Source organism: Paenibacillus silvestris (assembly GCF_009882985.1).
Lineage (GTDB): Bacteria > Bacillota > Bacilli > Paenibacillales > NBRC-103111 > Paenibacillus_E > Paenibacillus_E silvestris.
This window is the reverse complement of sequence record NZ_WTUZ01000016.1, coordinates 1-57,671: the sequence shown is the minus strand read 5'-3', so window position 1 is coordinate 57,671 and position 57,671 is coordinate 1. Positions and strand designations below refer to the sequence as shown.

The 57,671-nt window shown below is 43.5% G+C and carries 54 protein-coding genes (1 of these 54 running past the window's edge); 13 read left to right on the top strand and 41 right to left on the bottom strand.

All coding sequences use genetic code 11. The features are described from left to right. Nucleotides 1–315, top strand: partial view of a M24 family metallopeptidase gene (locus tag GQF01_RS13190; protein ID WP_161407230.1) — the 3' end only. 774 nt of this gene lie to the left of the window's left edge; only the last 315 of its 1,089 coding nucleotides appear in the window; the start codon falls outside the window, past its left edge; the stop codon is at nt 313–315. Nucleotides 316–765: 450 nt separating this feature from the next. Then, nucleotides 766–1,716, top strand: coding sequence for a phospho-N-acetylmuramoyl-pentapeptide-transferase (gene mraY / locus GQF01_RS13185; protein ID WP_161407229.1), 951 nt, complete (start codon nt 766–768; stop codon nt 1,714–1,716). Nucleotides 1,717–1,733: 17 nt separating this feature from the next. Here mraY and GQF01_RS13180 read toward each other — a convergent pair whose 3' ends face one another. From GQF01_RS13180 to GQF01_RS13165, 4 genes are all read right to left on the bottom strand, one after another. Continuing rightward, nucleotides 1,734–2,294, bottom strand: a complete 561-nt coding sequence (locus tag GQF01_RS13180; protein ID WP_161407429.1) for a YdcF family protein — start codon at nt 2,292–2,294, stop codon at nt 1,734–1,736. Nucleotides 2,295–2,331: 37 nt separating this feature from the next. Then, complete coding sequence (locus GQF01_RS13175; RefSeq protein ID WP_161407228.1) at nt 2,332–2,898, bottom strand: GrpB family protein; 567 nt, start codon at nt 2,896–2,898, stop codon at nt 2,332–2,334. After that, the gene (locus GQF01_RS13170) at nt 2,895–3,650 is read right to left on the bottom strand and encodes a Nif3-like dinuclear metal center hexameric protein (RefSeq protein WP_161407227.1); all 756 of its coding nucleotides are present in this window, start codon (nt 3,648–3,650) and stop codon (nt 2,895–2,897) included. Before GQF01_RS13170 ends, GQF01_RS13175 begins: the two co-directional genes overlap by 4 nt. 114 nt (nt 3,651–3,764) lie before the next feature. Beyond that, a complete protein-coding gene (locus GQF01_RS13165) occupies nt 3,765–4,256 on the bottom strand; it encodes a GNAT family N-acetyltransferase (RefSeq protein ID WP_161407226.1) in 492 nt (163 codons plus the stop codon). Between the two features lie 642 nt (nt 4,257–4,898). On the opposite strand from GQF01_RS13165, the gene GQF01_RS13160 reads away from it, so the two are divergent. After that, on the top strand, nt 4,899–6,884 hold the full coding sequence (locus GQF01_RS13160; RefSeq protein WP_161407225.1) for a hypothetical protein: 1,986 nt from the start codon (nt 4,899–4,901) through the stop codon (nt 6,882–6,884). Between the two features lie 321 nt (nt 6,885–7,205). On the opposite strand, the gene GQF01_RS13155 is transcribed toward GQF01_RS13160, so the two are convergent. After that, nucleotides 7,206–8,456 carry a hypothetical protein gene (locus GQF01_RS13155; protein WP_161407224.1) on the bottom strand — a complete coding sequence of 417 codons (1,251 nt, stop codon included), beginning with the start codon at nt 8,454–8,456 and terminating at the stop codon, nt 7,206–7,208. 410 nt (nt 8,457–8,866) lie between these two features. Here GQF01_RS13155 and GQF01_RS13150 point away from each other — a divergent pair, with 410 nt between their 5' ends. After that, nucleotides 8,867–9,913, top strand: a complete 1,047-nt coding sequence (locus GQF01_RS13150; protein ID WP_161407223.1) for a glycoside hydrolase family 19 protein — start codon at nt 8,867–8,869, stop codon at nt 9,911–9,913. A 77-nt stretch (nt 9,914–9,990) separates the two neighbouring features. Next, nucleotides 9,991–12,408 (top strand): carbohydrate-binding protein, encoded by a 2,418-nt coding sequence (locus GQF01_RS13145; protein ID WP_161407222.1) that lies wholly within the window; start codon nt 9,991–9,993, stop codon nt 12,406–12,408. A 70-nt stretch (nt 12,409–12,478) separates the two neighbouring features. Here the strand turns inward: GQF01_RS13145 and GQF01_RS13140 are convergent, their stop codons facing one another. The 9 genes from GQF01_RS13140 to GQF01_RS13100 all read right to left on the bottom strand — a co-directional run bounded on the left by GQF01_RS13140 (nt 12,479) and on the right by GQF01_RS13100 (nt 18,972). Next, nucleotides 12,479–13,114 (bottom strand): hypothetical protein, encoded by a 636-nt coding sequence (locus tag GQF01_RS13140; protein WP_161407221.1) that lies wholly within the window; start codon nt 13,112–13,114, stop codon nt 12,479–12,481. Between the two features lie 183 nt (nt 13,115–13,297). Next, nucleotides 13,298–14,299, bottom strand: a complete 1,002-nt coding sequence (locus tag GQF01_RS13135; protein WP_161407220.1) for a type I glyceraldehyde-3-phosphate dehydrogenase — start codon at nt 14,297–14,299, stop codon at nt 13,298–13,300. 33 nt (nt 14,300–14,332) lie between these two features. Then, nucleotides 14,333–14,899, bottom strand: coding sequence for an NADPH-dependent FMN reductase (locus GQF01_RS13130; protein ID WP_161407219.1), 567 nt, complete (start codon nt 14,897–14,899; stop codon nt 14,333–14,335). 192 nt (nt 14,900–15,091) lie between these two features. Then, complete coding sequence (locus GQF01_RS13125) at nt 15,092–15,523, bottom strand: hypothetical protein (RefSeq protein ID WP_161407218.1); 432 nt, start codon at nt 15,521–15,523, stop codon at nt 15,092–15,094. A gap of 36 nt (nt 15,524–15,559) precedes the next feature. Continuing rightward, the gene (locus GQF01_RS13120) at nt 15,560–15,961 is read right to left on the bottom strand and encodes a hypothetical protein (RefSeq protein ID WP_202556324.1); all 402 of its coding nucleotides are present in this window, start codon (nt 15,959–15,961) and stop codon (nt 15,560–15,562) included. After that, complete coding sequence (locus GQF01_RS13115) at nt 15,945–16,457, bottom strand: HIT family protein (RefSeq protein ID WP_161407216.1); 513 nt, start codon at nt 16,455–16,457, stop codon at nt 15,945–15,947. Before GQF01_RS13115 ends, GQF01_RS13120 begins: the two co-directional genes overlap by 17 nt. A 43-nt stretch (nt 16,458–16,500) precedes the next feature. After that, nucleotides 16,501–17,160: an ATP-binding protein gene (locus GQF01_RS13110; protein ID WP_161407215.1), complete on the bottom strand. Its 660-nt coding sequence runs from the start codon at nt 17,158–17,160 to the stop codon at nt 16,501–16,503. A gap of 257 nt (nt 17,161–17,417) precedes the next feature. Continuing rightward, complete coding sequence (locus tag GQF01_RS13105; RefSeq protein ID WP_161407214.1) at nt 17,418–18,590, bottom strand: MFS transporter; 1,173 nt, start codon at nt 18,588–18,590, stop codon at nt 17,418–17,420. Between the two features lie 43 nt (nt 18,591–18,633). Further along, entirely contained in the window at nt 18,634–18,972 is a 339-nt protein-coding gene (locus tag GQF01_RS13100; RefSeq protein WP_161407213.1) for a hypothetical protein, read from the bottom strand. A 196-nt stretch (nt 18,973–19,168) separates the two neighbouring features. Between GQF01_RS13100 and GQF01_RS13095 the strand changes: the two genes are divergently transcribed. Next, the gene (locus tag GQF01_RS13095; protein ID WP_161407212.1) at nt 19,169–20,053 is read left to right on the top strand and encodes an AraC family transcriptional regulator; all 885 of its coding nucleotides are present in this window, start codon (nt 19,169–19,171) and stop codon (nt 20,051–20,053) included. Nucleotides 20,054–20,145: 92 nt separating this feature from the next. On the opposite strand, the gene GQF01_RS13090 is transcribed toward GQF01_RS13095, so the two are convergent. Both GQF01_RS13090 and GQF01_RS13085 read right to left on the bottom strand, forming a co-directional pair. Further along, a complete protein-coding gene (locus tag GQF01_RS13090) occupies nt 20,146–21,507 on the bottom strand; it encodes a UTP--glucose-1-phosphate uridylyltransferase (protein ID WP_161407211.1) in 1,362 nt (453 codons plus the stop codon). Between the two features lie 144 nt (nt 21,508–21,651). Next, nucleotides 21,652–22,899, bottom strand: a complete 1,248-nt coding sequence (locus GQF01_RS13085) for an FAD-dependent oxidoreductase (protein ID WP_161407210.1) — start codon at nt 22,897–22,899, stop codon at nt 21,652–21,654. Nucleotides 22,900–23,290: 391 nt separating this feature from the next. Between GQF01_RS13085 and GQF01_RS13080 the strand changes: the two genes are divergently transcribed. Then, nucleotides 23,291–24,166 (top strand): LysR family transcriptional regulator, encoded by an 876-nt coding sequence (locus GQF01_RS13080; protein WP_161407209.1) that lies wholly within the window; start codon nt 23,291–23,293, stop codon nt 24,164–24,166. 174 nt (nt 24,167–24,340) lie between these two features. Here GQF01_RS13080 and GQF01_RS13075 read toward each other — a convergent pair whose 3' ends face one another. The 3 genes from GQF01_RS13075 to GQF01_RS37095 form a co-directional block, all read right to left on the bottom strand. Beyond that, the gene (locus tag GQF01_RS13075; RefSeq protein ID WP_161407208.1) at nt 24,341–28,609 is read right to left on the bottom strand and encodes a S8 family serine peptidase; all 4,269 of its coding nucleotides are present in this window, start codon (nt 28,607–28,609) and stop codon (nt 24,341–24,343) included. A 44-nt stretch (nt 28,610–28,653) separates the two neighbouring features. Continuing rightward, a complete protein-coding gene (locus tag GQF01_RS13070) occupies nt 28,654–32,034 on the bottom strand; it encodes a S8 family serine peptidase (RefSeq protein WP_161407207.1) in 3,381 nt (1,126 codons plus the stop codon). A gap of 762 nt (nt 32,035–32,796) precedes the next feature. After that, nucleotides 32,797–32,973 carry a GNAT family N-acetyltransferase gene (locus GQF01_RS37095; protein ID WP_161407206.1) on the bottom strand — a complete coding sequence of 59 codons (177 nt, stop codon included), beginning with the start codon at nt 32,971–32,973 and terminating at the stop codon, nt 32,797–32,799. Between the two features lie 298 nt (nt 32,974–33,271). Here GQF01_RS37095 and GQF01_RS13060 point away from each other — a divergent pair, with 298 nt between their 5' ends. After that, the gene (locus GQF01_RS13060) at nt 33,272–33,826 is read left to right on the top strand and encodes an NADPH-dependent FMN reductase (RefSeq protein ID WP_161407205.1); all 555 of its coding nucleotides are present in this window, start codon (nt 33,272–33,274) and stop codon (nt 33,824–33,826) included. A gap of 183 nt (nt 33,827–34,009) precedes the next feature. Here GQF01_RS13060 and GQF01_RS13055 read toward each other — a convergent pair whose 3' ends face one another. After that, nucleotides 34,010–34,900 carry an alpha/beta fold hydrolase gene (locus GQF01_RS13055; protein ID WP_161407204.1) on the bottom strand — a complete coding sequence of 297 codons (891 nt, stop codon included), beginning with the start codon at nt 34,898–34,900 and terminating at the stop codon, nt 34,010–34,012. A gap of 205 nt (nt 34,901–35,105) precedes the next feature. Further along, nucleotides 35,106–35,522 carry a cupin domain-containing protein gene (locus GQF01_RS13050; protein WP_456238691.1) on the bottom strand — a complete coding sequence of 139 codons (417 nt, stop codon included), beginning with the start codon at nt 35,520–35,522 and terminating at the stop codon, nt 35,106–35,108. Between the two features lie 424 nt (nt 35,523–35,946). On the opposite strand from GQF01_RS13050, the gene GQF01_RS13045 reads away from it, so the two are divergent. Further along, the gene (locus GQF01_RS13045; protein ID WP_161407202.1) at nt 35,947–36,375 is read left to right on the top strand and encodes an Lrp/AsnC family transcriptional regulator; all 429 of its coding nucleotides are present in this window, start codon (nt 35,947–35,949) and stop codon (nt 36,373–36,375) included. A 135-nt stretch (nt 36,376–36,510) separates the two neighbouring features. On the opposite strand, the gene GQF01_RS13040 is transcribed toward GQF01_RS13045, so the two are convergent. From GQF01_RS13040 to GQF01_RS13015, 6 genes are all read right to left on the bottom strand, one after another. Further along, nucleotides 36,511–36,960 carry a hypothetical protein gene (locus tag GQF01_RS13040; RefSeq protein WP_161407201.1) on the bottom strand — a complete coding sequence of 150 codons (450 nt, stop codon included), beginning with the start codon at nt 36,958–36,960 and terminating at the stop codon, nt 36,511–36,513. A gap of 105 nt (nt 36,961–37,065) precedes the next feature. Continuing rightward, complete coding sequence (locus GQF01_RS13035) at nt 37,066–37,362, bottom strand: DUF5316 family protein (RefSeq protein ID WP_161407200.1); 297 nt, start codon at nt 37,360–37,362, stop codon at nt 37,066–37,068. A gap of 227 nt (nt 37,363–37,589) precedes the next feature. Next, a complete protein-coding gene (locus tag GQF01_RS13030) occupies nt 37,590–37,892 on the bottom strand; it encodes a hypothetical protein (RefSeq protein WP_161407199.1) in 303 nt (100 codons plus the stop codon). A 129-nt stretch (nt 37,893–38,021) separates the two neighbouring features. Continuing rightward, nucleotides 38,022–38,333, bottom strand: coding sequence for a hypothetical protein (locus GQF01_RS13025; protein ID WP_161407198.1), 312 nt, complete (start codon nt 38,331–38,333; stop codon nt 38,022–38,024). A 45-nt stretch (nt 38,334–38,378) separates the two neighbouring features. Further along, nucleotides 38,379–38,804 (bottom strand): DUF1801 domain-containing protein, encoded by a 426-nt coding sequence (locus GQF01_RS13020; RefSeq protein WP_161407197.1) that lies wholly within the window; start codon nt 38,802–38,804, stop codon nt 38,379–38,381. Nucleotides 38,805–38,819: 15 nt separating this feature from the next. After that, nucleotides 38,820–39,164, bottom strand: a complete 345-nt coding sequence (locus GQF01_RS13015) for a DUF5412 family protein (RefSeq protein WP_328803460.1) — start codon at nt 39,162–39,164, stop codon at nt 38,820–38,822. 614 nt (nt 39,165–39,778) lie between these two features. On the opposite strand from GQF01_RS13015, the gene GQF01_RS13010 reads away from it, so the two are divergent. Continuing rightward, nucleotides 39,779–40,666: a hypothetical protein gene (locus GQF01_RS13010; protein ID WP_161407195.1), complete on the top strand. Its 888-nt coding sequence runs from the start codon at nt 39,779–39,781 to the stop codon at nt 40,664–40,666. A 62-nt stretch (nt 40,667–40,728) separates the two neighbouring features. On the opposite strand, the gene GQF01_RS13005 is transcribed toward GQF01_RS13010, so the two are convergent. Continuing rightward, entirely contained in the window at nt 40,729–41,196 is a 468-nt protein-coding gene (locus tag GQF01_RS13005; RefSeq protein WP_328803452.1) for a GNAT family N-acetyltransferase, read from the bottom strand. A gap of 486 nt (nt 41,197–41,682) precedes the next feature. Between GQF01_RS13005 and GQF01_RS13000 the strand changes: the two genes are divergently transcribed. Further along, complete coding sequence (locus tag GQF01_RS13000) at nt 41,683–42,492, top strand: polysaccharide deacetylase family protein (protein WP_161407193.1); 810 nt, start codon at nt 41,683–41,685, stop codon at nt 42,490–42,492. Nucleotides 42,493–42,557: 65 nt separating this feature from the next. On the opposite strand, the gene GQF01_RS12995 is transcribed toward GQF01_RS13000, so the two are convergent. The 4 genes from GQF01_RS12995 to GQF01_RS12980 form a co-directional block, all read right to left on the bottom strand. Continuing rightward, nucleotides 42,558–46,196 (bottom strand): Ig-like domain-containing protein, encoded by a 3,639-nt coding sequence (locus GQF01_RS12995; RefSeq protein ID WP_202556320.1) that lies wholly within the window; start codon nt 46,194–46,196, stop codon nt 42,558–42,560. A gap of 257 nt (nt 46,197–46,453) precedes the next feature. Beyond that, entirely contained in the window at nt 46,454–46,588 is a 135-nt protein-coding gene (locus tag GQF01_RS36640; RefSeq protein ID WP_268894353.1) for a hypothetical protein, read from the bottom strand. A 335-nt stretch (nt 46,589–46,923) separates the two neighbouring features. Next, nucleotides 46,924–47,649, bottom strand: coding sequence for an MBL fold metallo-hydrolase (locus tag GQF01_RS12985; RefSeq protein WP_161407190.1), 726 nt, complete (start codon nt 47,647–47,649; stop codon nt 46,924–46,926). A 57-nt stretch (nt 47,650–47,706) separates the two neighbouring features. Beyond that, nucleotides 47,707–49,194, bottom strand: coding sequence for an MDR family MFS transporter (locus GQF01_RS12980; protein WP_161407189.1), 1,488 nt, complete (start codon nt 49,192–49,194; stop codon nt 47,707–47,709). Nucleotides 49,195–49,387: 193 nt separating this feature from the next. On the opposite strand from GQF01_RS12980, the gene GQF01_RS12975 reads away from it, so the two are divergent. Beyond that, the gene (locus GQF01_RS12975) at nt 49,388–49,954 is read left to right on the top strand and encodes a TetR/AcrR family transcriptional regulator (protein WP_161407188.1); all 567 of its coding nucleotides are present in this window, start codon (nt 49,388–49,390) and stop codon (nt 49,952–49,954) included. Nucleotides 49,955–50,072: 118 nt separating this feature from the next. On the opposite strand, the gene GQF01_RS12970 is transcribed toward GQF01_RS12975, so the two are convergent. Together GQF01_RS12970 and GQF01_RS12965 are read right to left on the bottom strand one after the other, a co-directional pair. Next, nucleotides 50,073–51,497: an MFS transporter gene (locus GQF01_RS12970; protein ID WP_161407187.1), complete on the bottom strand. Its 1,425-nt coding sequence runs from the start codon at nt 51,495–51,497 to the stop codon at nt 50,073–50,075. Nucleotides 51,498–51,562: 65 nt separating this feature from the next. Then, nucleotides 51,563–51,877 carry a hypothetical protein gene (locus GQF01_RS12965; protein WP_161407186.1) on the bottom strand — a complete coding sequence of 105 codons (315 nt, stop codon included), beginning with the start codon at nt 51,875–51,877 and terminating at the stop codon, nt 51,563–51,565. Nucleotides 51,878–52,351: 474 nt separating this feature from the next. Here GQF01_RS12965 and GQF01_RS12960 point away from each other — a divergent pair, with 474 nt between their 5' ends. Then, nucleotides 52,352–52,888 (top strand): nuclear transport factor 2 family protein, encoded by a 537-nt coding sequence (locus GQF01_RS12960; protein ID WP_161407185.1) that lies wholly within the window; start codon nt 52,352–52,354, stop codon nt 52,886–52,888. Nucleotides 52,889–52,956: 68 nt separating this feature from the next. Here the strand turns inward: GQF01_RS12960 and GQF01_RS12955 are convergent, their stop codons facing one another. The 7 genes from GQF01_RS12955 to GQF01_RS12925 all read right to left on the bottom strand — a co-directional run bounded on the left by GQF01_RS12955 (nt 52,957) and on the right by GQF01_RS12925 (nt 57,412). Further along, a complete protein-coding gene (locus tag GQF01_RS12955) occupies nt 52,957–53,580 on the bottom strand; it encodes a flavin reductase family protein (RefSeq protein WP_161407184.1) in 624 nt (207 codons plus the stop codon). A gap of 158 nt (nt 53,581–53,738) precedes the next feature. After that, nucleotides 53,739–54,305, bottom strand: coding sequence for an NAD(P)/FAD-dependent oxidoreductase (locus GQF01_RS12950; RefSeq protein WP_161407183.1), 567 nt, complete (start codon nt 54,303–54,305; stop codon nt 53,739–53,741). A gap of 70 nt (nt 54,306–54,375) precedes the next feature. Then, on the bottom strand, nt 54,376–55,101 hold the full coding sequence (locus tag GQF01_RS12945) for an alpha/beta fold hydrolase (RefSeq protein WP_161407182.1): 726 nt from the start codon (nt 55,099–55,101) through the stop codon (nt 54,376–54,378). 93 nt (nt 55,102–55,194) lie between these two features. After that, a complete protein-coding gene (locus GQF01_RS12940) occupies nt 55,195–55,485 on the bottom strand; it encodes a winged helix-turn-helix transcriptional regulator (RefSeq protein WP_328803451.1) in 291 nt (96 codons plus the stop codon). A 55-nt stretch (nt 55,486–55,540) separates the two neighbouring features. Continuing rightward, on the bottom strand, nt 55,541–55,993 hold the full coding sequence (locus GQF01_RS12935) for a cupin domain-containing protein (RefSeq protein ID WP_161407181.1): 453 nt from the start codon (nt 55,991–55,993) through the stop codon (nt 55,541–55,543). 394 nt (nt 55,994–56,387) lie between these two features. Continuing rightward, entirely contained in the window at nt 56,388–57,044 is a 657-nt protein-coding gene (gene bshB2 / locus GQF01_RS12930; protein ID WP_161407180.1) for a bacillithiol biosynthesis deacetylase BshB2, read from the bottom strand. Nucleotides 57,045–57,067: 23 nt separating this feature from the next. Beyond that, entirely contained in the window at nt 57,068–57,412 is a 345-nt protein-coding gene (locus tag GQF01_RS12925) for a YojF family protein (protein WP_161407179.1), read from the bottom strand. Between the last annotated feature and the right edge of the window lie 259 nt (nt 57,413–57,671).

The window sequence follows — 57,671 nt, the reverse complement described above, 5'->3', positions numbered from 1 at the left end:
GCCATTGAGGCGACTCGCCCCGGTGCTACCCTGGCCAGCCTGGACCACGCGGCGCGCGAACACATCACTAGCGCCGGCTATGGGCCCTATTTCATGCACCGGCTCGGACACGGCCTTGGCATGGATGTGCACGAATATCCATCCGTGCACGGACAGAACCAGGAGCTGCTACGCAGCGGCATGGTCTTCACCATCGAGCCGGGCATCTACGTACCGGGCGTTGGCGGCGTACGAATCGAGGATGATGTGCTGGTCACGGATAGTGGCGTCGAAGTGCTTACGTCGTTCCCGAAGGAACTAACCGTTATCGGGTAACGGTTTTCACGACTATTTTTAATATTTTCATAAAAGAGGCGCTCTCTCGGTCATTAGATGACTTGGGATCGCCTCTTTTTTTATGAAGGCGAATCGAATAGCGGGAAAAACTCCATTTATTTCAAGCAAATCCCGAAAAACAACTGCAATAACTGGAAAAACTCCTGTTAATTAGCTCACTCAACCCTGATTCCAAGCTCCATCGTCCGCATTAACAGGAGAAATTCCATGTATTCATGCCTGAAGCTGTGTTACTCACGATTTAGCGGTAGTTTTTCCAGTTAGCATGAGCACACCCCTCTTTGGAGCCCAACGACTCGTACTAAAAATATGAAAAACCCCCTTCCAAACCTTCTCTTTATTGCCTTTAAAACTTTATGTAAAGTAGCTTTAGACGCGTAACAGAATGTTAATGTTTTTCATTTTGGACAAGGGAAAGGAGCTCTCAGAATGCTTGGGATATTCGGAATATCGGGTCTTTCTTTTTTGCTTGTGGCATTATTTACTCCACTGCTCATATGGGTGCTTCGCACACTGAAACTTACGCAACCAATCCGCGCCCAACTCCCCCCCGACCATCAAGCCAAGCGCGGGACACCGCTGATGGCTGGCCTTATTTTACTTATAGGCATTGCAACGTCCTTGCAATTTCACCCTGCACCATTGATGCTTTTTTTGTGCGCTTCATTTCTTTTATTCAGTTCCGTTGGTTTTATCGATGATTTCAAAAAGGCAGCATATCAAGATCCATCGGGCATTTCGGGACGGACAAAATTAGTGTTTCAATTCGCATTTGCCGGAATTCTGCTCATCGTATTGTTCCATTCATTTAAACTAACGAGCGATATCTCTTTGTTCAGTGGTTATCAGCTTCATTTGCCAGTTTATGCGTACATAATTATCATGTTATTTTTTGTGGTTGGATCGGCTAATGCTATCAATTTTACAGATGGTCTTGACGGGCTATTAATTAATGTTGCCATTCCCACTTACTTTTTCTTTTTTCTAATCTCGAATAAGCAAGAAGTACAACTATTTTCACTCGTCATGATTAGCTGCCTGCTCGGATTATTCTTCTATAACATTTACCCTGCCAAAGCATTTATGGGCGATACCGGATCGCTTGCCATTGGAGGTTCACTCTCTATCTTAGCGATTATTGAGAAGGTAGAGATATTAATTCCGATCCTATTTTCCGTTTATCTGGCTGAGCAATTCTCAGTTATTTTACAAGTCTGGTACTATAAACGCACGAAATTGCGACTCTTCAAAATGGCACCAATTCATTATCATTTCAGTTTAAAATATGGCTGGAGCGAGAATAAGATTGTCATGATCTTCGGTTTTATTTCTTGGGTATCTGCTCTTATGTGTTGGCTTATTTGGAAATATGTTCTCTAGCTGAAAGGTCTATGAGACTAGCTATTCGATCCCAATACGTGTATGGCAGATCTGAAATATTTCCCAACCTTTTCCAACTCATTCATTACGTAATTTATTTTCACTTCATCTTTAAACCAGTTATCTTTGGAAGTTCCTGTTTTGTCTATGACTGGGCTTACATAAAAAACAGTTTCTCTTGGAAAAACGAACTGATACGTTAAAAGCGCTCTACGAGCGTGATAATTTTTACAGGCTAAAACAACGCGTCTGGGGCAAATCCCTTGTTGTTGTAATACTTCCAGTGATAAACGTGCATTTTCAAAAGTATTCGTCGCTTTATCTTCTTTTAAAATTGACTCCGAAGGTACTCCTAATGACATTCCAACTTTTCTCAGATAGTCCCATTCCGTTGTTTCAACATGCGGAGTAGAGCCACCTGAAGGTAGTATAAATGGGGCGATGCCTTGATGATATAACATGGAAGCTCTTTCCATTAGTTGAGGATGGCTAGCCCCTGGAATTAAAATAACATCTGATTGGGCAAGTTCCGTTTCGAAAAACATAAAATCGCTAATACAGTCGAATGGAAAAGGCATAAAACCCCCCTGATTATGAAATTCTTTATGGTCGAATTCAAACATCTTCATCAACACTCCGTATAGGCAATCTCTTAGCGCGATTGAGAAGTTCTAAAACAAGTTCTGATTTGTGATCTGAATAGGCCAATAGCGTGCGGAAGCCTTTCTGGTAAGCTTCTAGCTTATGTTCGGAGTACTGCCGAGCTTCATTATGGTTATTACGCAGATAGTCCCTCAAGATCAGATTATCACGCCATAACTCTGACTTATATTGAGTTATGGCTATATTAAAGGAACGGCTACCGCGCTTACGAAGATAGATTCGACAAGGAACCCCGGCAGTTCCAAGATTCTCATATCCTAAATCTTCTAATCCTTGAGCTTGTGATGTCGGGATGTGCGGGAAATTAGAGATGCCAACGAGTATGTCAACTATAGGTTTGGCTGCCAGGCCAGGAACAGATGTGCTGCCAAAATGTTCAATGGGAACATCAGGACCAAAAACGGAAGACAACGAAGAAACTTCTTCTGTATACCATCGAAGCCAGTCAGAATCATAATTGCAAATGGTTATCTCTTCATCCACACCCAATTTTTTCTCCTCCCCACCATGTGAAATCATTCAAAATGTCCTTCTTCTAATTCAACAATCTCTAAATAACTAAACAATTCTTTCACTTTGTCTGCTAGTGCCCTTACACCAAAGATTTCTGTAAAGGTATGACTTCCAACAATTAAGTTCAATCCAATAAACTGTGCGTATTGCACGGAATACAAAGTCTTTTCACCCGTTATATAAACATCACACCCTGCATGAAAAGCATCACGAATATTTACTGTTGAGTTACCTGCTCCAGTGATGATACCAACTCGCTTTATCAGGTTCTCCGAGTTTTTCCACGACTTTATATCTTCATTTAATGCCATGCTTATTCTTTCACTAAATTCTTCAAAAGTTAGAGGAACCATCAATTCTCCGATTCCTGGGAGACTCCCACCTTCATGATGAGTGGAATTTTGGATAAGATGGCTTACTCCTAGTGCTTTAAATAGTGAATTACATGTACCAAATTCCGCATAATCAAGAGGCAAATGAACAAAGAAATGATTAATCCCAAATTCCTTGAGAAGAGAGTGACATTGCTCTTTCATCCCAAAAACGAAATCCCATGCATCGTGATGTGTAATGATTAAATCCACTTTATTTTTCGCAGCTTGTTTGACAATTTGGGGAGAGATATTTGTAGAGTATCCAACTCGAGTCATTACTTTTGGACCATATTCGTAAAAAGCAAATTCTTCACCTTCTTCAAATTGTGTGATCAGATCACCAAAGGTTAATTCAATTGCCTTTTTAAACTGCGTACTTTCCACTTCAAGCCCCCCTTAATTTCCTTTATTTAACTGTATTCTTTTGGGTAGCCTGTTTTCCTCTTTATGAATGGCAAAAAATCGACCCCATGCACCTAAGTGAGGGTCGATTGATAATCATAGTATTTTTTCGAGTTCAATCTCGTCATGAATCGGTATATCGTAATAACCCACTTTGGGGATAGTTGGCTTCACCTTCCTTGCCTCGTCAACTGCGTTTTGATGGATGGCAATTATTCGATACCCACACCGTTGAAAAAATCTTAACGCATCCACATTATCATTTGTTGTTATGATCCAAATACGATTTCTCCCTAATTGTTTTACCGTCTCTTCCACTTTGGAAATCAACTTACTTCCTACGCGTATGCCTTGTAAAGTCGAATTTATAGTTACCAACTCACAATCATGTAATCCTAGTCGATAGGTAACTTCTCCAACACGAACATCACCTACCCAGGCGATGAAGGCATCCAAGTCCTGAACATGATGAGTCTTGCCCTTAGATATTACAGTATCGCCGCCCCACAGCAACCACTGTTCTTTCAGCCATACCACGTCGCTTGCACTCATAGGAGAAAGAATTCTGATATCACCATTTCCACCCATTTTTATCACCTCATTTAATATATTAAAAAAGAGACTAATTATGAACTATGATTCAACAGTCCTCCCCGTTACTCCAATGAAAAAAGGAGCCGCCGCAAGGCAAGCTCCTTAACTATCGTATTGCGTAAACAATACGTTAATACATAATTTTCAAGTATCTGATCCTTCCTATAGAGAAAAAAGATCAAGTTGCTCCACGGGATTAGAATCTGCTTTTATTGAAACTTCATCTCGATTAATAACGTTTTCGGGGAAGGAATTAGAAACGATGTTTTCTTCGAATTCCTCTTCAAGTCGGGTACCATAATGCAATAATAGGATGCCTTGAGAACATTGACTACAAGTGTATGGAAGCCCTCTCTTCAATGACAGTGCTATAGATATCCGTAATTCGATGCTATATTCGTTTGCTTGAGCGCAGTGGCCGCAGATTATTTCTTTCAGAAGTAGACAACTCCTCAGATATTTTATTGGTATCTAACTAGTAAGCAAATTGATTATATCATCTGGCATTGCCTTGCGTCATTTCTATATTATTGAAGTGGGTTAGGCCGATTCGGAATCATCACCACAACTTACGAAACATTTATTAGTAGAATATACTAGATGATTGAAAATTCGATCCAAAAGGAGACCGACGTCATGTGGAGAAAAGCAACTCTCATCGCGGCAAGCGCTGCAATCCCGTTCGTGCTGTTGACCTCCAGCGCTAGCGCATCGGAATATGCGGATACGCTGACGCAACCGGCAGATGGCATTTATATCCCAAAGACACTTACATTCCTGGAAAACATGCCTTACTATGTCATTCCGAACACGCTCAAAAACGACCCAGAAGGCACTTTCGCCCCGCAAACGGTCAACGTTATCGAAGCGGAGTCGCATTGGTCGGGGGCATATAATTGGTGGAAAATACATACCGATGTCGGCGACCGCTGGGTCAAGACCGCTCCTTGGCAAATTGAAGTGCCTCCGCCCCAAACGATTCACTTGATGACGGAAACGTCGCTCTACGCCAGCCCCTCGGAGGCCGCTAGACCTACGGCCTCGCTATCGCCGCAGGACGTTACGGTCGTCGGTGCAGAGAAGAACTGGTACCGACCAGCGGAACCAAACTACAATCCGATGCACTGGCTCAAAATTCACACAACCTGGCTCGGGGATCAATGGATCCACCTGCATCTCGATGAAATTGGCATCTATACAGAGATGAACAATTTGGCGTTTTATCCAGGCGTTAACTATCAGAATTCGCCTTTTCTACACGTCATTACGGAGCCGAGCGATGGACTGCTTACGAACATATTCGTTCGGCAAACCGGCCAGTTTCGCTCTCTGCTCGGCAGCACTTACAGCTTCGAAACGGAGCATGGTACGAAGTGGGCATACGGCCCTGGCATGCTGGTTCAGGCAAGCCAGCAGACGATCAAGCGGACGAAGCCTTACGCCTTGTTCAAGTATCCTTCTGCCTATTCAGATATCGTCTCGGAACTTCCACCCGGCAATTTGAACGTTATTGAAACGACGGTGAATGACGATGGCTTCATGACCCATGAAAACTGGTACCATGTGCAGAACGATCAAGCAGAGGGCTGGTTCAGCCCGTCTTATTCCGAACCGGAAGAAACGTCCGACGATACAGAATCTATCGTGCTACATAATGGAACAACGCTCATTATGCGTTTTCCCAACAGCGGGATTCCACTGAAAAACGGGCAAATTGGTCCGCAAACTTTGCAGCCACTTGCTGCTTGGAGCGCTCCGGACGGGACGCGTTGGTACAAAATCAACTCCTTCGTCGGCGAAGGGTGGGTGCAGATTCTACCCTTAGAAGACAATATCACCCTGAAGGGCCGCGAGAACGATGCTCAGATTCGCTCGGCAGTGCGGTATCAAGGCGCCTTTTATCACAATGATGCAGGCATTTTTACATTCGGCACCGACACCATCGGTCATCTGCAGAATGGCGAGCCTCAGCTCAGCGCGGACTTCTTGGCGAAACAATACCAGTTCAAGCTGACCGGTCCTGATGCGAACGGCTGGTGGTCGTTCATGCACACAGCAGGGTACGGTTTCCAGATCAAGGCTGGGGAGCAAACGGCGAAGACGTTCTGGCAAGGCACACTGATCAGCGAAGTAAATCTCGCTGCAGCGCCAGCGCCGGCATCGGATGCGAAGCTCCCTCCGCTGCTCGGCTTAGCGGAAGTCCGCCAGCTCTTCGGCGCTTCCACGATTTATAACGACAAAGTCGCTTTTGGCGAGAAGCATATTGTACTAAGCTCCCGTGAATATGAGATTGCCGGTTTCACCTTGCCTGCGGCGGTCGACGGCAATCGCTTGCTGCTCTCGGGCTTGATGTACGAGAACACCTATATGGAAGCAGGAACGCAGTCCGCCGAAATGACGATCCTCGTGAAACGGCGCGATGCCGCTGCAGGCGATCCGGCAGAAGCCTACCAAGCGGCAGTAAAGCGCCTTTATGGGCTCGGTATGAATGTAGACGTCTTTGACGTGACGCTGGACGTCCCTCTACAACCGGGAAGCAATCCCCTGTCGGTTGAAATCAAAGTTGGAGAGCGTATCGTTTATAAGAAAGACTGGGAGGTAACGGCTCCCGCTGCCAAGTAAAACATTTCGGGGTTTTTGGGAGGAAATTTTTACATTAACTGGAATTAATACCGCTAAATCGTCCATTCAAACAGCTGCAGACATAAATAAATGGAATTTCTCCTGTTAATGCAGACGATTGAGCTTCGAAACAGGGTAAAGGAGCGAAATAACAGGAGTTTTTCCAGTTATTGGGTTAAAGTGGCGGAAACCTCTAGATTTAAAGGGAGTTTCTCCCGCTATTTGATTCCGCTCCATAAATAAGAGGCTGTCCCAAGTCATCCAATGACCGAGGGATCGCCTCTTTTTCGAATCTTTTGGGATCGCCTCTTCTATAGATCTTTAATCCTGTGTAATAGGCTTTTCTGGTACCCACACGATGCCGCTATAAGTTGAAATATGATACCAAGCGATCCCCTGCGGAGAAATCCACTTCTCAAAAGAGAGAGCTTCCTGATCGTTGAAAGTGCCCGCACCATGGAGGATCTCCCCCGCCAACGGAAAATAGTAAGTTATTGTGTCTGGGGTTAATTTTACTAATTCTTTTGCTTCCGTAATACCCTGTGGTCTTTCAAGTGGCGCTCTATCCAGATTAACCACTTTCCATCCGAATGGAGTTTGCACACGCGCCCACCCGTTGTTTATTTTGTCTGCCACATAGGATCCTGGCTGCAGCCAGTTTTGCAGACTACGGCTTGCATCTCCATCGATGTCGAAATATCGCGTGGCGGTTCGAAGGGTAATTTTTTCGTTAGCTAAATTAAACGCCATCAACGGCCCGCTCTCATTTTCAGAGATAGGAAATGCCCTTACCCACTTTAGCGTTCCGTCATCTGTTTGTATCTTATACCACACATCATTCTGAATTGGCACTGCGTAAAAACAATAAGCAACAGCTTGAACTACTCCTTGCTTCGCTTGAATACCTTTTCCAGCAATCTCATGTGGATAATCGTAAAGAGTCTCGCTCCCTGTCAGCTTTATAATCCTGTCACTTGGTATCTCTATCTTCTGGTAGTCTTCGGGAATAAACGGATTTTCTATCCACTTTTCTCCTTCTTCGGTGGAAATGCGATACCATTTGGGTGCTTCAAACATGGATCTTGCCGTATGAGCTCCTTTATACAAATCCTGATACTTAGCTGTTACATGAACCTTTTGCGGCGTTATTGTCTCTACGGGCGGAGTATCCTTTGTATAAATGCCAGCATTAGGCTGATCATACAGCTTCATGTCTTCAACGATTGTAATCACCCGATCAGTCTCCCAGTAGCCGCCAGCCGTAATTTTGTCGTCATCTTTGATCCATTTGTCTCCCATCCAAGTTTTAATTTGTATGTATTCTATGTCTCCAGTTTTAGCCAAACACTTCGAATCTTGAAAGCCACAAGCTATTTCCACCATTTGCATACCAGAAATCGAGCCAACGATTGAATTTGGTTTTCTATAGTCGTCAAGTAATTGCGTATCCGCAAGGATAACTAACTGTCTATTTGCCATTACATCGATTGTAGCCATTGCTTGTTTGCCCATAAAACATAGTCCACTAAAAAATAAAGACACCACTAATAGGCTCATAACAACTTTTCTCATTCGCAAACCCCCATCATCCAAATATTTCCTTTTAAGAATAGACGGTCGGATATGCAAAAAGTTACTCGCTGTATTTTGAAGGTTTTGTTAAGACGGCGCCAGTATGACGAGCCCTTGAGTATGTGCGTTTTCGCCCCCATACCCATTGACCTACTTTAATAGTGACTTTAAGATCACTTCCGCTGGCACAAGCCTATTTTCACCTAGGAGAATCGACTTATTTGAAATAAAATTTTTATTTCCCATAAATTTAATGATAAATTATTCCACATTTTATTATTTGTATTAAAAGAATTCAGAACCTACAATAGCTTTACCATAAGCAGAAGGCGGTGAAGTTGAAGTACTACTGCTCAACAGCATGATTCGATGCTGCTACTCTTTCATTCCAACAATAGGAGGTTTTACTCATGTTATCTGTCATTAAATCCGCATTTACTAACAACTATGTCTCAGCTGAAGATCAAGGTGCTAGTCCACTAATTGCCAATCGAACGACGGCCAAGGGTTGGGAAACCTTTGATATCATTAATAACTCAGATGGTACGATCTCTTTCCTATCCTCTGCCAATAACAAATACGTTACGGCTGATTTGAATGAAAATACGAAACTGATTGCAAGAGCAACAACGATTCAAGCTTGGGAGAAATTCAAAAAAGTTGATAGAGGCAATGGAAAGATCGCCTTACAAGCCGTAGCTAACAATCTTTACGTATGCGCTGATATGAACCTGGATGGTGTTCTTTATGCGAATAGGCCCTCTGCATCGGGCTGGGAAGAATTCGTGATTTCTGCTGGGCAAAATCAGAATCCAGTCACACCTCCCCCGCAGCCTTCTAACGGATTCGTAGTAACTGAGCAGCAATTCAACCAAATTTTCGCCGGTCGTAACCATTTCTACACCTATGCCGGATTAGTTGCTGCTACTAGCGCTTACCCTGCTTTCTCCAAAACAGGCGGCCATACAATTGAACGTCAAGAAGCAGCCGCTTTCCTTGCCAACATCCATCATGAGACAGGCGGTCTGTATCATATCGTGGAGGCTAACAAGGCCAACTATAATCACTATTTCGACTATAACAGCAAATATAAAGTCGTTCCTGGCAAGCAATATTATGGTCGTGGTCCACTGCAACTCAGCTGGAATTATAACTACGGAGCTGCTGGTGAGGCACTTGGCCTTCCACTACTTTCGAATCCAGATTTAGTTGCTCAAGACCCAGCCGTTGCGATGAAAACAGCTCTCTGGTTCTGGAACACACAGACAGGTGCTGGCTCTATGACATGTCATAATGCCATGGTTCAATCTAAAGGATTCGGCGAAACCATCCGTACCATTAACGGTGCACTGGAGTGCAATCGTGGAGGCGGGGGCGCAGTGCCTAACCGAGTTGAGCAATACAAGAAAATTTGCACCATTCTTGGTGTTAGTCCAGGCAACCAACTTTCTTGCTAAAACGTTTGATAATTTGAACTCCTATTCACGTTATCCTATTACATCTTGCATTGAAGGCAAGAGAAAGCGGTACTACAATGGCTCAAACATGGCGCAGCTCACTATATCCAGATAATTGGACATTAGGGTATACAGATACCCAAGGAAACTTTCTTCAAGATTTTTCTTATGCAGGTTATTGGAGAGGCGAAAAGCAGATTCCATTAACGCCGCCAGGCTCCGTCTATAATGTCGTTACGCAATATGGAGCAGACGCGAGTGGTAAAGCAGATTCGACGGTAGCCATCCAAAATGCGATCAATGCGGCTGGTGCTGCTGGAGGCGGTGTCGTTTATTTACCCGCAGGTACATACCGTGTTCACCCCCAAGGAACGAGTTCGAGTGCTTTGTGGATTAATAATAACAATGTTGTACTGCGGGGTGCTGGTAAAACCGCAACATTCATTTACAATGACACACCGAATATGCGGGAAAAATCCGTCATTCGCGTAGCGCCAGCCCATTCCGCTGACTGGCATACGCCGACAAATGCCCCAACGTCGATCCGAGGCGACGTAAACCCTCTGGCAACCGTTATTCCTGTAGGCAGTGTCAGTGGATACAGCGCGAATGATTTTATCGTACTGCATTCTGATGCTACAGATGCGTTTATCGCTGAACATGGGATGGCAGGAAAATGGAACACCGGGGCTGTAAAAGGACCTTCTTTTTACCGTAAAATCACGGCAATTGACCCTGCAGCCAATACGCTGACGGTCGATATTCCAATTCGTTATTCGTTGAAGGCACGGGACAAGGCACGGGTATATAAAGTAGGAGAAATGCTGTCGGAAATCGGAATTGAGCAATTATCCATCGGTATGAAGCAGCATACAGGCTCTAGCTGGGGAGATCTGGATTACAAGAAGCCTGGAACTGCCGCCTATGAAGTACACGGCTCGAAAGCGATTGGTTTATCAAATGTCAAAAATAGTTGGATTGATCAGGTAGATAGCTTCAAACCTTCGTCCAACACAAGTGATTTGCATTTACTGTCTCATGGTATTGTTTTGTATCAGTCCCGCACGATAACGGTTCAGAACACGCATTTGCAGAAACCGCAGTATAGAGGAGAAGGCGGGAATGGGTATCTCTACTTAATGCAGGGCGAAGATAACCTGGTACAGCATGCTACGGCTTCCTTAGGAAGACATAGCTTTACGTTCCAATACATGTGGACAAGCGGTAATGTCATTCACAATAGTACGTCGAACCAACCGCGTCTAGCAACAGATTTTCATATGTATTTAAGCATGGCGAATCTACTCGACAATATGACTATGAATGGCGATTTTATTGAAGCCGTTTATCGGCCTTATGGAACCGTGGAGCATGGTTGGACCACATCGCAATCCGTCATTTGGAATACGAACGGAGTCGCATACGCCCCTGGGCAGTCGGCAATCGTTAAATCCAAACAATTCGGTCGTGGCTATGTGATTGGCACCCGTGGTGCAGCTAGTGGTGTAGAGTACAATGTACCGTCTACGGAGCGTTCAGCGCCACAGGACTTGGTCGAGGGCGTTGGAACTGGAGGAGATCTGACTCCACAGTCGCTATATTTGGATCAAAAGCAAAAGAGAAGCGGTGGCGTGCCCCCTGTTATCTATACGCCGATTCCTGGCAAAATTGAAGCTGAGCAATACAGTGCAATGAGTGGTGTGCAGCTTGAGAACACCAAGGCTGTCGGCGGTGGGTTGAATGTCGGATGGATCGACGCAGGCGATTGGATGGACTACGCTGTGAATGTAGCTGCTGCTGGGAATTATAAAGTAGAGCTAAATGTGGCGAGTCAAGTTGATACGGGATCTATCCAGCTGAAAATAGGAGATACGGTGTTAAGCACTATTTCCGTGCCTAATACTGGCGGATGGCAAGAATGGAAAACTGTGAGTGGCGAAGTAAATCTTAGTGCAGGCCAGAACAAGTTACGTTTACACGCTGCAGGGCCGGGATTCAACTTAAATTGGATGCAATTTACGAATCAACAGCCTGTAAATGGCCAGCCTACTCCCCAAAAACCGGCAAATCTGATCAAGAATTCGGGATTTGAAACGGGGAATTTAGAGGGTTGGACGGAGTGGCATAGCGGTGCTGAATCAGCGTGTAAAGTCGATGCTGACAAACCGCACACAGGCAGCAATAAGCTGACTCATTGGTTAGCTGGAGCCTATCAACAACTTACGTCTCAATCACTGACCGTTCCAAACGGCGTTTATTCCGTCAGCGTATGGGCTAGATCGGGCGGCGGACATAAAGCACTACATCTATTCGCGAAAAATTATGGCGCAGCGGAAGTTCAAGCCGTTATCGGAAGCAATCCCGTCGTTAATTATACGAAATACACAATAGATAACGTCAAGGTAACTAATGGCCGGATTGAGATTGGTGTCTGGAGCGACGCGAATGCGGGCAACTGGGCAGCGTTCGATGATTTTGAGTTGTTAATAAAATAAATCGCAAAACTCGGTACGTTTTAGTCTGAGAAAAATGAAACAGCCAGTCGCCAAAGATATCGGCGACTGGCTATTTCATTTTTCTATCCACTTTAATTTTCAGTAATAGATCAGCTGTATCCTCATTTATCATCTTTGTTACGTCATTTGTATCCTGATAATCATATGTTCGAAAAGAATTCACTGCCTGTCGGTAAACGCCTAAAACTTTCGTTTCCCCCTCTTCTAATCCCTCTACTTCATCACCAATTGCATAGGACCAGCTGGTTGCCCCTACACCTTTTGAATTTAATATGTTTTTAATTGCATGCGGGGGAATGGAAGCCCCAGTAGAATACAAAAAGAGTGAAAAATCCTCCATTTGGGGATTAATTATACCTAACCCCATTGGACCTTCTGAGACAGAGGTAGGGTTTAACCCATAAGAAAGTTCAATCAACCGGAAAGGCTCGGTTTTTTCACCATTTTCATAACCTTCTACCCAAAGCGTTACCCAACTTTTATCGGCTTCTGTTAATCTCAAATTGAAATCATATATAATTCCGAGGTGCAGATCAGTAAATGTCTTTGCGTACTGTGAATGTTTTGTTGTTGAAATGTAAGCTATCTTCTTTGCATTTTTAGTTTCGTTGTCACAACCACTGAGTATAAATAAAATTGAAAACATCATAATGACCAAGTATAAAATGGTTCGATAATTTTTCAATATCATCGCCTCCAATGCTTTGAGAGTACCAATATACAAACGGTTACATTTATCAGACTCTCCTCCCTAAAGAAAGTTTCTCCTTTTTACCCAAATAACGGAAACAAAAAAAAGACCAAGAAGTAATAATCTTCTTGGCCCTTTATTGTGAAATAGAAAACAAGCATGCGCTGTTGACTCCGCTTATGACCTTGCAGCAAGATAGGCGGCTACCTCTGCCAACCGAGAAGCATAACCCCATTCATTGTCATACCAGGTAGCGACGGATAATAGTTCACCTTGTACTTGCGTTAAAGGCAAGTCGATAATCGAGGAATGTGGATCAGCCACAATACGAGATGACGCCCATTCCCCTTCCAAAACATCAAGAACGCCTTTTAACTCACCTTCTCTTGCGGCTTCCCGAAACATATCGTTAATCTCTTGAACCGTGCAGCGTTTCTCCGTGATCAGATTAAGTTCCGCAATGCTTCCGGTACGGGTCGGAATACGGTAGGCTTTGCCTGTAATTTGCAGGTCACTCCAGATGAATTTCAAAGCTTTGGCTGCACCTGAGGACGACGGAATGATGTTCTCGGCAGCTGCCCATGAATCCCGGCGATCCTTCATCGGCTGATCCGTTAACGATTGCGTATTCGTATAGGAGTGCACGGTGGAGAATAGACCGTATTGAATGCCATAGTTTTCTCTGACTAACTTGACTACCGGTGCAAGCGCATTGGTTGTGCAGCTCGCCATGCTAATAATTTTATGCTTTTCTGGATCGAAGCTATCTAAGTTAATTCCTTTAAGTAAGACTGCGTCGCAGTCTTCTAAAGTTTTGCTCGGCCCGCTGACAAGCACTCTTTTGGCGCCTCGCTCCAAGTGCATCTCCGCTATCGATCGTGTAACGGCGCGCCCCGTACAATCAATGACCAAGTCAACGCCTAACTCACCCCAATTTGGCAATTGGCTGGCCGAATTTAAATATCGAATCTCCCGGTCCCCTATTACAATTGAGCCTTCCTGGCCCGATACTTTCTCATGCCAACGTTTGTAGTTTGTATCCACTTCAAAAAGTGCAGCAAGCGTACCTTCGTCTTTAATATCTGAGATGGAAAATGGGACAAACAAATTTTGTAGTAATCCCGCCCGAAGGAGCTGTCTTCCGATACGTCCAAATCCAAAAAGCGCAATTTTACCCATAATAGCCTCCAAATAAATTAGATTTGTTAATCATTACTGCTTATTCAGCCACTGTACCTGGTCAATCCATTGCATAAATTGTTGAACATAACGCTGCAAATATTTGCGGGTCGTTTCATCTGTGAGCTTACGAGTATTTGAATCAATCTTATCCATGACTTGAGAAATATACATTTTTTGAGCTGGCATAACGTGTGAGAGCGTGGCATCCAACGTCTGCCTGATCTGCTGCTGTGAAAGAATCGTTCCTTTAGCGCCAGGTGTTGCGCCTATCACACCTGCAGGCTTATGAATTAAGACAGCCGTTTTGGTTGGTGTCGATGCCCAATCCAGCGCATTTTTCAATACACCCGGTATTCCTGAGTTGTACTCTGGGCTAACAATGATGATACCATCTGTCTTTTGAATCACCTCGCGATAATGCCTAACTGAATCTGGCCCATCACCATGATCCAAATCCGCATTATACAAGGGAAGATTAGCAATCGATACGTATTCATATTCTGCCGTATCTACAAGTTCTGGAATCGTATTCGCAATCATTTGATTAAACGAATTTTCTCTCAAACTTCCTACAATAATCCCTATTCTTTTTGACATTAGCCACCTCCAGAATTCATTCTCCTATAATCATACAATAGTTTCCATTTTTGAGTAGGATAACTTTCAAGTAGGATACCCACGGTAGTCATCGTGAAAACTATCTTAAATTTAAGATAATTGATTTTGAGATAATTGTCAATAACTACTTCTCGATAGCGATGACAACTATCTGCAATTCAAGTGTCAGTTTCATGCAAAAAGTTCATATGGATCCAGATGTTTCGTTATCCTGTCTAGCTCTGAGGAGGGGAACCAGTCATTTTCTAACGCGGAGCCGAATTTAATCGTATGTATGACAGAATTCGAGGACAAGAAGATGTTATGATGAACTAATGGTTTAATTGTTACACTCTCTCCTTCCCTTAATAAGCATATCTGCAATTTAGTATCTATTTTTTCTGCATACACGATCCATCCTGATTGAACAACATATAATTCTGATACCGTCTTATGGTAATGGCTATTTTGCCATGCGCCATTCTCTGCTGCTACGGTTCTACAATACGAACTTCCATCCGCTGAACAATTTAATCTGAATCTACGCTCCCCATTATTCATAAGGTCATACTTATTCTCAATACCAAAAAGAGAACGTGCTTCTTCTTCAGAGATTCGTTGCATGATATACCTCCTGTTTGCTATTTCTCGGATTTTATTTTAGTTTTGAACAAATTCAGCGGATACAATCGTTTTATTCCATTCCACATGTACTGTGTATGAGCCAGGTTCCAAATTCGAAAATGTCTTTCTATCTGTATAGTCCTGACCAGGCTCCAAATCTAAGTAATCTTTTATTGGAACCGTACCTACGTCTACTTCTTTATTGTCTTTTAACAACTTATATCTTGCTCCGCCAATAACAGTCACCTTTTTTTCACTTTGATTTTTAAAAGTATACGTTATTTTAGTATCGATGCCTAAGCTTTCTACCTTAATGGAACCGACCAAATCAGATTGACTAAGATTACGTTCTTGCTCCGTATTTGACTTTGTACAGCCTGCAAAAATCAAGAACATTACTAAAACTATCATTATGTTTCTGTTATTTATTTTCGTCATACCTATCACCTTGCCTAGTCAGAACGTTTTCATCTATCCAAGAACGTAATTTTTCAGCATAAAAAGGGCGTTCATCTGGATCGGACTGAGAGCCCTTCGTTTGATAAAGTTGATCGTTCGCATATCTAGGGTAAACATGCAGGTGATAATGCCACACGTCTTGGTTGCCTGCAGGCTCATTATGTTGCCGCGTAGAAATTCCGTCGCACCCATATGTACTTTTCATTGCAAACGCTGTAAGCTGAGCTGCGCGGTGAATTTCAGCGGCGTAATCTGCCGGGAGTTCAAAAATGTTCTCAAAATGTTGATTAGGAACAACAAGAACATGCCCTTTATTGTTTGGCCACCATTTGCTCGCTATGAATGCTGTTACATAGTTATTTTGATAGATGATGTCCCTTTGTTTTGTTCCCTGATTAGGTCGCTCCCTATCCGAAACAACACGACAAAATGGACATTCATATCCTTCGGGCTTATGTGAAAATGAAGCTGTCATTCTTCTCACTCAACTCTCTTTATGGTTTCTTGTCAGCCAATCCTCAAGAGCTCTTTACGAAATCAGATGCTTTATTTTTCCTTAGCCAATCTACCATAAATTCAAAAAGTTCAATTGAGTAGGTATGTTCCTGCACCTGAGAAGGAAGAGATTCGTGTATCTGCTTCACATTCTCATCAATTGAAACTGATTCAATAAAACACACTAAGTTTGGAATGAATGCATTTAAAGCTTTAAAGTAATGCTTCTGAGGTTCAATAAATCCTAAATTCAGTTCGAATCCTCCCCGTCTTCTAGTAAGGTCATTTGCTTTGCGTCTTCGCAGCTCCGCTTCGCTTGTGCTCAATATGTAGTATTTATCTGGAAATCCGATTTTCTTTGCAAGAAATTGCTTTCGATAGAAATCTGCAACAAAATCTAGGGATTGACCTCCAAAAAGGGTAAAATCGAAAGCCCAGTTATACCAGAAGGGTTGGAACAGATCAATATCAATGACTATAAAATCATAGTCTCTCATTTTTTCTCGTGCTATTTCCCAACGATTAACCTGCCGTTCGAAAAACCATTCAGGATAAACATGGTCAGGGCGTTTCCACCATGTATTAACTTCTGGAATATGAAAACCATTATACTTGGAGGTAAGCAAGCTTGATGTACTCGTTTTGCCAGCTGCACTTGCACCTTCAATACTGATAACTTTCATTTCGTTGTTCCTCCTTTAGCTGCTTATGGAATTTTCACCAGCACCTGTTCATTTTACGCTCCAATAACTGGAAGGTTGTGCTTCAATTAGGATATACAATTCTTATGCTAAATCTTTTTCAATCATACAAAAAAACCACCCCGTTTAAGTAACTCTAGCTTTGCTAGAACTGGGTGGTTTTAATCTTATATCTAGTGACAGATCTTGCTTCATTCCTGTTCTTCCTTGAGAAGTTGATCCACTGGCAGCCTTTCCTACTAGTGCGCCGCCCCTTCAATTTCCATTGGTTCCTCATCATTTGACCTATAGTAATACCAGAACAACGCCACTGCAACAAGGCAGATGAAGGAGCAGACCAAAAACCCTGAACGGATACCGAACCAGCCAGCGTACAGTCCGCCTAACAGCGAACCTGCCGTCTTACTGATGGCGTTCATTGTCAATGAATTCATCATTTGGCCGCTTGCTTTCAACTCTTTGGGCACATGTGTATTCACGTACTCCGCGAGACATAAGTAAAATAGCATGAACGTCCCGCCATGCAGTACCCACGTCGCCAAATAAACGGCTGGATTTAGCGATCCGCTGAACAACAACCACCGAACGGCAAGGATAATCCCCGAGCAAAGCAAGATTTTAAAGATCCCGAACCTCCGATAGAGTGGTTGAAAAAACAGCATGAACGGAAACTGGCTGACAGACCCTAAGCTTACCCCAAGGCCGATTAGCGCTGTGCTCAGTCCCTCCTCCTTACTGTAGACGGCTTGAAACGTAGTAAAAAAGCCCAGCGTACAGTTTACAACCAGCGTGTATAAATAGATCATAACTAATTTTCTGCTAGTGAACAGCTGCTTCAGTTCTACCTTCGCCTTGTTCTGATGACCTTCCACCTTAGGGATACCCCATGCCAGCAGGAAGGCAATGAATACTAGCCCTGAGAACAACGGGAACATATAATTCAGATTGCGGTCCAGCAGCCAGCCGGCAATAACTGCCATCAAGGCATAACCCACGGATCCTGCTGTACGGATGCGTGAGAAGTTCATTCCCTGCTTGCGGGAAATCTCCAACGTGATCGTGTCGCCGAGTGGGTTGATCACACACTGGACGGCCCCGAACACAATTGTGCACATAAATAGCAACCAGAAATGATTGCCTGCCGCCGGAAGCGCCCAAACGAGGATAGAAGTCAGCAGTAGGGCTATGAGCAGCAGCCGGTTTTTCGATGCTGCTCTGTCGGCAGCCAATCCCCAGCGTGGCTGAGCGATCATCGCGGTGATCGCTCCTGCCGTCGAGAGCAGACCAATCTGGAAATGATCAAGCCGCATGTTGTTGTAATAGATCGGTATATAGTTACTGAAGGCGCCTAACGCCATAAATACCAGCGAGTAATACATGGACATGTACACATATGTTGATCTTCCAGCCATCACATTGTTCTCCTTCTTCATCTTATTGCTGGAAATGTCGTCGTTACACAAAATTTGCCGCTCTTTTGTAGTAGCATCTTACATATTCAAATGCGTGCCACGCTGCTGCTTCATAAATTAATTGATTTGGCATTTCTTCTTTCTGAAACACTAGATTCATATGATTGTCTAGCGTACCTCGAATTCCACCAATAATTTCATGAATGGCGTCTATATAGGGGAGATAATCCCTTAACAACTCTTGTGCTTTTTCACTGCTATCCTGAATAACCAACATCGCCTCGTCTTCTGTTATCTGATAGCATTCTTTCAGGATATCTTTAATTCCATCCCGCATTTCAAACTGTTCGTCCTCTTCTAGAATCGCTAAGGGAAAAATCATACTATGCCCACCTCCGAAGGTCTGCGCCCCTTTTTCTCTATAAGCACCATTGCCACCAATAATTACTACAACGTATAATTAGATGGTATCGACATTATTATTATAGCTTACTATTTGGCCAAAAAAGTTATAGCGATCAGTCACAAAATAGCACTCAATTGATATTTTTGAAAAGCTGGTTGGATGGTGATCATCGTTGAAAAACACACAACAAACGGATGAACGTGCACAAGTATTTCATGTTCTAAACAACAGAGGGATACGACTTAAATATAGGGCCGTGTCCTCTGAATGTCCCCCTGTTACTTACCATTATCATAAAGGGATTGAGGTCTTATTTGTCCATCAAGGAAAAGGGACCCTGACCCTTAACCGCAAGATTTACAAATTAGAGGCAGGATGTGTTGTCATTTTACAACCCTTCCAGCTTCACCGTATCCAATTTGATGCCAATTTACAACATCCATATGTACGAACCGTTTTAACCTTTGAGCCCTCCATCGTTGCACCTCATTTAAAAAACTTTTCGATACTGTCTCGTTTTTTTGAACAGGTATGGAAAGAACACATGTCCAATCAAGTGTTCCGTGAGGAGCGCGACTCGACTTATATGATAGGTGTTCTTGAGCGATTCAATGACTTGGTCATGGGTTGGAACGAGAAAGATGAAGACCATGAGACTGCGTCCATGTTAATCCTCAACATATTAGACTATCTAATGTCGCTGCATACTGGAGAATTTGGAGGCGTTTCACGCCCGGATAGTCATGCTGAAAAAATAATGAATTGGGTCGAAGAGCATTTTACGGAACCTTTTGACTTAATTGAATTAGCCAAAGAACTCCATCTTTCCAAGAATCATGTATCTCGGTTATTTCGGACTGAAACAGGGGGAAGCATTACCGAATATGTGATCGCGCGAAGAATAAGACAAGCTTGCTGGTTGCTAAAAACAGAATCAAAATCTATCGAACAAATCGGTTCATTGGTTGGCATACCTAATTTCCCTTACTTTTGCCGAATTTTCAAGAAGATAACGGGCTTTACTCCCATACAATATCGTAAAAGCCAGTTCAATTAGGCAATCACTGCGCTTAACCATCCGTTTAAAAGCAAAGACAGGACGGCAGCCGTCCTGTCTTTGTTGAACTATCTTTATTAGCATCAGTGAGACTATGCGTCAAGAAGAGCTTTCAAAACCTCCGATGTCAGCCCCTCCCCCGCATAAGAAACCAATGGGGAAATTTCGATCTCCCGACCTTCCAGCGCGGAGGGATCTGCACCTGCTTCCAGGAGCCACTTCTGAAACAAATCTTGCACAAGTGAGCGAGCTGTTGCCGGGCTGTCCTTGCCCTCCTTGTTTTTGACAGGGGCAAACTCTTCTTCTTTTGGTATCTTCAAAACCATCATATGTTCAGCGAGCGGGAAGAAATCAAATATAAATTTTTCAAATTTAAAAGCGTTTGGTGATTCTGGATGGACCGGATGTCCCTGATCGTCTATGTACTTGACCGCTTTATGAGCGGCGTGATAAGGAATATTCGTATCCGCATGCTGTTCGATAAAATCCGTGCGAAATAAATGAATCGAAAGGTTGGCCAACCCGTAGATCAAGCGGCCCGAGCTATCTGTTTCATACATTAGCTCTTTAGGCACGTCCATGTATTCAATGACGGCCGGTCTGCCGCCTTTCATGCAAAGAATGCCGACTTTCTCCTCAGGGTAGGACTTTTCTGCGACTTTGGTGGCAATCGGATAGTTATGATGCACAGCTGCCCCTATAAAAAACGGATCAGCAACTCGGATCAAGGCATTGTCGACATTATAATAGAAAAGCCACTCCACTCCCCGACGTTTCAAATCATCCAAGGCTCCAGACCGTTTCATGGAAGCAAAGCAGTCACCGTTCCCGCTGGGGGTAAGACCGATTTCATCCTTGGCGGAGAGCAGGATGTGTCCTTCGGAATCCAGTGCTGGCAGGACATTTTGCCTAAAGAAGAATATATCGTCCGAGGCATAGCCGAAATACTCGGATGCCTGGAAGTATTGCACAGTATCCTGATGATTCTCAGGGCTGGTCATAATGTACCAGGGAATCGACCGACCTGCTTTCCGGGACAAGTTGAGCAAGCGCTCGGCCTGCAGCTGGAACAGCGACTTTCCTGACGGCAGCCCAATATTATAGGTCCCCTTGGGACCATCATGCTCTAGGCGGCTCCCATGCCCCCCGGCGACAACAAGCGCCGCGACCTTGCCATGACGAAGTCGGTCCCAGCCAGTCTCGGTCAATTTTCCCCGCTCCTCCTCGCTGTAATCCTCCGAATCGTAAGCTTCCATTGGCGAAATGAAGTCCGTGCTAACCGATGGCTGATTCGCTTGATGGAAAAGCTCGCTAAGCGCGGCAAAATTCAGCTGTTCCATCTCATCCAGCAGCTTGTCCTTCGAATCTTTGGAAAGTGACGAGTAATGCCTAAGTAAATGCTCCTGACCGTAGGCATGCGCCTTTTTATAGAGTTCGTCATATCGGTTCTCCACTAAAAACCTCCTATGTAGCAAGCTTCGTTAAACCATGACATCGTTGTTGTTTAATACTTAGATTATATTATCCTGAGGAGTTGCTGTGAAGCAAGCTCCTCTCCTATTATGCCCGTCGAGAATTTGCAGCCCGCAGGCTGTCTATTATAATGAAATGGAATTCAAGCGACTCAAAAGATGGTCCGAGATATAAGCAGCATCCTCGCCTACACCATACAGGAGGGGAGACTTTGCTTTATGAAGACAAGGCAATCCTATAAAATATAAGCCTGGAGCTTTCGTGACTCCGCGCTTGTGCATAGGATGCCCCTCTTGACTGAAGACCGGAATATCAATCCATTGGAAATCCGGCATATAGCCCGTCGCCCATATAATTGTCGTGATCCCGGCTGCATTCGTGTCGAACTCTGTCGAAACATGAATGGTAGCACCTTTCAACCTTTCATCGTTCACCCTTGTGTGATCCTCCGGATAGTTCGAACCTGTCAATTCTATATACTTATCAACGCCGCTCCTGAATGATTCAGCGAAATCATCTGCGCTTGCAAGGCTTTCGAGGAGATCAGGTTGCAGCTTCACGGTCGTCCCCTGAATAGTTCGCAATCGTCCCAACAGGGTTATCCCGTCTAGCGCATACTGGCGCAAATGAATATCCTCGCCTAGATTTCTGCCCGATACATAGGGACTATTATTGAATTTCGCTTGCAACAACCTTAAATGTTCCGACGGCTGATCGTAGAGACCAAGTCGAGAAGCCCACCACATCGTGTCTTTTCCCCGATAACGTCTAGGCAGCCTACCGCTGCTTCCAACCGATAAATATACGTTTCTTCCTGCCTCGTTCAGTTCCTTCGCGATATGACAACCTGACTGGCCCGCGCCAACCACAAGAATGTTTCCTGGCCTGATTTGATTTGGACCTCGGTACTCGCTGGAGTGAAGCTGTGTAATGCTTTTATCGACTCTAGCACCATCTGCGGGGAATTTGTTCTTGTGGAACGCTCCCGCAGCAACAACGACGTTTTTCACCCGATAAGTCTTTTCTGGTGTATCCACCACATAGGTGCGCGTATCTTCATTCCACCGAACGCCTATGACCTGAGATTGCCTGATTTTCAGTTTATAGCGCTTAGCATAGCTATCTAAATACTTCGTCACTTCTTCACGTGTTAAAAAACCGTCCGGATTTTCTCCTGAATAGGGATATCCAGGAAGCCGTAGCATCCAATTCGGAGTGACTAAATGAAAAGAATCCCATCTTTTTCTCCAAGAGGCCCCAATCCTGTCCTTTTCCAATATTAAATGGTTGCATCCATGCTGTGTCAAATAATAGCTCACTGAAAGCCCTGCCTGCCCCCCGCCTATAATGACGACATCCAAATCCTCTACCATCTCATGTGCCTCCTAATTTTCTTGTAGCGTTGATGCGTGTCGAATTCAAACTCTCCCGCAAACGTTAAAAAAAAGCCAGTATGCAGTGGCTTGTCCTGAACAGTTTTCATTTTTGCCTTTATGATGGTATCAAGAAAAATGAATTAGAACCGCAACTTTGTCACACAACCCAATAACCAATATTTGGATTTATATATTACAACGTGTTTAATAAATTATTTTATATATGACTGATATTTCACAATTTGTGGTAACTGTTAGAACACATTACTATAAATATGTGCAGGCTTTTCCCTTAATTTGTAGGTTGGATGTCGAATAAACACCAAGCACAATCTTTGAGAGATTGTTTCCAAATATCGTTTCAATACAAAAGAAGGAAGGAGTAACTATGATTGATTTTGAATGGTACAGAAGCTTTATCTTCATTTATAAACATAATTCTGTTTCGCTAGCTGCTAAAGCACGGATCATGACGCAACCGACGATGAGCCAGCACCTCGCCTCCCTTGAAGCCGAAGTTGGCGAACAGCTATTCGCTCGTACAACGCGGAAGCTCATTCCAACTGAACGGGGAAAACAACTGTATTCACTTCTCGCCCCACATATCGATATGTTAGAAGAAAAGACGCAGGAATTAAGAATAAGTCCTTCATCTACAACAACAACTATTAAGATTGGTACGACTCAGGAATTATTTACTGAGAAAATTTTGGTACATATATCTAAAATGAATTTGAATACGATCACCTATTTTCGCGATGCTGATGAATTATTGGAACTTCTGAGTGAAGATCGTGTAGATATCATCCTAACGAATAAAAGGTCCTCGACTTCTGATATTGAATATCTACAGCTTAAGGAAGAGGAGTTTGTCATTGTTGCTCCATTTGAAACCGTTGTGCCAGATTTTACGCATTTGAAGGATATGGAGCTATGGCTGTTGCAGCAACGATGGATCAGCTATGGACTTGAACTTCCCATTATTCGATGGTATTGGAATGAAATTTTCAAAATAGGACCGCAGATTATTCCAGCCCATGTCATTCCTAACCTTCATCTCATTTTAAAAGCGATCGAGGAATGCGAAGGGATGAGTTTGCTTCCAACCTATATGCTGAAAGAGGACAAAACGAGAGAACCAAAATGGAAAATCGTTTTTGAAGAGATGGTTGTTCGTAACGAATTATTAGTTGGGTTCAAATGCAAGAATAAAAATAAGTTCTTCATCCATGAATTCATAAATAATATAAATGAACAACATTAAAGATGTACGAAAATTTCAAGATGAAACAAGAGGAAGCTGCCCAAGTGGCGGTCTTTTTTTGTTTGCTTAGCAACATAGGCTGTTCGGTCAATTGCTTTTCTTCCATAAATCCATTAAAAAAACGCCCCTTTTCTCGGTGCAGCACCGAGTACAAGGGGCGTTTAAACATTATGTTTAGTTAATGAGTTTGGATAATTTCAATAGCGAGCTTAATACTTTAGCGACGGCTTCACGAGTACTTGGCTCGCTTGGCTGGAAGCGGAGGCTTCCACTCAACTCAACACCATCCATGAGTCCAGCATCCGTCATATATTGGATGCTGTCCTTCGCATAGTCGCCGAATTGCTCGGCGTCTGCATATGAGATAGTTACCAATCCAGCAGGTTTGACAACTGGTAGCAATTTCAATGCTCTTGTCAGCATCACTGTTAGATCTTGTCGGCTGATGCTAGCGTTCGGCTCAAATGTGTCACCATAGCCTGTGACAAGTCCAGCTTCATAAGCTATGGCTACGGACTGCGCATACCAGTCACCGCTTAGCACATCTTTGAACGGCGTTGCTGATGTTGGTTTTTGCAAACCAAGCGATCGAACAAGCAGCGAAGCAAATTCAGCTCGTGTTACATTGTTTTTCGGCGAGAATGTTCTAACCGATGTTCCGCTCAGTAAGAATTTGTCTGCAAGCAGTTGGATATGGCTCTTCGCCCAAGACGAATCGATGTCCGCAAAGGCCGTTTGGTGTTGTGCGACTGCATAGGTCGAGAAACCAGGACGGCTTATCGTCACAATGGTTTTGCCAGCACCTGCAGCTGTGAAGAGAGCTGGTACCGGGTAAACTTGGTCATTCTCGATGTACAACGCGCCGGTCTTGCTTGCGTTTACTTCCTGATCAACGATGAATGCACGCTTGAACACTTGCTTCGCTGCTAAGCTCAGCGGTGTCGCTGTTCCGCCAACAACCGTATTTGCTTCAAATGCGTATGGTGTGCCTACAACAGAAGCGTCTGGATACTGCTTGGCAAAAATGGATGCGCTGCTTGCGTCTCTCGTAATTCGGACCACATAGTCTGCGCCAATAGGGACACTAGTAAATGCGGAAACAGGTGATGCAATCGTAGCGCCGTTCCAGGCGAACATGACCGTGCTGCCTTCAGCGGCCTGCTGCAGCTTCAGCACTTGCGCGTTCGTCAGCTTGAGCTGAGCTTCTGACGAATCGGTGGTACCGACGTTGACAACGATGGAAGCTGGAGCCGATTTTGCGGCATCTAAAGCTTTCTGAATGTCGCTATCAGCAACAATTGCTGTCAATTGTTTGCCTTGCATAGTGGTTGAAGCAATGACAGAAACGCTTGCTTGCCCTTGTGGAACGATGGATTGAATCAGTTCCAGGTTTTCTTTAGGTTCCTCTGGTCGTGCACCCCCACCGCCGCCGTATCCGCCGCCGCCACCCGAAGCAGGTGGTGATGGTGGTGGTGTTTGAGTTGGTACAGGCTCGGAGCTTACATAAAAAGATTTGAATGCAGTACTCGGATCAACCGGGTTAGTGAGGTCTGAGTAGCTAAGAACCACAAAATTATGCAACCCATCTGCAAGCCTGGTTGTATTTACATTTAACTCAGAATCCAAAGTTAGTCCGAAACTGTTACGAATATCGTGGAAATTAAGCTTGCCACGAGGTATGGCTCTGTACATATGCGCTTCTGTATCAAAATTGAAAATCTCGCCAACAGTAGGTACAGGTTCATTTTCGCCTATTCCTTCTATGTCTGTAGCATAAATTACGATATATTTCTGCGTATCGGAATTTATCGTTACGGATAGATCAATGCTTTCATCTCCATTGATCGTCTGATCAGATAAAGTCAGGTTCTGAAGAACGAATTGATTATTATCTGAACCTTCGCCAATGTGGATAACAAAAGGAAGGTGCAGGTCTGGATGACCGGCGCTCTTCAATAACACGTGCCCTTCGTAAACACCATTCGGAGCATTAGCTGACGCCAACGCAGAGAGGGTGAAACGCTGCTGCGCGTTCGGTACGACGGTGATCACTTGATCGGAATTGGCGTCAAGTCCATCGAGCGACATGCTGATTTGATTAACGTCTGGCGTTGGAATCGGTTTGTTCGGATCCGACGTCACACTTGGATGCATGACAACTGAAGCGGTGTAGCTCAATACATTGTCGGACATGTTTTTAAGCTGAAGTGGCTTGGTAACCGCTTTGTTCAATTTAGGATCGATTACGCCGAAGCTCACGCTGCTTGCGCTGCTTTCCATGCTGATTGGATCCAACTTTGAATTATAAATCGTCAGTGGATCAATGGCTTCAAGCAGTGCTGGAGTTTCCAGTGCATTGGCGATATTAGCCCGACCAGCACCTTGAGAATATACATCGTAAAGTGTTCCATCTGCATCTCTAATCATTTCGGATGTATTCGCTAATGCGGCACGGTAGTCCATCGGAGACCAATCCTCCATGCCATCGTTGTTCTTATCCACATCTTTATATTTGTCTTTTAAAAGTGCAACAAGTCCCGTAATGTGCGGAGCCGCCATACTTGTACCGCTCATTCTCCCGTAGGCCTCATCGTAGCTGATATCAGGTTTGTCTTTACCATAAGCCGGTATGGTAGACCTAATATTGACACCGGGAGCACTGATGTCGGGCTTAATGCCGTAATTATTATCAGAGTTAGGTCCACGGGAACTGAAATCGGCAACCGTATCACCAATCAGATCCACTTGATTAAACGTGCTGCCAAATGAAATCTTCAGGGTCGAGTACGGAGTAGTCAATATTGTTCTCACTAAGGCACGGCCCTCCTTCCCTGGCATATCGAACGTGGGCAAAAATTTATGGTCACCACCAAGTCTGGAAAGAGTACCGATGGGACCGTCTCTGCCAGGTATTTCTTCCGAAAGATCGATACCATTAGGATCACCACTAATATCAAACGAGGCGTTTCCATTAAAAACGATAGCTGCAGCAGCATTTGATCTAGCAGCATTCACCACCTTTTCCTCAAATGCGATCACACCGCGTGAGATAATGGCAACTTTGCCTGTCAGGTCGCCAGCCTGTTCAAAATCAACTTGTCTGCCTAGGCCAACAAAGACGGCTTCCATGGTTTGATTTCCTAGCGAGCTATCGAATTGCGTTTCATCTGTTCTCCAGCTAACCAAGCTAGGATTCAAGTGATAAGTGGCATAAGTCACGCTCGATACAGAAACCGTGCTCTCAAGCGAGGAGGTGTAGTGTCTGCTTGGACTTGTGGCAGCAGCAACCGAAATAGCGAGATGCGCAGAAGCGGGAGATCCCATGGAGTAATAATAAGGCAAACTCGCTCCATCATTTCCGTTCGCTACAACAGCCACGACGCCTGCCAATACGGCATTGTTCACTGCAATTGAATCGGGAGAGTTTGGATCTTTGTACGCGGATGATCCTAAGGACAAGTTAATGACGTCCATTCCATCTTCTACTGCTTTCTCGATACCGGCAATGATTTGAGCGGATGAACCGGTGCCATGTGCGCCGCCAAGTACTTTGTACAAATAAAGATCGGATCCATAAGCAACGCCTTTCTGAACGAACTCGGAAGTTGGATTCGCGAATCTGCCGACGATCGTGCCCGAAACATGTGTTCCATGGGAACTGCCCGGTTTATCCCAAGCTGGAGGGACATCTTCATAAGGGTCTTTATCCTGATTGTAAGCATCATAGCCCTTATAATCGCGATCTATGGCATCTTTAAGATCAGGGTGCACATAGTCACCGCCTGTATCAATGACGCCGACTTTCACGCCCGCGCCTGTAAAGCCTTTATCCCACGCGATATCCGCCCCAATTTGCTTTAACGGATTGATATCAAAGATTGGATTATCAATTCCTTGCGTTTCAACGTCCATCGGTACAGGGATGGCGTAATAAACCTGATTTTGATGAATGGATGTTACGCCTGGCAACTGCGCGAGCTTCGGAATATCATTCGCTTGTATGCTAACTTCCAAACCATTCAGTACCGTATTGTATTGATGAAGAACTTGAAGATTAATGCCTTTCCGCGAAGCGCTGCTAAGGAAAGAAGATTGTTCGCTTTGTACGTTGGCTTCGATTGCTTCGGCAGCCAGTGTTCGATAGCCCATTTTAGCTGCATATCGGCCTACTGCCGCAGGCTGGTTGCTTAGCTGGACAATGACGTTGATAAGTTCTGTAGAATTGGTATTAATATCATCTGCGATGATGGACGGCGATGATTTATCCGCAGAACCTTGCTTGTTTTGCGCTTCTTGAATAAGAGCATGCAATTTGGCCTTCGTCATGCCAGGAAGGATGGGCGCAGTCGGCTCGGAAGCATAGATGCTTTGACTCAGTAGACTGCTGAGCAGTGCGGTGATGGTCAGGAGCGAAGCCGTTTTTTTATGGATGAATAGGTTCAAGTTCGTTTTCCTCATTTCGAACAGGATAAGGTACTAAAGAATGCTTATTCGACGAAATGCAGCGCATCAATGGTGATGAGCGTGCCGGTTGATTTATTATTCTTTTCGCCTGTATGGACAACCTTGAGGGTATGTTTGCCTTTAGTCAGAGCAGTTGTGAATACTGGGACTTGATTGGCTGCAATGGGGCTGTACAAGTCAACGGTCGAGATAAGCCGTTCATCAATATATATGTTTGCTTTTCCACGGTTTTGTCCAGTATTGGCAAGCAGCGTTACCGCTGAACCGGAGAAGGTATACATAACTGAGTTATCCTTTGTTTCCGTAAACCGCTGCACGCCACGACTAAAATATTCGTTAAATGATGAACCCCATAGTCCATTGAAAATAGCGGTTGGATCATTGGAGCGCATTAAGGTTGCAGCTTTAAAGGCATCGACATTGATGTAAGTGTGCGCTGCTTTTTTGACGGATGGGTCGGATTTGCCCGTCCATACGACTTTGATCATGTGGTGCCCGTTTGCGAACGATTGCTTGAACAAAGATTGCTCATATAAGGTCGACTTGCTGTACAGAGATGGAGAGGCTACTTTGATGCCATCAATATAGACATCTGCAATGCCTTGTTCCGGATTTTTGGTGCCAATCCATTCGATCTGATTGCCTCTGAAGCCAAATTCTACGCTTCCGACATTATCGATTTGTCGGAAAGTACCATTTTTCGCCGATATTGTTGACCAATTGCCGCTATAGGCAAGTGCGCTATGCGTATCCTGGAACATACCCGCTTGATTGTTAGAATGCAGATTCAGCGTATAGGAGCCGGCTCCTTGATAGGCACTGACATTGATGTAATACGTTCCGGATGCTTTAGCCGTGTAGGTGATGCTTTCTGCCGAGGAATCATTCTCCGAAATGGCAATGATGCCGTATTTACTTGTTATCGTGGTTGCCGTGGAATCATACAAGTACAGATCGAAGTCAGTTACTGCGTCGGCGGTTAATGTAGCTGTAATGCTTTCGCCAGCGCCTAACTCAATGGCATAGACATCATCGGACTCGCTGGTGCCAGCGCTCAGCTTCTTGGTGACGGTTGAATCATTCAGCGGTGTACCAGGAATATCCTTACTCGTTAAAGCCCGGAACGCATTGACCATTTTACCACTTGCGTTCGCCTTGGCTAGCGAGAGCAGAGGCGTTCCACTATTTATAATTCGATGTCTAATAGAAGCGGCGTCCATAGATGGAAATTCGGATGCCACGAGCGCAGCGGTTCCTGCAGCAATCACAGCTGCGTAATCCTCGCCTCCTTGGAATATGCGCGTATTAGGTGGGGTAAGATTAATCTTTGTAATGGAAGAATCAGTGCTTACAATGTTAGGTACAAATTCATTGAAATAGTACAGAAGATAAGCATCATTACCATAGATCGTATCTGGCTGACCGACGACCTCTCCGCTGACAGTACCGGATTCTAGGATTTTTAGATGTAACGTGTCGGTGACAAATGGCGTGGATGAGATGCCATCTATCGAGTCCTCACCGGAAATCATCAAGTGTCCACCACCGTTCAGGTATGCCGTTAAATTGGCTTGGTCATTGTCGGTGATCAAAGTCAATGTCGAGGCGAATAATGTTCCTGTAAACCAGACGACGATATCATGGCTTTGCAGCGTGCTGAGATCAGGGCCGTCTTCTAGCTCCACTGTTGTGTAGACGTCGATATTACTTTCCGAGTAGCCTGCATTATGTAATAGATCTTTGTAGATGGCTAACGTAGGATCTAACGCCGGATCTAACGGCGGAACTTCTATCGGACCGTCATCGGGATTATGAAAGAAGGGATCAAACATATTGTCTTGAACGAGGAGCACCTTGACATCCTTATTCGCCTCAAAGTCATCCAAGAATTTCATCGCCCGATCGAACATAACTTGACGTTGTTTAGGGTCGAAACCCTCCTCAGTCGGCACTACCTCGAACCCGATCCCATTAAAAATGGCTTTGTATTCAGCGTTATCAGCTCCGGCATATTTATGAATCTCAGCAGCATAGCCCATTGGAGCATCGATGCCAGTAAGGCTGATGAGATAGCCGGGGGCGGCTACATCTACATACGTTTTACCGACTGATGAGCTATCGCCTAATTGGCCATTGGAGTCTACAGAGTTGACACTCAAAACATTATCTGTAAGATAAGCTTTTGGATATAGGGGGCTAAGATCTGCATTGAAGTTTCGGGCGTCACCCGGGCCTGCGAAGGTAACAAAGAGCATTTTGGAATTAGAAATGACTTCGTATAACGCCTGGCTGTATTCACTCAAGGTCCAGCCTAGATACGCAATTTTGACGCCTTTAGCTTCGGCGTAGTTAATGGCTTCAATCGCATCAGAGAGGTAACCGCGATCAGGACTGAAAATTTTCAACGGCATCAATTTAATATTAGGGGCAACACCAGCGATTCCAACTCTATTGTTTATTGCTGCCGCAATTGCTTTTCCATAGTACGTACCACGGTAGTCATTGAAGCCATCGCTGGGATCGTAGAGCGTGTTGTCATTGTGAGCAAAATCCCAGCCGTTCATATCATTGATATAACCGTTCTCATCATCGTCCTTATCGTTATATGGATCTTCATCTGAATTTTTCCAAATATTCGAGGCTATATCCGAGTTTGTGATCTCCATGCCTGAAGACATAACAGCAACGGTGACATCTTCACTTCCTTGCGTAATCTCCCATGCTTTCAACGCTTGAATGTCAATCCCAGGGGTAGAAATATATTGGCTGGCCCCAATATTATAAATCTGACCTGTGTTATGTAAATACCATTGATCGGAAAAAAACGGATCGTTAGGTAAAAGAGTTTGGGAGGAATCTATGGTGTCGTGTTGAAGCGTGACTTTCGATTGCGTGTTTGAGGAAATCGGTTCTTTGACGGTCTGTGGGATGGTCAACTTAAAGTCGGGTTCTGCGTAAAGAACATTCGGATCTTTGCTCAGCTCATCAATAACATGAAGAAGGTTTGAGTTCTGTTTGACATGGAGTATTTTAGAATTGAGAGCAGAGAGCTCCTTGACTTCTTCGACTTGTGGGGCGATCGTGTTTGAAAGCGCAGAGGATTTTAAAGTGTTAGATTTATATTTAACGATGATGCGATCTGTTGCGAGTGTGGTGGTTTTCTCAGCATTGCTTGGAGGTTCGTAAGCCGCAATTGCAGCTGGTTGAGGGTCAGTCTGAACGCTGCTTTCAGTTACTGGGTCAGTTGGCCATTGGCTCTTTTTTAACTTGGGCAATCGTGCATTTGGGTCAGTACCAGCACCTTGAACCGAGATAGTACCCTCGGCGTATGCGGGGACGACCATTGAAGATGCGATAAGGAAAGATGCAAGGAACGTTAATGTCTTTCTACGGTTCGAATACAAGTTGTCACTTCCTCTACGAAATTTTTAAACCAAAATGCGTGAAATAGGTGCGGAGCGAATACGTGCATGAATCACTTCCTTCAAACTAGTAAACTATGACCAGTAACTGAGTCATGACAAGTATACTAACATGGATTAACCAGAAAAAATATAGCTTTAAACTAAAAATATTGATTTATAACATAATTTTTGATATAGTTAAAATTTCTCTATAAATCGGGATTGTTGGTAAATGGTTTTTCATTCATCTTCCAAAACCCTTGTTATACAAGTGTTTTCCTTGGAAAACACCCATTTATTTTGTTTATCTTCATTTGAAAAAAGGTGTTTCAAACTACGAAAGAGATATATTTATTGGTTATCAATGAATAAAATTGACAATTATCCCGCCTAATTTAATGTTATTATTAGTAACATTACACGTCACATTAATAGCAGTGGTGCTCTGATGAAAAAAGCAAGCTGACACCGGTTGGCTACCGACGTCAACTTGCCTTTTTCAATTTCTTTAATTTGGGGGCCAGAGCATCGATCTGCTCCGTCGTTATAAAACCCAATATCCTTTAACACCATGAGACCCCTTAAAAAAGGTTATAGACTGAGAATAAAAGTTAAGATAGCGACAGCCATGGATTAGTAGATATAGTCCATGGCTGTCGCTGTTTTATTGTCCTATTCTAGTCTATCTGATAGTTATTTGTTTATAATCCGACTGATTTAAAGCAAAAATTACTTGTTCTGCATCAAAACGAATAACTTTCTTTACTTCATAAAACCAAGTCTCTTTAATAAGGCACATGAAGAAGTGTTTGCGGATTGTGCTTCAGCAATAAGCTTTGTAAAAGCTTTATCTTCGAAGGAATGGTAAACTACTTCACTAACCGCCTCACATGCAAAACCATTTTTTGTAACCTTAATACTACAACGATTGGTTTGCACTCTGCATTCTCGTTCCTCTCTAATTCCAATACTAAGAATATTCGCTGACCTTCATTCATCTTCCTGCCAATAGGGTTAGACGTTAAGGCAGCACGCGGCAGCCATTTTACGTTTGTTTAACGAACTCTATTACTCATGCATTTCTACTTTACTCTTGCTCTCATAAATAGAATCGACCAGATGGGATAAACCTAGTTATTGACAAGCATATACACTATCATTATAATTTTTAATATATTAATATTCTAATTATAGTATTAATATTATTATGAAATCACACCAAATTGGAGGAATTACGATGTTGAAAATAGGTATTATTCTTGGAAGCACACGCCCAGGCAGAAACGGTGAAGCTGTAGCCCGCTGGGTAACCGAAATCGCAAAAGTACGAGACGACGCCTCTTTCGAGCTTGTTGATATTGCAGAATTCAATTTGCCACTACTAGATGAACCGTATCCACCGTCCATGGGCCAATATACGAAGCCCCATACGATTGCCTGGTCGGAGAAGATCAACTCCTTCGACGGCTTCGTATTTGTTACACCCGAGTATAACCATGCCACTTCCGCAGCATTAAAGAATGCTATTGATTATCTCTTCAATGAATGGAAAGATAAAGCGGTAGGTTTTGTTGGCTATGGAGGAAGTGGCGCTCAACGCGCAGTTGAAAATCTCCGGACGATTGCTGCAGAACTTCACATGGCCGACGTTCGCGCTCAAGTGGGACTCTCGCTCTTCACAGATTTTGAAAACTTCAGTGTCTTCAAGCCGGCTGCGCATCAAGAATCCTCTGTCAACACGATGCTTGACCAAGTCATTGCTTGGAGCGGCGCATTAAAAACATTGCGTTAATTCGGCAATATTCCGGGCTCAATGGTATATGTAGTTGCAAAGATTCTTTTGTGCCTGTTGACTTATACACACTAATATGCAAAATAAAGAACCTGTAGAAATATTCTACATGGTTCTTTATTGTTAATAGATACAAAATGATGGTTAAATCAGTTCCTCAATAACGATCTGCCTATGTCATTCTTATTTTGAGGCTTGAGAAACAAAATCAATCACTGCTTTTACAAACTCTTGGGGCATCTCCACATGGTTCATATGCCCCCCTTGTTCGAACATTACGAGCTGCGAAGCTGGGATCTTCTCATCCATCTCCTTGGCCCAACGCGGTCCGCAGTTAAAATCGTATTCTCCGACTAAGATCAGGGTTCTGGTTTGAATTGTTTCTAAGGTATCACGAACATCCCACATATACGGCTTTCGATTCGGATCAACGGAGAAATCCAAACTAGCTTGCCACTCGTTAAAACCTTCCGAAAGTTTCCAATAATTACCGAAGAAAGCAGGCATCAAGCGCCCCAAGACCTTCAGGATCGCTTCTCTATCCTGCGCTTTTCCCGTAATCATGTCCATCCATGCCTGCTTCGCATCCTGAGCTTCCGGAAGATCCGCCCAACGCTGGGTAAAAATTTCAAGTTGTTGAACCTGCTCCATTCCAAGATCTTGATTCATACACGGAGCCGAGCTGTAGAGGATAAGGCCGCCGAGTTCGTCCGGATAATCAAGTGCATATTGTAGGCCTACGAAACCGCCATGCGAGTGACCTAGGAAAAATGGCTGATGCGCTCCAATATGTTCTGCTACTTTATGAGCGAAGTAGGCGTATTTCGGCATCGTATAATCTCCGTCTGGAAGGTTATCGGAATTTCCTGTGCCTACTGCCTCCAAATAGATAACGGTCATGGATTTTTCTAGCAACGGCATGCGCATATAGCCCCAATGAAAACCAGGGCCTCCTGCATGAACGAGACAAACCGGACCTTCCCCTGCAATATGATAAACTTGTCGTATACCATCAATAACGAGCTCGTGCATAGCTGGTGTACCAATGGAGGCTTGAAAATTAGATGACGTCATGTATATTCCCTCTTTCAGTGTAATAATATTCGACCTTTGCTTATGATGAAAACATTCAGCGGATAGGCAGACATTGATGTGCCGGTCAAAAGCTGCAACTCCCCAGCCCACCGCTTGATCCTGACTAGTGAAAAATCATCGGCCTGTAGTCTATTGTTCACTAGGGAACCAATAGCCTCACAGGCCGATTACATTTTTTGTAAAATTAAAGACCAGGATAAGTAATATGATACTTTTTGGAAACGGATAAGAGATGTTGCATAGCCTCAGGAGTAGGTGGCTCGATATTAGCCTCCATCCCTTCTACATAAGGAACANTCACCAGAAACTTAGCTGTGTCTGATTTAACTTTGAATGTATGTGGAATGCCGCGCGGTGCGAATACATATTCTCCACTTTTCACGGAAATAGTCTCCGTACCTAACGTCATCTCTATTTCTCCATCCAGAACGTAAAAAGATTCATCTTCTTTTTCATGCAAATGCAGTGGAGGTCCATCATCTTTCTTAACAGAACAATGCACGACGCAAAACTCTCCGTTCGTATCGTCCCCGCTTACCAATATTGAATTGACGTCACTAAGAAATAGGAAAGTATTCTCTTTGTTATTATTTCTGTACATCACATTTGCTTTACTTTGATTACTCATCTTTTACAGGCTCCTTTTTGGTGAGAATTCTTGATGAATCATACTTACTGGCCGGATGGTAAGTTTATGAATGGTTAGATGCCTTATAACGAGTTGTTCCCTCTGACTATTCATTTTTAATATATAATTTTTTTCGACTTGATCGGTTTATGGAAAGTTTTGTCCGTAATATGTTTCGTATGACATGGAAATAATGATTATGTCTGAAAGATAATGGAGGTTTGAATCTCCCTGCATATTCAACCAAAAAGCCGTATGACGAATAAATTAATGAGCACTCCTCCTTAATGGTTAACCTGTAATAATATCAATGATAACGCTAACCCGTGAGCTTGGTATATAACTTGATGAACGTATTTAGACGGGTTTACTTACACTGTGAAAGGGGAGGAGCCGAGTGGCCAACCAAGCTATAGATGATATTGATCTGAGGATCCTGTATGCGCTCCTTGACAATGCGCTCCTTACCCATAAGGAAATTGGAGAGAGCGTCCATCTCACAGGACAGGCGGTTGGTGCGCGAATTCGCAAACTGCAAGACCTCGGAGTTATCGAGGGATATACGCTGCGTTGGAATCCTGAAAAGATCGGACTTAACATCCATGCCTTTCTAACCGTGTTCATTTACTCAAATCAATCGCATCAAGCCTTCCGGAGCTTCGTCCAGTTGGCGGAGTCTGTAAAGGAAGTACATCGCGTAGGCGGTGAAGGTTGCTATTGGTTGCGCATTCGGACAAACGTTAGTTCTGAGCTGAACAAGCTGTTGGAGGAAGTGCTGAGGTACGGCAATTATAAGCTGAGTTTATCGATCGAACAGGTCAAATAGTCTAACTTTCTAACCTCAACCCCGTCGTAGATAACGACGACAGGCAATCCTCCAACTGAAAGCGTTTTTTTCTACCTTGCTAACTCGACTGTTGTTCTTCAGTTTAATGGCTTAAACAGTAAATGGTCACCGTAATCACGGGGACCATTTACTCATAAAATTAATTGGTATTTCAATTGGGTCCATTCTCATAATTGGTAGATTTTTCTCCTCGTCCTTTACCAGCCGACGAATCCGCTCCATCACTTTGAGCAGACTCGCCGGCCCTTTGCGTATCACAAAGGACTGTTCCTCCATTACGCCTTCAATGGACCAGGAGAGTCTATCCGTCCATCCGTCCAAAACTATGCCTAGTTCGGCACGCGGATCCGGTTCTTGCTCCCAAAGACGAGCGAGAATCATCTTGGCGAGGTTCTGATAAACACGCTTGGAAGTGACCCACTGGTATCCGTTCGGCATAACAAAGGGTAAGTCCTCTCCGGCAGAGGTATATTCAGCTGTTCCATCGGGAAGGAAGCGCAGTTTGTAGTATCCGAATGGATAACCGGCAAAAAACTCAAGTTGGATATAATCTATACTGGCCAAGTTATATCTACTCCTTCTTCTAAATGCATCCTAGTATTCAGTTGTATCTCGTATTCCCATCTGCCAGTGACCAATTTAGGAAGATTCTTTGCGAGTATTGATTTTTCACTTAAAGTATTTAAGATATCCCCAAAGAAGTAAAATCGGGGTAGCTGCAAGAAAACATGCTATAGAGATACTGTCTCTTTGTTTTTTATCATTGGTTGTCTCTGTACGATCATTAGCTCGTTGGCGGTCACCTGATATCAGTGAACCACTTGTAATTATTGTGGAGAATATTAGAATTAAACCAATGCAGCCCGATACTCGTTGACTAAAACCACTGTTTAGAAATAATGACAAAATAAAAATAATTAAAGTAACAAAGAGTCCACTTACAAGAGATAATTTAGCTAATTTCAAAGTTAATCGCCCCCTCTAAGCCCTTGCCATTATACTACCACATTTTGGAACTTAACTACCTTTTATAAAGAAAAAAAAGACCCTCAGCAACGAACCGAGGATCTAAGTTTGGGCGTGCTATCGTTCACCGAGGGAGATTAACACCGCAAATTACGTGAATAGAGATTCGATAAAAACCGAACTAAAGAGCCTCCTGGTTTTAAGCAAGGCAGCTCGTCCATTTGCTGTTATTGATTTATGGCTCGCCGTTCGATATCGAACAACCGGATCTTTAGTGATTCGATCTCACTAAGGAGCTCCTCCATTGATTCTTCGCCGGGAGCGTCAATTTTATCCTCAAAACGCTTCATATCCTGTTTCAGATTCGCAATATCATCGATCAAAACCAAATACTCTGCTGCTGCCATTGTTTCACTTCCTTCCTCCAACGCTATGATTTCGACGTTCGGACTTAACGGATTCTCCAGATCTTCACGCGCCTTAGCCTCAGCTCGACGCTGACGTTCGTTCTTTGGTTCACGTCCTATCATCAGATTAACCCTCCAGCGTAATCTCTTGGTTACTTCAACTGACATCGTATGCCGGATGCCATCATATTGTAATTAACTATCGTTACCTGTTACTTCAATAAGTATAATTTCATTATCCCAATGATTCTTTCACCTGAATGAACAATGGGGGTTAATTTCAACAATCTCATAGAACATACGTTTGTTTATTTCGAATCCGCAACATTTACAAACTTCATGCATAGCTTCTATTTTCATCATTTTGCTCCCACAATTCACACAAAAAAATCTTCCTGCTTCACTACTTTCAACTTTTAGTATCTGTACTTTAACTTCTTTAGAAGTGTCTATTGCTATATTAAAAACTTTTTCCATATGCTTTGAAAAATAACTAACTCCAGCTTTGCAATATAACTCTTCATTATTAACTTTCAGCTCTTCTTTGCAATAAGGGCAATACATATCTTAAATCTCCCTTACATTATTTTTTTGGTTATTAGAAGCTCGTTATCGTGGCGCCTCAACCCCAAATCGTATTGCAGCTTCAAGTATATCAATGTTTATATCTTTTAGCGTTTTGAACTTTATGCAATATCCACTCACACTCGCCTTACCGATTAGTTTTCCATACGTCTGGCTTAAGTATTTCTTATCTTTAATGCCAAGGATATAGACAGAGATTCCGGTTTTGTTTGCACTGATCCCAATTTGATAAAACTCTCTGCTCTTTCCATCAGCATATTTTATAGTGTGAATTCCATATCCTATATTAGGATTAGAAACAGTGATATTTTCATTGTTTTTACCATCCAAAAACCATAATTTACATACTGGCATTACTTGCAGAACGATGCGGTGCAACTCTTGCATATCACTGCGTTTGGGTTCAGGTTGGCTGTTAATATACTTTTCAATTTGTTCTTGTACGTTCATTTAAATGCCCCCCTTTCACGATTGATTTCGGAAATCATACTTTCCATTTGGTACATCGATTATATGTCCATTTATGATTACTGTGTCATTGTCACTCCATGAAATATTTGCAGTATTCTCACGAATGTTCCAATATATATTTTTGGTTTTGTTATCGCGTACGTTAAGAACTAATTCACCTCGAATCGCATAAGACGTTGTGGCCCCACCGCTTGTACCATATGCTCTCAACGTATATTTGCCATCTGGTGATATGGCTTCTGATAGGAATTCTCCTCTTGGTAACCTACCCATATTGATAAAAGCCCAATAGTAGACGTATATAATAATGCCGATAATCACCAGACAACCAATTACGATTTGCTTCGTATACTTTTTTGAAAATGCTTTCTTTTCAAGATCTGCATCAACATTATGCAAGTTAATGGCCTCCTGTAACACTCTTATTTCCTTCTTTTCAAAATTATGATGATAGTAAGTACAAGAAAAATCAATATTACGATGAAAATCAATGGTAACAGTGGACTTGCTACGAAAAAGTAACTATCTCTATATTGGTAATCGTTAGATGCTAATATCATCTTTCACCCTTTTTTAAATTGGTGTCGGTTTTCTTCGCCCTGTACAGTATGCTGAGAAGAAATACTATACTTAAAATAAATAGTAAAGTCTTGATCTGATTTTGAAAATCACTAGTGAATGTGATGATAAAAGTCATTGCTACTAAGCCAATATTCTCTCTAATCCATTTAGTGGTTTTTAAAACAAATATTCTATAGACCAAAATTCCATATATCAATGTCAGAACAAAGGCATACATAAGAATTAAATATATATTCATAATTCCCTCCTCATTACATGCTCTACTCTATCGACTAAAAAAGAACACTCTACCTGAAAGAGCACCCCATTTGTTCTGAGGTTATGGTATTATAGGAATAAAATCCCATTATCGCGATGGTAAGGAGAGATTTATGCATTCTCGAAATCGAAGGCCACAAGACCATACTTCGAGAGGCCATGCCGAGGCTTCACCCGCAATCGAGCATTTGTCATCACATACGCAACTTATGCCTTCCGCGCAGCATCTTCAGCGCACTGTCGGCAACCGAGCGGTAAGCCGTTTACTACAGAAGTCGCCGTCTCCCGCCGCCTTGCAATCGTTGTCCGCTGCACCTAACGGAGCTGTCATTCAGCGCCTGTTTCTTACCGAGGCGAACCGCCATATCAATGACGATCAGGACACCTACAAAGCGGAGTACAATTTGGCCAAAACTGCCGGCAGGCAAACAGATTTAGCCGCCATTATGCAAGCTCAATCTGCTACAGCCATGAAGCCGGATGCAATCATGCTGGCCGCGCCGCTCAAGCGTTTGGAGCAGGTCAGCCTGCCCAGCCCAGCACATTGGGAACACGAGGTAGGAAACAAATTCCGGAGCATCGCCAAGCATGTGTACGGCTGGTCGTTTGGAGATATGTCCATGCAGCAACGCGACGTGGATCTCATTAATGATTTTGTTACCAAATACGAGGCGGGTACGGATGTGACCGGCCATGCCGTTACCTTTAAACTCAATCTGCCCAAAGTGGAATATACGGTCAATGACCGCACATATAGTACGCACGCCGATCACAACCAGCTGTACCCGATCAGCGGAACAGATATTACGAACGGAATTGGCCCTGTCATACTGGGCAATGCTATGAAAGACCTGGGGATCTTAACGGACGAACGCCGCATCAAGCTGTATCAAATTTACTGCGAGCTTGGGGGGATCGACTGCAATCACAGCGGGATCGGTTCGTTAAGTAACAAGCAGAAAACGGAGTACCTGGAGGCATTTCAAAAGCTGATGGGTTAGGGCTCATGTCGATCGCTTGCACCCTTTTTCTGGCGGCTAGTACGAATGTGGGGCTTCTCGCACTAATATCTTGGTTCCGTTAGAGACCATTCATAAATACATTTCTGTCGTTCTCCTTCAAGATACATATCATTTTTAGGAGGAAGGTCAACAATTTCTTTCAATTTAGCTCCAATATACTCGCACGTTTTTCTTGATGGAATATTATCAGGGTTACATGTAATAATTAGATCTTCCATGCTATGTGCCAGCGCTACTTGCTTAATTAACTGACATGCCTTTGCAGCATAGTGTTTACCTCGATATTTTTCGATTATCGAATAACCAATGTGTCCACCGTAATATAGATTCTCATTGTTTCCAATTCGAACATCTATTTTACCCACTATCTCATCAGAAGCAGTGAGAACTATATGATATTTATATGCAGGGACAAATCCCTTTCCTTCATCTCCAGGTATTTTTCTATCCATGCATAAAGTTACATCCTTACCTGTAATGAGGTCAAAATCAAGGAACTTAAAATTCACATTAATCCCCCTCCCGATGGAGCATACTTCTTTAACATATTTTAACATATATTATTGAAGAATTCTGCCCGATCGCAGGGCAAAGAAATGCCACTCCGCAGCCCTCCCTTCCCTGTTTTACTATTTTACTTAATCGCACGTCACGTCTGATCCTATTGCTAGTAGTGGCTAGGGCTTTCTAGTTATTCACCCACACCGAGTCTTTTGGTTCCACATATGTTGTGAGAGTACACCGATCGACGCGCGACCGCCGATCCCGAATGCAATGCAAGATGTATTCGTATTGGCAACTCTTGCCGGGCTGCATGCGGCATCTTCGCTGTCTTATGCACGCCGATATGTCTGAGCGCTCAGGCAGTTTGCCTCATTAGCTGCTTGCCCACATAGGAATTCCAGCAAATCCTTTCACAAAATGGACACATAGCCTTAAAGACTCTCTGATATATAATAAGGTGCGACCCTTGATATAAGAGAGAGGATACACCTATGAATAGGTCAAAATATGTACTTATCCCGTTCCTACTGCTTACCTTGACTACAGCTTGTGCAGCAAATGAGAAAACAGTGGGTTCTATAAAAGCTGTGCCATCTCCAGCAATTGCTGGTACGACAACTCCAGATCCAGTAGTGAGTCAACCGCCAACCGCCACGCTAATGAACAACAACCTGACATCATTGTATTATTCGGGTCCCGAACAGGGAAAACAAGTGGCACTTACTTTTGATGATGGACCTGATAATCGTTACACCTTGCAAATCTTAGATATTCTTAAAAAGAATAATGTAAAAGCTACGTTTTTTATTGTAGGCGAAAATGCGAAAGCCCATCCTGAAGTTGTGAAGAGAATTGCAAATGAGGGCCACGTCATTGGGAATCACTCTTGGGATCACTCGAATTTCACGAAAATGAGTAGCGAAGAAATGAAACAGGAAATAAACACTACACAAGAGGTATTGAATGCCATCATTGGATTCCGTCCAACTTTGTTTCGTCCCCCATTTGGGGCACTTGGCAGTTCTGAAATTAAGACCATTACTTCAATGGGACTAAATATCATTGACTGGTCGGTTGATACCAGGGATTGGGCAGGAACGTCAACACAACAAATTATGAAAAATGTAAAAAAAGAATTGAAACCCGGTGGCATTATTTTACAACATAGTGCAGTCGGAAAGAAAGAGAGTTTATCAAATACGGTAAAAGCCCTTGAACAATTGATCCCCCTTCTAAAAAATGAAGGATATACGTTTGTGACCGTACCTACGCTATTATCTCTTCCTGATTCTCAAAAATAGGCATACAAATAAGGAGTCGCATTGGCTATTTGCCATGCGGCTCCTTAAAGTTTATACGAGAACTTTTACCAATTGAGAATCAATTTGGCCATTTGGGCTAAATCTACGATATCAATGAAACCATCTTGATTAAGATCTAAGCTCATGACAGAATTCCAGTCTGGATCAGATGACGACTTGCCATAGGCTTTTACCATTTTGGACAAATCTCCAACACTTATTCGATTATCGTGGTTGATATCGCCTGGTATAGCTACAATGACCAAGCTTCGGAACAATTGCAGCGCTTGGGTTAACGCAGTTGTTGATTGATCTACATCACTTTGCGTTGCCGAGGCATCATTTGCAATTTGAATCGCTGCGCGAATAACCTTATCCAGTGCTGCTTTCGACCCGATAGGGTATTGTCCGACAAGCTTTCCTTCGATTGCACTCGCATATACGCCTTCTGCTTCCGCAATCAGCTCGGTTAAATCCTGTTTCTCAACAGCAGAAATATGAATGTGATGCGAGGTTCCTGCAATTTCATGTTCAACGCCATTTTGGTCTGCCATCACAACACCCAAAACTGTAACATCGACATCCCCCGGTTCTGCATTCGGTTTTGCTTTGAATTGCAGCTTCATCAGGGCTCCATTCGGATCTGTTTGCAAACCACCTAAAAACACATTAAGAAACCGGATTTTGCCAGGTTCTATCATTTTATAATCAACCACTTTAAAATCGTTACTGAGCGACCCAGGTGCAATAAAATCCAGCTTATACGTATTGAAGGTCACGGTCATATCTTGAGCAAGTGCTTCATGGCTGTACCCGTTTAATCCAAAGGTTACATCAAACACTTCGCCTGTTGACACCTTTGCAGGTCCAGTCAGATAGCTTGGGTCAAGATTACCTGGTGGAGATAGAACGGTCACAGTAGCAGTGGCTGTCAGTGAAACTCCCTCGACTGTACCATTTACGGTAAAACTCCCTTCTTTCGCATAACTGGAAGGATCGATGAGATCCCAGATAACTGGTAACTGCGATTCGGAACCCGAACTGTAAACGGCTGTTACAACGTTAGGCAGATGAGGCGCCGCTCCAACGTTTGTAGATACTTGTACAGGCCGGATAGACCAAACATTCTCCGTATAAGGAACCAAAGTAACTTCGTCTACATATAAAGCATTCGTCCCCGTATTCGTAAATACGATCTTTAGCGTCTCATAATCTATGCTTGGGGATTCGTATGTAAAGATGGAATCGATTTGTGACCAAACCATTGCCTCAAGATTGCTTCTTTCCGCTATGGTCTTGGTATAAACAACCTTGCCAACCGAATCCAGAGCAACCAAGTTGATTTTCCCCGTTGTCCCTTCTTCGGAAGGCATAAAGAAGCCGTTGACCTTGTACTTCTTGTTTGTCGTGACTTTATCCGTAATCACTTGGGCTATGCCGTTCGCAGCTTCTTCCCGATTTGAGATCATCGCTGAATAGGCCGTTGTCGAGCTGGCTGCTGTCGGAGGGGCGGAATAATTCTGACCTGTCGTACGATCAAATGCCGTGCCTGTTGCACCATACGCTCTTTCCCATGCAGCTGCCGGTGAATCTTCAAAACTTCCATTCGTCAAGATACTTCCGGAAGGAAGAACGGATTGGTCGAACTCAAAGCGGTCGATATGAAATAACGCATTGCCATTACCATGAAACACCATATATACATCATGGTAACCGTTAGCCGCCTTGTCTCCCGTATCGATCTGGATGGGGTAGGACGAATAGGCATCTCCGCTGCCTTTGCCTGGAATGTTGAACGTGCCTACCACTCTGCCAGTTGCAGGATCATCGATTCGCACCTCTATGAATCCGCCTTGTATAGCAGCCGCTATGGCGTTCATGGATAATACATGCCGTCTGACAATGCCGCCGTTAGCTGAGCCATCGCCGAAGTTTATGTTAGCAAATTTAATATAGCTGCCGTTCGACACATTCGATAAGGCTCCATTGGCACCACCTGGAATGATGTTAAATGGGCCGGACTCCCCGTCATTGTCTTCAGCTTCAAGTGTTGAGAAAATGTCGCGCTTCGTAGTCAATCCGGGAAGATTATGATCTGTTTGAGGTACAAAAGTAATGACTGAGTTTGCCGGAATGTTTACCTCAAAAGATCCGTCAGTTATGACTACCGGTTCAATCAGCTTTTGATTTTCACTGGCTGACGTACGATACCCGACAACCGAAGCCGCACCAGTCGGAAAATGATTCAATTTGAAATTAACCACTTGATTCGCTGCGCCGCTGTTGACAGCTATGATACTAAATTCGTTGTTTGCAGGATTTTTATAAGCTGAAATATTTACGCCTTCCACAGGGACACGGGTAGCATCAATCCGAATATCGCCTGGGTTAATAAAACGAGAGAAATTCCCAAATGTATATAATCGTTTAAATGTACGATATAAGCCAGTAACTGTAGAGCCATTCCCTTGGGGTGAACCCGTCGTCGCTAATCGGATCAGGTCAGAGCCATCAGCGCCATTGTTCCCAATCGGCCACCACCACAAAAAGCTGTTGAAGCCAGGATCGCTTGTAAACATATTCGTCAGCAGGTTTGCCCACTTAACACCATCCGTAATCGTCTGATTCGCATAAAGCTGCGTATTTGCAGCGGCAGAAGAGTTCGCTGTATTCTGTGTCATGAACTCTGTTTGCCATAACTTGAAGTTACGCAAGAAATCAGGATAAGCACCTGTTGCTCCTGTAGAGGTTAAAGGACCATTATTGAAACTTGATGTCCCATACAAGTGCGTCGAGAATACATCGATGTATGTACTAGATGCAGGATCCTCGAGCATTGGGCGTCCGAGATTCAACGAAGCATTCAAGTTCGTGCCCTCGGGAGCCACGATTAGGGGAGGGTTCATACCCAGCTCGGTGAATTTCCCTTCATCGATGGCCTTTTGAAGCGTTGGACCTAAATAATTTTGCATAAAATCTTTATACTCCGCTGCTGTTATCACAAATCCCGAGTAGGAGCCATGCGCCGCTTCTGACTCATTCGCTGGTCCGATATGGGTAATCGGGATACCGAACTCACGCTTATACCCAATAGCATACTGGACAAGGTAATCTGCGTAATCTTGATAGCTATCTGCTTTTAATTTGGCACCACTTTGTCCCAAAACACTGCTATTCGTCTTCATCCAATACGGAGGAGACCATGCATCGGCATAGAAAGTCTTCACACCGTAAGCCATCGCTTCCTTCATAATCCAGACTTGCGCCTCATCAAAGTGTGCCTTGCGGGACGCCCAGTCCGGTTGATCCCAGACGAAACCTTCATTTTTCTCTGGCCAAATCGTATCCGTTGGGCCATCGTAGAAGCGATTCCCCCACTCCGCTTTTGTGGCAGCGTTTACAATTCCGCCATCTCCAAGATTCGTACGGACAATATTAAGACCTATTCCTTTATCATGGCTAAATATAAGGTCCAAAAGCTCACGGCCGGCAACCGGGTCTTTATCATAGATTTGTTTGATGCCGGCAGCTTTATTAAAAGCGAAAGCACCTCCAAGTCCATCCATGACCTGCTTCTCGTTATCCCAATCAACCACGCTGATGGATGTTGCCGCTTTGACCTCAGGTGTAGGCAGCCATCCTAAAACCAAAGAAAGACATAAGCTGAAACACAGGATTCCTTTAAGGCTTGCTTTTAGCACCACGAATCACTCCCCCAAAATACTTTGGCATTTGGATACGATTAACACTCCCCGCACAGAGGTCTCCTTCCCCCTATAATCATCAGTCACGGTTTTAAATATAACTAGTATTACTAGTAATACTTAAGCTTGATTATAGGTCAAACGGTTAGCAATTTCAATCCTATTCCAGGGATATGGAAAAAATAAAATGCTTTCCGACAAAGTTACCATAGAGTGTGTAATGGGAATTACATGATGCTGGTATAAGCTTTTTATGATCAATATTCGGCGGATTGCTTGTACATTATGATATACACTTCTTTGATGAAATCCCTCTCTTCCATGGACAGTGTATACATTTGTGGTTTCATCTCGCTGGGCAGCGAGTTAAAGTTAAGCCAAGCTTGTTCCATTCCTTTAAGGATTTCTGGGTCTCCCTGCGATCTACGCATGTTTAATTCCGTTAGCGACCGTCCCAGGTTCTGGGCTTCTGGACTACCCGGATCGGCATCGGCTGCCACAAGCCGTTTGAGCTCGTCACGGAACTGGATATATTACTTATATATTCTGCTTAAATGTATGTTTCTTATCATTGAAAGCAAAAAAATCCGCGAATTCCGCGGATCAACGAGCTAAATCTTCTTTTCAAAATTTCAATCTAAATTCTCCCTTCATTGAAGAACCGATTAGATACCTCCACTTTACTATCGATTTGATAATATATTCGGTGATTATCCATTTATTTCCTTCAGTTCCTATCCGTCAACGCTGCAATCCGCCTGTTCACATTCCCTCTTAATTGCCCGCCATGATAGCAGATAACCGTTTCAATATCGTACTTCTTGAACTTCTTCAGCGACTGAATCGCGGTTCGCATATCCGGAGTTAAAGCTTCAATAGGCCCTCTTAGTTCCCCGTTCTCGATGACCATAGCATCTCCCGCAATCAGTGTCTTGCTCGGTACGTGGTAGAGGCATACATGCCCTGGTGTATGGCCAGGCGTATGGATAACCGTTATCCCACCAGCGAAAGGCAGGGTCTCTCCGTCAGCCAATGTACGCTTAACATTTTCACTCTTAGGCTTGATAAAAGTCGATTCGAATTCACTGCGTGCTTGTTCTGGAAGTGCTCCCAGTAGACCTGCCAGTCTCTCCAGAGGTACTTTAACCATTGGCTGATTTCCGTTAATGATTGCCTTATCCTTTTCATGAGTATAAACAACAAGGCGAGGGTACTTTGCTATAAAAGTTGGCAGGCCTCCTATGTGATCAATATCATTATGGGTCAAAAGGATTGTGCTCAAGTGCTGTTGCCCAATGCCTGCTCGCTTGACAAGCTCTAGAATTGCCGGGGCAGAACCAGGCATACCTGTGTCAACAAGTAACCACTGCTCTTTATCGAAGAAAACTGTCGGACAGAACGTCATAGACCCCCATTTTAGCTCCAACATCTCAATGCCTTCTGCAATCCGCATGTCTCTTCCTCCATTTCAAATAGGGTATCCTCTAAACCCAACTTTCGCCTGCATTTTTTAATGACCTGTCATCATTGGCATTTCTGCTTTTTCTGCATGTTCACCTGATGCAAGTTTGGGCTTTGACAACAGGAAACCGATCAGAGTACCAACTACACTTATAATTGTAAGGACCAGGAAGGTATAGCCGTAGGAGGATGCCGCCATATGAGAAGCAATAGCCGGAGTAATCTCAGCCGGATTCGTTATCTTTGCAGCAATTAAGTAGTGCTCACTCCGTCTTGCTAGAATCGTTGCCGCGCCAGCTACCGCAAATGAGGTCATTACCTGCTGTGCTGCATTCGTTAGCGATGTTACGCGGCTTACCAGCTCAGGAGGAGCTGACTGAATAACATGTGTGTTCAGAGGCATATAAGAAAGTCCCATTCCTGCTCCAATCAAAATAAGAGGCAGAATGTACGAGCCTACTGTTGCATCAGACGAGATGGTGGACAGCAGGAATGCGCCGGTCGATAAAATGGCAAGACCAATTATCACAAGTGGACGGGCGCCAATCTTATCAAACAATTTGCCGCCAATCGGCATCAATACCGCTGTTGCCAAAGCTTGCGGAAGTAGTATCAGACCCGTATCGAGTGCAGAGTAACCTTTGGCTGTCTGCAGGAAGAGAGGAAACAGGAATAATGTACCGAAAAGTGCAATCTGAGATACCCCTTGGACAATGATGCCTTTTGAGAAATCAGCAGATTTGAAGACTCGAAGTTCAAGCAGTGGCTGCTTGCGGTTCAATTCCACCAAAACAAAGATAACGAGTGCTGCACCGCCGATGATTAGACCGATCCATGTTTTTGCAGAGCCCCAGTCTGTGCCCCCTTCACTTACACCATAAACTAGGCCTGCAAAAGCTAGCGGCGCAAAGATCATGCCAAGCACATCAAGCTGCGGAACTGATTGGCGAGCTAGCGCAGGCAAAGTACGCAGGCCAAGGATGATCGCGCCCACACCAACAGGGATGTTAATAATAAAAATCCAGTGCCAAGTGGCATAGTCAACAAGCCAGCCCGATAGTACAGGTCCAAGAGCAGGTGCGAGCAACATCGGAATACCGATCATCCCCATTACCGCACCTTGTTTGCCCGGAGGGCTCAACCGGTACGTAAAGGCAATTGCTATTGGGGCAACCATACCGCCACCAAGACCTTGAATAATACGATATACAATCAGTTGTTCAGTCGTAGTCGAAAATGCGCAAAGTGCAGATCCAATTGTAAATAAGAGGATCGAAGTTAAGTAGATTTGCTTGGATCCGAAACGGTCAGACAACCATCCCGCTAGTGGAATAACGGCAGCCTGCGCAAGCGCATAACCCGTAACGGTCCATTGAATAAGCGATAAGCTAGCTCCACCAAAATCTTCACGCAGCTTAGGGATAGCTACGGTCATTGCTGTACTATCAAGAATAACCATGAACATCCCTATGATGATGGCTAACAGTGGCACGATAACTGACTTGATAGACATAGTTTTGTTTGTTACTTCAGTCATTTCTATTCTCCTCTCCTTCTAAAAGAAATTCTTACACAAGTGTTTGGCCAATGTGATATGCTAAATTAAAGTAACAGCTGTTGCTTTAATGAGAAATATACAGCCAATGAACCCCTGGAAACAACCAACAATCGTTGTATGAATGTTGCTATAGCGACATAGTTGATAAATTGTCGGGCAAGGAGTGAAGAAGATGGCGACAAAAGCAATGAATGTACGGACTACACAAACAAAGCAGTCTTTAATCAACGCCTTTTTTCAGTTAGTATCCGAAAAGGATTTTGAAAAAATAACAATAGCCGATATAACCACAAGAGCACTTGTTAATCGGGCTACCTTCTATGCGCACTTCAATGACAAGTACGAGTTATTGGACTACATTATCGGAGATTCCGCTTCAACTGCTATTGAAGATTTTACTTCAGGTGTCGTGAAATTCGATCAGGATAGCATTTATCAGCTCGTTTTAGGGGTATGCTATTTTTATGAACAACCGAAAATACAATGTCGCAGCAGCTATGTAGGCTTAGTCGTACCCCAATTAAAAGATAAAATAGTAAATGAGCTGAACATGTATTTGATGAAAAGCTTAGAAAACATTCAGACAGATATTGAGAAAAATTTTTATGTCCCTATTTTTGCGAAAATCATCAATGAAGGTGCACTGCAGTGGGCATCTGGAAACGTAAAAATGAATAAAGAGGAAGTAGCTAAGAGGGTTTCATCCATCGTAATTGGAACATATGAGTCTTCGCAATAAAATAAGAAAACAAGCTGGGGCAGCTTGTTTTCTTAGAAGGGCCTCCACGTTGCGTAAGCGTGTTTTCCATCGCTACAGCAGCACTTCGCGCGCTCAGCATGCGTTAACGATAATTTGCTTATAGATGCGCCCCTTGAGGAACGGAATCGGCATGCTTACTCTTGTCCGTACTCATGTAAGCCAAAATCAATGCAATGACCGCAAAAATGCCGCTTACGTTTAAGGCCGTGTGGAAACCGAATAATAAGGCTGTGTTTGCCGATTCATTATGCACTGAAGCCGTAACCGTCGACGCGATGGTGGCAAGAATGGATAATCCCAAGCTCCCACCTAATTGCAGGAACGTATTCACGATTCCGCCGGCAATTCCGTGTTCTTCGGGTTTAACATCCTGAACGGAACCGACGATAACGGCTGTAAAGGAAGCACCGATAGACAAACCTAGCACGATAAATGCTGGAAGAATAAACGACGCGTAACTTTTATCCATGTCCATATTACTTAACCAGAACATTCCTATCGCGTTGATCGTTTGCGTGACGATTTGAACTCTCTTTGCCCCGAATTTACGCATGAAGAATGGTGTAATTTGCGTTACAACGATGGAAGTTAGTCCTAGCGGTAAGAAAGCCAAACCGATAGCCAGAGATGAATAACCCAGCTCATGGAAGTACAACGTCGAGAAATAGTTAAAGCCTGTCACATAAGAAAACATTAAAAATCCGATAAAATTAGACGTTACAAGCGAACGAATCTTGAAAAGGCGAAGTGGCATCAGCGGATTTTTGGCCGATTTTTCGATTCGTACAAATGCGGCCAAAACCAATATCCCAACAATCAACGTAACGATCTTCGCAGCAGACCAACTACCATCGACATCTGGCATCGAGATGCCATAGACCAGAGCGAAAATACCCGCCAATACGGAAAATAAGCCAAACCAGTCAATCGATTGTTTTTCTGCTTTAACAGATGGACTTACTTTCACAAACAGTAATCCGATGATAAGTAAGAAGGACAGCGGCACATTCAGATAAAACAACGATCTCCAGCCCGCGGAATCTGTTAGCAAACCGCCAACGATTGATCCTGCTGCAGCTCCTCCTGATCCTAAGGCGCCGAAAATCCCAAAGGCCTTGTTGCGCTGTGGACCGACCGGGAAATTGTTACTAATGAGCGACATCGCCGCGGGAATAGAAAGAGCCGCCCCGATACCTTGAATCGCCCTACTGGCAATCAACCAGATCGGATTTATCGCCAAAGCACCAGCCAACGAAGCGAGTGCGAAAATAGTCAATCCAGCCATTAAAACTTGTTTTCTTCCAAGTAAATCACTTGCTCGTCCTCCTATCATCAGAAAACAAGCGAAAGTTAGTACATAAGAAGTTACAATCCATTGCAAATCGCTCGTATGCATATGAAGCGCCGTTTGAATGGAAGGAAGGGCTACAACGACCGTCGAACTATTCATGACCTCGATAAACTGGGCAAAACAAACAATAATAAGTAAAAGCATATTCGCTTTGGAAATACGATCATTCACTTTTATTCCACTCCTATTTTTATATTTACATAACTCCAAGTACCCCATTGTTAGGTAGCCGCCCCTTAGAAGCTCCGTCCTATTACGATCTCATATTCGCCGGGATACAAAGTAAGTTCATTACCGTGAAGCAAAACTATCAGTTCCTTCTCCATAGTCTTAGGGTCAACTATGACTTCCTCAATAACATCGCACTCTATACCGATGGAATCGCTAATGTCTGAGGCATTATCCCCAACAGGACGATTACCAATAATTCGAACCTTCTTGATCGAGCTTAATGTGGCACGTTTCCGGCCAATCACGATGTTTGCCCTTTCTGCAACAGGCAATTTTGCTCTTGCCAAACCGATTGTACTGTTGCTATCTCTAATGGACATATGATCACGTCCTTTGTTTAGGTGAATTACCACTTTCAGTAGGTTTGTAAGTGAAGCTTCAATCGCTTCGGAGACAACTATAACAGGTATTCATCTTTTTCATAAGAAGGCTATTTTTTTATATATACTTTATTAAAATAAACTGATGCTAGTACTGCTGATGCCCGCGCCATACGGCCATATACTCCTTTTAGATGAAAGGAAGTTGTTTTATTAAAGCTAGGCGTATTACTTTATTTTTCTAAAGCATATTAAAAAAAATAGCCTCCTTATAAAGAAATAGAATACCTGTTATAGTTGTCACCAGGCGATTGAAGCCTCACTTACCATCCTGAAGAGAAGAGGTTATTCCTATATGTTGTAGCAAAAAAAAACAAAACCCTGTTCTTGCATGTATTCATCGATGATCAACTTGAGACGCAAAGTATCATGGTTATCGTTTCCATACTAAAATTAAAAGGAGATTGACATATTATGACCAACACTAAAAATAATGAGCAAGAAATTCTAATAAATAGACTTACTCAACTAGAACAAAAGTACCAACAATTAGAGGACATCGAGGAGATTAAAAAACTGAAAGCCCGTTATTTCCGCTTTGTTGATGAGAAAAATTGGAAGGAATTTGGGGACCTGTTTACTTCGGATGCTACGCTTATTTCTCAAGGCCAAGATTTTTCTGCTGGCGGCGGACAAGCTTATGGGAAAATGATTGGAGATCTAGTTGGCAAAGCACCTACGGTTCACCATGGACATATGCCAGAGATTGATATGATTGACGAAGATAACGCCAAGGGTATTTGGGCTATGGAGGATATGTTGACTTTCCCTGACGCGAAGGACGCGTATCCGGGACATAACGGTTATGGACAGTACCGCGAAATGTATAGAAAAGAGAATGGCACCTGGAAAATCAGCAGCACTGTACTAACGCGATTCCGTATGGATCCTCTTAAAAACTGGGACCCGAGTACGGACCCTGTTACTGGACAACCTTTAACCAGCAAATAACCCAGTGACAAACTGCATGAAAAAAGAGGCTCTCCCTCGGTCATTTAATGACTTTTGGGAGAGCCTCTTCATTTCTCAGAATCCAGTCCAAACACCGGTGCTAATTTCGATGCTGTTCGTTGTTCAGTGAGACCAAAATATTCGCAAAAATTCATAATCATTGGCTGCCATTTTGATGGATCGACATGATTAGAATTGGAATCTTTAAGAAGGTCATCTTCGATATGAACTCTTTCTATGCGTACTTCAATGGAGACAAGGGAACTCGGTTCTTCGAATGGATGCAGCTTTACTAATGTGGCTTCCAGATGTACGGGACATTCCCTGACACGCGGCGCTCGAACACATTGTGAAGGAAGCTCGGTTAGCTCTGCGATACCGAATTTGTCAGCCTCATACTGGTAACCCCTGACTACTTTCGATTCTGGCACTGGATCTCTACCTGTTAACAGTGTCAGTCGATTAATCGCAGGAATCAAATCGATGGATGGGAGATTAAGCACACACTCCTGTTCACGGATTAAGTTTTGGACGGTCTGCGACTTGCTGCTGAGCCCAAGCATACAAGATTGATTGAGCCACCAGGCAGAGGACATAGGGGCCAAATTGGCTGTACCGTCTTCATTTAGCGTACTGATAAGCACTACAGAGGTGCCGAAGTAAAGTACTTTAGGCTCGATTACCTTATGCATGATGGCAACACTTCCTCTCAAATAGGACGATTTTTGATAACTATATCACAGACCAGTTATGTGAGATATGAATATGGAATGAGACAACAAGATTACAAAAAGACCATTCTCGGTAAGAATGGCCATTAGTAAATTTATTTATTGTTGGAGTACCTTCATTATGTTGCTTTTAATACATCATGATCAACATATCTCTCGCCATTTAATTCGCTTATCACGTTAATAGCGACTTTTGCTCCATCTCCCGCAGTAATAATTGCATGAACACTGACACCTGCAATAGTTCCAGCTGCCCAAATACCATCTATACTTGTTTTCCCCTTGATATCAACATCAACAATTGTTTTAATCCGAGGCTCTGTGGCTTCTTTCGTTTTAACTCCTATATGTTCAGCAAGGTCAAATAGAGCACCAGTAGCAAGAATGACATGTTTAGCCTCATACTTGCCATTGTCCGTTTCTATGATGAAACCATCTTCACCTTTTACAATATTTGTTGCCTTTTCTTGAATCATCTTCGTGCCAAAACGTTCTGCTTGCCTTTTTCCCATTTCTACCATATCAGGACCCGAGATCTCCCCAATGCCATAATAATTTTCAATCCAAGCTCGTTTCGTCATGCTTTTATCGTTATCAATAAGCAAGGTTGTCTTTCCTGCTTTGGCTGAGAATAACGCAGCGCTTGCACCTGCAGGACCAGACCCAATAATTGCAATTTCAAACATATGATTCACAATCTCCTCTACTTTCAAATCTTGTTATTAATTTACTCTGATGGAACGAATTTATTCGTTATTAATTTTGCGCTAACTGAATGAAATGAGACGTTAATTCTTCCGGGTGTGAAAAGAATGGGGAATGATCAGAGTCCATCGTAATGACCTGATCGCACGGAGACGCGTTATACATATCTCTTTGTAATCCTATTCCAATCGCTTTATCCCTTAGAGTTTCTATATAATAGCGGGGAATCATGCCAAATCTTGTGTCCGTGAGATTCACTGGGTTTAAAAAAGGTGCCAGCGGTTCGATGCGCAGCTTTTCCTTTGCTTTTATAACGTCTTCTTCGTCACAATCGCCATAAAAGAAATCTTGTATCCATTCGTCTTTAAGGTCCATGAGCGTTTGTTCCTCATTCATGATAACAATGGAAGGAGAATCTTTTTCTTTTTTCTCGTTTTGAGCGATTTGAATCAAGGACTGACCATCCTTCGGCAGATATGCGCATAAATAAACAAGCTTCTCGATTTTTTCGGGGAGGTACTCAGCAGTTTGGCTGATGACCATGCCTGCCATACTGTGACCCACCAAAATGACCTTTTCAGACTCTTTTTCCAAAACATTGCATAGCCGGTCAGTATAGCTTTTCAAGTTAATTTCGGAAATGGACATATTATCATCGCCATGCCCAGGTAAGTCTAAAGCGACTACCCGATGCCCCGCTTGTTCAAGACTTGAACTAATTTTTTCCCAGCACCAAGCTCCATGCCATGATCCGTGTACTAGTACAAACGTACTCATCATAATCACTCCTATGTTTACTTACAAATATTTGATTTCTGCGTCGCAGATCGTGATATTACGCTGCTTCTCTTATGTGCTGCAAATGATTTATTAGTGCGATTGTTGAACTGTAGAATCCCATTCAGTCTTCCAACGATTAATTTCATTGAACACCTCCGAGAAGGCTTCCCCCTTTTCAGTCATTGAATATTCGACTGTCACGGGTACGGTTGGAAACACTTTACGTTTTATTATTTCTTGTTCTTCTAAATTGCGTAGTGTTTCTGTCAAACCTTTTGTATTTATGTTACCTAAACTTCTCCGCAATTGATTAAAACGCTGGGGTTCCTTTAAGAGCTCAGTTAAAACTAGAAAAGTCCATTTTCCTGAGATATATTGCAAAACTTCAGATATTGAAGCAATACAACTACTCTCATTCTTTGAACACCTCATATGATCATCCCGCATTCACAACCATCGGAGGTCCGATGATCACTGTGTCATTTTCTGCTGCGAGCTGAACAATTTCCTCCAAAGAATGACGACCGATCTCAGGGAAGAAATCGTCGATTCCCCCAGGCGTAAAGATGAATAGTACCCGCCCCGTGTTAGGTCCTACGTTAACCCATGCGTGAGGTACGCCGCGAGGAACTGAAACCATAGTTCCAGGGGTTGCATCAAATTCCTCGTCACCAACTTGGAAACGGAAAGTACCTTCAAGGATTTCGAACGTTTCTTCACGTTCGTTATGGATATGTTTCGGCGGGCCCATCAGAGAGGGTACACACGCTTCAACAATAGATAATGCTCCACCAACTTGATTGCTATGAAGCCGCACGGCCATCTGCTCACCTGGCATCGTATCGAACCATACGAGATCCTTAGCGTAATTAACGACTGGTTTGCTCATTGTTTTTCATTCTCCTTCATCTAATGGAAATAGTCATATTTGAAACAAGAAATCGCCGCGCAGAAGCATGAATAGAAGATGGTTAATTCGTTATTATTCTTCATCTGTATCTCCCTCCATCAAATGCCGCGGAGTCAACTATAGCAGTAATTTATCTTTTTCATAAGAAGGCAGTTTTTTTAAATATGCTTTAGAAAAGTAAAGCTATGGTTGAAACCAACATCTCTATTGGAAACAAACCGATTATCAACTACATTCGTTGGAAGGTAATCGTACTCTGAATAAACAAACTGTAATTGTCCAAATTAAGACAGACTTTATATGTGAAAGCTACCATCGGAATGCGAAAAAACCATCCCGCAATGAGGATGGTTCTTATGATTTACGATTATATTTATGTGAATCGATACGTCCAGAATCGTTCCGTTCCGAAGCGCCCCTGGATTTCTGCATCCGATAATTTCTTGTTGCCTAACAATTCAGCGGCTTGAAATTGAGACTTATGTGCTTGAATAGACGCCATCTTCTGTTTCAAGAAACCTTTAACGTCATTCATGATATCGGGTTTGCCAATCTCTTGTTCAAGATTGTTGGCAAATGCCATGCAATGCACAGTTGGTCTTCGATCGGCAGGCATTTTGCCAATTGTTCGAATTACCGCCGCCCCGCATGCGTTGTGATCGGGGTGAACGCTAAGTGTCGGATGGAAGGTGATGACGAGCGAAGGATTCAGCTCCTTAATAAGCGCCTCGATACTTCCGTCCAATTGCACTTTATCCTCGAATTCGATCATTTTATCGTGAAATCCGAGCATTCTAATATCCCGGATGCCGATAGCACGGCAAGACGCTTCCAGTTCCTGCTTGCGTATGACAGGTAAAGTAACCCGATTAGCAAAAGGCGGTATGCCCATGTTACGGCCCATTTCTCCTAACGTCAAACAAGCGTAAGTAACTTCCGAACCTTGGCTAAGATGCATGGCAAGCGTCCCTGACGCGCTGAAAGCTTCGTCATCCGGATGCGGAAGTACAACTAAGATGTGTCGTTCCATATGTGTTCTTATTCTCCTTTCCCTTAGAACGGGTCCCGGCTTAATTGCAACGCCACGACGAGTTTCCCTGCCGTATCATGGCCCGCAAGGATAAGCCTTTCGGAATCCGTCTCTTCATAGTGCGTAAGCCCCTCGGAATAAACCCAGCCTTGCTCCGTTTTCAAGCCGACGCGATAAGGTCCGTCCCCAGAAATCGAGCCGTGGGAATAACGAATAACGGCGTTCGAAATAAACGTCGCGGCCGGATGCTTTGTACGATCCAGATGCGCGGCGTAAGCTCCCGTTGTCATCTCAAGATGGATATATAAATCCAGACCGATAAGGGTATCGATAAACTCCTGGACTTTCGTTTTGTCGATGAGCTGCATTTACTTTCCTCCAATCGCGTTAATCCTATCGGACTTCGTAATAAGCTTGTCCGATATGACATTATTTTAGCATACATGGACTTGGAATCCACGCAGACTTGCTTATTTCTTCAAAAGTAAAAAAGCAGCCGATTCTGAACTGCACCCCATTTGTTAGACACCACTAACAATGGAGGTGCAGTTTTTTTGTCTAATTTCAGTTTAGATGAGAAATTGAAGGCCATTCAAAGGTATCAGAATGGTACTGAAGGAGTCAAAA

Coding starts and splice junctions, on each gene's coding strand:
- mraY (WP_161407229.1), top strand. CDS start 766: ATGCTTGGGATATTCGGAATATCGGGTCTTTCTTTTTTGCTTGTGGCA.
- GQF01_RS13180 (WP_161407429.1), bottom strand. CDS start 2,294: ATGCCTTTTCCATTCGACTGTATTAGCGATTTTATGTTTTTCGAAACG.
- GQF01_RS13175 (WP_161407228.1), bottom strand. CDS start 2,898: ATGATTTCACATGGTGGGGAGGAGAAAAAATTGGGTGTGGATGAAGAG.
- GQF01_RS13165 (WP_161407226.1), bottom strand. CDS start 4,256: ATGGGTGGAAATGGTGATATCAGAATTCTTTCTCCTATGAGTGCAAGC.
- GQF01_RS13160 (WP_161407225.1), top strand. CDS start 4,899: ATGTGGAGAAAAGCAACTCTCATCGCGGCAAGCGCTGCAATCCCGTTC.
- GQF01_RS13155 (WP_161407224.1), bottom strand. CDS start 8,456: ATGAGAAAAGTTGTTATGAGCCTATTAGTGGTGTCTTTATTTTTTAGT.
- GQF01_RS13150 (WP_161407223.1), top strand. CDS start 8,867: ATGTTATCTGTCATTAAATCCGCATTTACTAACAACTATGTCTCAGCT.
- GQF01_RS13145 (WP_161407222.1), top strand. CDS start 9,991: ATGGCTCAAACATGGCGCAGCTCACTATATCCAGATAATTGGACATTA.
- GQF01_RS13135 (WP_161407220.1), bottom strand. CDS start 14,299: ATGGGTAAAATTGCGCTTTTTGGATTTGGACGTATCGGAAGACAGCTC.
- GQF01_RS13130 (WP_161407219.1), bottom strand. CDS start 14,899: ATGTCAAAAAGAATAGGGATTATTGTAGGAAGTTTGAGAGAAAATTCG.
- GQF01_RS13125 (WP_161407218.1), bottom strand. CDS start 15,523: ATGCAACGAATCTCTGAAGAAGAAGCACGTTCTCTTTTTGGTATTGAG.
- GQF01_RS13120 (WP_202556324.1), bottom strand. CDS start 15,961: ATGACGAAAATAAATAACAGAAACATAATGATAGTTTTAGTAATGTTC.
- GQF01_RS13115 (WP_161407216.1), bottom strand. CDS start 16,457: ATGACAGCTTCATTTTCACATAAGCCCGAAGGATATGAATGTCCATTT.
- GQF01_RS13110 (WP_161407215.1), bottom strand. CDS start 17,160: ATGAAAGTTATCAGTATTGAAGGTGCAAGTGCAGCTGGCAAAACGAGT.
- GQF01_RS13105 (WP_161407214.1), bottom strand. CDS start 18,590: ATGGCTGGAAGATCAACATATGTGTACATGTCCATGTATTACTCGCTG.
- GQF01_RS13100 (WP_161407213.1), bottom strand. CDS start 18,972: ATGATTTTTCCCTTAGCGATTCTAGAAGAGGACGAACAGTTTGAAATG.
- GQF01_RS13085 (WP_161407210.1), bottom strand. CDS start 22,899: ATGGTAGAGGATTTGGATGTCGTCATTATAGGCGGGGGGCAGGCAGGG.
- GQF01_RS13080 (WP_161407209.1), top strand. CDS start 23,291: ATGATTGATTTTGAATGGTACAGAAGCTTTATCTTCATTTATAAACAT.
- GQF01_RS13060 (WP_161407205.1), top strand. CDS start 33,272: ATGTTGAAAATAGGTATTATTCTTGGAAGCACACGCCCAGGCAGAAAC.
- GQF01_RS13055 (WP_161407204.1), bottom strand. CDS start 34,900: ATGACGTCATCTAATTTTCAAGCCTCCATTGGTACACCAGCTATGCAC.
- GQF01_RS13030 (WP_161407199.1), bottom strand. CDS start 37,892: ATGATAGGACGTGAACCAAAGAACGAACGTCAGCGTCGAGCTGAGGCT.
- GQF01_RS13025 (WP_161407198.1), bottom strand. CDS start 38,333: ATGTATTGCCCTTATTGCAAAGAAGAGCTGAAAGTTAATAATGAAGAG.
- GQF01_RS13020 (WP_161407197.1), bottom strand. CDS start 38,804: ATGAACGTACAAGAACAAATTGAAAAGTATATTAACAGCCAACCTGAA.
- GQF01_RS13010 (WP_161407195.1), top strand. CDS start 39,779: ATGCATTCTCGAAATCGAAGGCCACAAGACCATACTTCGAGAGGCCAT.
- GQF01_RS13000 (WP_161407193.1), top strand. CDS start 41,683: ATGAATAGGTCAAAATATGTACTTATCCCGTTCCTACTGCTTACCTTG.
- GQF01_RS36640 (WP_268894353.1), bottom strand. CDS start 46,588: ATGGAACAAGCTTGGCTTAACTTTAACTCGCTGCCCAGCGAGATGAAA.
- GQF01_RS12985 (WP_161407190.1), bottom strand. CDS start 47,649: ATGCGGATTGCAGAAGGCATTGAGATGTTGGAGCTAAAATGGGGGTCT.
- GQF01_RS12980 (WP_161407189.1), bottom strand. CDS start 49,194: ATGACTGAAGTAACAAACAAAACTATGTCTATCAAGTCAGTTATCGTG.
- GQF01_RS12975 (WP_161407188.1), top strand. CDS start 49,388: ATGGCGACAAAAGCAATGAATGTACGGACTACACAAACAAAGCAGTCT.
- GQF01_RS12965 (WP_161407186.1), bottom strand. CDS start 51,877: ATGTCCATTAGAGATAGCAACAGTACAATCGGTTTGGCAAGAGCAAAA.
- GQF01_RS12960 (WP_161407185.1), top strand. CDS start 52,352: ATGACCAACACTAAAAATAATGAGCAAGAAATTCTAATAAATAGACTT.
- GQF01_RS12955 (WP_161407184.1), bottom strand. CDS start 53,580: ATGCATAAGGTAATCGAGCCTAAAGTACTTTACTTCGGCACCTCTGTA.
- GQF01_RS12950 (WP_161407183.1), bottom strand. CDS start 54,305: ATGTTTGAAATTGCAATTATTGGGTCTGGTCCTGCAGGTGCAAGCGCT.
- GQF01_RS12945 (WP_161407182.1), bottom strand. CDS start 55,101: ATGAGTACGTTTGTACTAGTACACGGATCATGGCATGGAGCTTGGTGC.
- GQF01_RS12935 (WP_161407181.1), bottom strand. CDS start 55,993: ATGAGCAAACCAGTCGTTAATTACGCTAAGGATCTCGTATGGTTCGAT.
- bshB2 (WP_161407180.1), bottom strand. CDS start 57,044: ATGGAACGACACATCTTAGTTGTACTTCCGCATCCGGATGACGAAGCT.
- GQF01_RS12925 (WP_161407179.1), bottom strand. CDS start 57,412: ATGCAGCTCATCGACAAAACGAAAGTCCAGGAGTTTATCGATACCCTT.